The 57671-nt window shown below is 37.8% G+C and carries 56 protein-coding genes (2 of these 56 running past the window's edge); 15 read left to right on the forward strand and 41 right to left on the reverse strand.

From position 1 onward, the window contains the following. The 3 genes from PLANO_RS10775 to PLANO_RS10785 form a co-directional block, all read right to left on the reverse strand. Nucleotides 1-633, reverse strand: the 5' portion of a protein-coding gene (locus PLANO_RS10775) for an ABC transporter ATP-binding protein (RefSeq protein WP_038704452.1). Its footprint begins 384 nt before the window's first position; only the first 633 of its 1017 coding nucleotides appear in the window; it begins with the start codon at nt 631-633; its stop codon lies beyond the left edge, outside the window. A 308-nt stretch (nt 634-941) separates the two neighbouring features. After that, on the reverse strand, nt 942-2177 hold the full coding sequence (gene fabF, locus PLANO_RS10780; protein ID WP_038704453.1) for a beta-ketoacyl-ACP synthase II: 1236 nt from the start codon (nt 2175-2177) through the stop codon (nt 942-944). A 27-nt stretch (nt 2178-2204) separates the two neighbouring features. Further along, nucleotides 2205-3137, reverse strand: coding sequence for a beta-ketoacyl-ACP synthase III (locus PLANO_RS10785; protein ID WP_038704454.1), 933 nt, complete (start codon nt 3135-3137; stop codon nt 2205-2207). Between the two features lie 187 nt (nt 3138-3324). Between PLANO_RS10785 and PLANO_RS10790 the strand changes: the two genes are divergently transcribed. Then, the gene (locus tag PLANO_RS10790; RefSeq protein WP_038704455.1) at nt 3325-3510 is read left to right on the forward strand and encodes a DUF2929 family protein; all 186 of its coding nucleotides are present in this window, start codon (nt 3325-3327) and stop codon (nt 3508-3510) included. A gap of 31 nt (nt 3511-3541) precedes the next feature. Here PLANO_RS10790 and PLANO_RS10795 read toward each other — a convergent pair whose 3' ends face one another. The 3 genes from PLANO_RS10795 to PLANO_RS10805 form a co-directional block, all read right to left on the reverse strand. Beyond that, nucleotides 3542-5683 (reverse strand): ATP-dependent Clp protease ATP-binding subunit, encoded by a 2142-nt coding sequence (locus tag PLANO_RS10795; protein WP_081976653.1) that lies wholly within the window; start codon nt 5681-5683, stop codon nt 3542-3544. 156 nt (nt 5684-5839) lie between these two features. Beyond that, entirely contained in the window at nt 5840-6148 is a 309-nt protein-coding gene (locus PLANO_RS10800; RefSeq protein ID WP_038704456.1) for a metal-sulfur cluster assembly factor, read from the reverse strand. A 68-nt stretch (nt 6149-6216) separates the two neighbouring features. Beyond that, nucleotides 6217-6948: a prolyl oligopeptidase family serine peptidase gene (locus tag PLANO_RS10805; protein ID WP_442956637.1), complete on the reverse strand. Its 732-nt coding sequence runs from the start codon at nt 6946-6948 to the stop codon at nt 6217-6219. Nucleotides 6949-7143: 195 nt separating this feature from the next. Between PLANO_RS10805 and PLANO_RS10810 the strand changes: the two genes are divergently transcribed. Genes PLANO_RS10810 through PLANO_RS10820 form a run of 3 tightly spaced genes read left to right on the forward strand, consistent with a single transcriptional unit; the run spans nt 7144 to nt 10175 of the window. Continuing rightward, a complete protein-coding gene (locus PLANO_RS10810; RefSeq protein WP_038704458.1) occupies nt 7144-7950 on the forward strand; it encodes a Cof-type HAD-IIB family hydrolase in 807 nt (268 codons plus the stop codon). A gap of 21 nt (nt 7951-7971) precedes the next feature. Then, nucleotides 7972-8823, forward strand: coding sequence for a DegV family protein (locus tag PLANO_RS10815; RefSeq protein WP_038704459.1), 852 nt, complete (start codon nt 7972-7974; stop codon nt 8821-8823). 14 nt (nt 8824-8837) lie between these two features. Beyond that, nucleotides 8838-10175, forward strand: coding sequence for a CoA-disulfide reductase (locus PLANO_RS10820; protein ID WP_038704460.1), 1338 nt, complete (start codon nt 8838-8840; stop codon nt 10173-10175). 52 nt (nt 10176-10227) lie between these two features. Here PLANO_RS10820 and PLANO_RS10825 read toward each other — a convergent pair whose 3' ends face one another. The 7 genes from PLANO_RS10825 to PLANO_RS10855 form a co-directional block, all read right to left on the reverse strand. Next, nucleotides 10228-11688 carry an alpha-amylase family glycosyl hydrolase gene (locus PLANO_RS10825; protein ID WP_038704461.1) on the reverse strand — a complete coding sequence of 487 codons (1461 nt, stop codon included), beginning with the start codon at nt 11686-11688 and terminating at the stop codon, nt 10228-10230. Between the two features lie 175 nt (nt 11689-11863). Next, nucleotides 11864-12235, reverse strand: coding sequence for a YisL family protein (locus PLANO_RS10830; protein WP_038704462.1), 372 nt, complete (start codon nt 12233-12235; stop codon nt 11864-11866). A gap of 68 nt (nt 12236-12303) precedes the next feature. Then, nucleotides 12304-13203 (reverse strand): fumarylacetoacetate hydrolase family protein, encoded by a 900-nt coding sequence (locus tag PLANO_RS10835; RefSeq protein ID WP_038704463.1) that lies wholly within the window; start codon nt 13201-13203, stop codon nt 12304-12306. Nucleotides 13204-13246: 43 nt separating this feature from the next. Beyond that, nucleotides 13247-14425 (reverse strand): DUF418 domain-containing protein, encoded by a 1179-nt coding sequence (locus PLANO_RS10840; protein ID WP_038704464.1) that lies wholly within the window; start codon nt 14423-14425, stop codon nt 13247-13249. A gap of 10 nt (nt 14426-14435) precedes the next feature. After that, on the reverse strand, nt 14436-18044 hold the full coding sequence (gene addA / locus PLANO_RS10845; RefSeq protein ID WP_038704465.1) for a helicase-exonuclease AddAB subunit AddA: 3609 nt from the start codon (nt 18042-18044) through the stop codon (nt 14436-14438). Then, entirely contained in the window at nt 18022-21498 is a 3477-nt protein-coding gene (gene addB, locus PLANO_RS10850; RefSeq protein WP_038704466.1) for a helicase-exonuclease AddAB subunit AddB, read from the reverse strand. The genes addA and addB overlap by 23 nt, the downstream gene beginning before the upstream one ends. Nucleotides 21499-21575: 77 nt before the next feature. Beyond that, complete coding sequence (locus tag PLANO_RS10855; RefSeq protein WP_038704467.1) at nt 21576-22202, reverse strand: TVP38/TMEM64 family protein; 627 nt, start codon at nt 22200-22202, stop codon at nt 21576-21578. A 139-nt stretch (nt 22203-22341) separates the two neighbouring features. Between PLANO_RS10855 and PLANO_RS10860 the strand changes: the two genes are divergently transcribed. After that, nucleotides 22342-23037 (forward strand): AzlC family ABC transporter permease, encoded by a 696-nt coding sequence (locus PLANO_RS10860; protein ID WP_038704468.1) that lies wholly within the window; start codon nt 22342-22344, stop codon nt 23035-23037. Then, complete coding sequence (locus PLANO_RS10865) at nt 23034-23339, forward strand: AzlD domain-containing protein (RefSeq protein ID WP_038704469.1); 306 nt, start codon at nt 23034-23036, stop codon at nt 23337-23339. Before PLANO_RS10860 ends, PLANO_RS10865 begins: the two co-directional genes overlap by 4 nt. 21 nt (nt 23340-23360) lie before the next feature. On the opposite strand, the gene PLANO_RS10870 is transcribed toward PLANO_RS10865, so the two are convergent. From PLANO_RS10870 to hpf, 11 genes are all read right to left on the reverse strand, one after another. Next, nucleotides 23361-23618 carry a CsbA family protein gene (locus PLANO_RS10870; RefSeq protein ID WP_038704470.1) on the reverse strand — a complete coding sequence of 86 codons (258 nt, stop codon included), beginning with the start codon at nt 23616-23618 and terminating at the stop codon, nt 23361-23363. A 12-nt stretch (nt 23619-23630) separates the two neighbouring features. Further along, nucleotides 23631-24782 carry a PDZ domain-containing protein gene (locus PLANO_RS10875; RefSeq protein WP_038704471.1) on the reverse strand — a complete coding sequence of 384 codons (1152 nt, stop codon included), beginning with the start codon at nt 24780-24782 and terminating at the stop codon, nt 23631-23633. Nucleotides 24783-24872: 90 nt separating this feature from the next. Then, nucleotides 24873-25979: a trans-sulfuration enzyme family protein gene (locus PLANO_RS10880; protein WP_038704472.1), complete on the reverse strand. Its 1107-nt coding sequence runs from the start codon at nt 25977-25979 to the stop codon at nt 24873-24875. 11 nt (nt 25980-25990) lie between these two features. Next, the gene (locus tag PLANO_RS10885; protein ID WP_038704473.1) at nt 25991-26569 is read right to left on the reverse strand and encodes a peroxiredoxin family protein; all 579 of its coding nucleotides are present in this window, start codon (nt 26567-26569) and stop codon (nt 25991-25993) included. Nucleotides 26570-26711: 142 nt separating this feature from the next. Beyond that, nucleotides 26712-27596 (reverse strand): permease-like cell division protein FtsX, encoded by an 885-nt coding sequence (ftsX, locus tag PLANO_RS10890; RefSeq protein ID WP_038704474.1) that lies wholly within the window; start codon nt 27594-27596, stop codon nt 26712-26714. Then, nucleotides 27586-28272, reverse strand: coding sequence for a cell division ATP-binding protein FtsE (gene ftsE, locus PLANO_RS10895; RefSeq protein WP_038704475.1), 687 nt, complete (start codon nt 28270-28272; stop codon nt 27586-27588). The genes ftsX and ftsE overlap by 11 nt, the downstream gene beginning before the upstream one ends. A 266-nt stretch (nt 28273-28538) precedes the next feature. Further along, nucleotides 28539-28877, reverse strand: a complete 339-nt coding sequence (cccB, locus tag PLANO_RS10900; RefSeq protein ID WP_038704476.1) for a cytochrome c551 — start codon at nt 28875-28877, stop codon at nt 28539-28541. 53 nt (nt 28878-28930) lie between these two features. Continuing rightward, nucleotides 28931-29761 (reverse strand): YitT family protein, encoded by an 831-nt coding sequence (locus PLANO_RS10905; protein ID WP_442956651.1) that lies wholly within the window; start codon nt 29759-29761, stop codon nt 28931-28933. A 214-nt stretch (nt 29762-29975) separates the two neighbouring features. Continuing rightward, nucleotides 29976-31077 (reverse strand): peptide chain release factor 2 gene (prfB, locus tag PLANO_RS10910; protein ID WP_156108904.1). Its coding sequence is split into 2 segments (ribosomal slippage): nt 29976-31004 and nt 31006-31077, totalling 1101 coding nucleotides; the frame shifts between segments, so codons are not numbered across the junction. A gap of 61 nt (nt 31078-31138) precedes the next feature. Beyond that, nucleotides 31139-33655 carry a preprotein translocase subunit SecA gene (gene secA / locus PLANO_RS10915; RefSeq protein ID WP_038704478.1) on the reverse strand — a complete coding sequence of 839 codons (2517 nt, stop codon included), beginning with the start codon at nt 33653-33655 and terminating at the stop codon, nt 31139-31141. A 307-nt stretch (nt 33656-33962) separates the two neighbouring features. Further along, nucleotides 33963-34526 (reverse strand): ribosome hibernation-promoting factor, HPF/YfiA family, encoded by a 564-nt coding sequence (hpf, locus tag PLANO_RS10920; RefSeq protein WP_038704479.1) that lies wholly within the window; start codon nt 34524-34526, stop codon nt 33963-33965. 127 nt (nt 34527-34653) lie between these two features. On the opposite strand from hpf, the gene PLANO_RS10925 reads away from it, so the two are divergent. Further along, nucleotides 34654-35361: an SDR family NAD(P)-dependent oxidoreductase gene (locus PLANO_RS10925; RefSeq protein ID WP_038704480.1), complete on the forward strand. Its 708-nt coding sequence runs from the start codon at nt 34654-34656 to the stop codon at nt 35359-35361. 214 nt (nt 35362-35575) lie between these two features. Here the strand turns inward: PLANO_RS10925 and PLANO_RS10930 are convergent, their stop codons facing one another. The 5 genes from PLANO_RS10930 to PLANO_RS10950 form a co-directional block, all read right to left on the reverse strand. Further along, entirely contained in the window at nt 35576-35923 is a 348-nt protein-coding gene (locus PLANO_RS10930) for a PilZ domain-containing protein (protein ID WP_038704481.1), read from the reverse strand. A gap of 28 nt (nt 35924-35951) precedes the next feature. Continuing rightward, complete coding sequence (locus PLANO_RS16195; RefSeq protein WP_231554716.1) at nt 35952-36608, reverse strand: ComF family protein; 657 nt, start codon at nt 36606-36608, stop codon at nt 35952-35954. Between the two features lies 1 nt (nt 36609). Then, nucleotides 36610-37932 carry an ATP-dependent helicase ComFA gene (locus PLANO_RS10940; RefSeq protein ID WP_052124312.1) on the reverse strand — a complete coding sequence of 441 codons (1323 nt, stop codon included), beginning with the start codon at nt 37930-37932 and terminating at the stop codon, nt 36610-36612. 40 nt (nt 37933-37972) lie between these two features. Next, nucleotides 37973-38806 carry a DegV family protein gene (locus PLANO_RS10945; RefSeq protein WP_038704483.1) on the reverse strand — a complete coding sequence of 278 codons (834 nt, stop codon included), beginning with the start codon at nt 38804-38806 and terminating at the stop codon, nt 37973-37975. Between the two features lie 101 nt (nt 38807-38907). Next, nucleotides 38908-39486 carry a DUF4440 domain-containing protein gene (locus PLANO_RS10950; protein ID WP_038704484.1) on the reverse strand — a complete coding sequence of 193 codons (579 nt, stop codon included), beginning with the start codon at nt 39484-39486 and terminating at the stop codon, nt 38908-38910. Between the two features lie 132 nt (nt 39487-39618). On the opposite strand from PLANO_RS10950, the gene PLANO_RS10955 reads away from it, so the two are divergent. Continuing rightward, nucleotides 39619-40227 carry a 3'-5' exonuclease gene (locus PLANO_RS10955; RefSeq protein ID WP_038704485.1) on the forward strand — a complete coding sequence of 203 codons (609 nt, stop codon included), beginning with the start codon at nt 39619-39621 and terminating at the stop codon, nt 40225-40227. 530 nt (nt 40228-40757) lie between these two features. On the opposite strand, the gene PLANO_RS10960 is transcribed toward PLANO_RS10955, so the two are convergent. Both PLANO_RS10960 and PLANO_RS10965 read right to left on the reverse strand, forming a co-directional pair. Further along, nucleotides 40758-41432: a response regulator transcription factor gene (locus tag PLANO_RS10960; RefSeq protein WP_008431348.1), complete on the reverse strand. Its 675-nt coding sequence runs from the start codon at nt 41430-41432 to the stop codon at nt 40758-40760. A gap of 27 nt (nt 41433-41459) precedes the next feature. Next, nucleotides 41460-42605 carry a sensor histidine kinase gene (locus PLANO_RS10965; RefSeq protein ID WP_038704486.1) on the reverse strand — a complete coding sequence of 382 codons (1146 nt, stop codon included), beginning with the start codon at nt 42603-42605 and terminating at the stop codon, nt 41460-41462. Between the two features lie 155 nt (nt 42606-42760). On the opposite strand from PLANO_RS10965, the gene PLANO_RS10970 reads away from it, so the two are divergent. Next, nucleotides 42761-43396, forward strand: a complete 636-nt coding sequence (locus tag PLANO_RS10970) for a YigZ family protein (protein ID WP_038704487.1) — start codon at nt 42761-42763, stop codon at nt 43394-43396. Nucleotides 43397-43563: 167 nt separating this feature from the next. Continuing rightward, nucleotides 43564-44598, forward strand: a complete 1035-nt coding sequence (locus PLANO_RS10975) for an LCP family protein (RefSeq protein ID WP_038704488.1) — start codon at nt 43564-43566, stop codon at nt 44596-44598. 146 nt (nt 44599-44744) lie between these two features. Here PLANO_RS10975 and PLANO_RS10980 read toward each other — a convergent pair whose 3' ends face one another. Then, on the reverse strand, nt 44745-45821 hold the full coding sequence (locus PLANO_RS10980; RefSeq protein ID WP_038704489.1) for a glycosyltransferase family 4 protein: 1077 nt from the start codon (nt 45819-45821) through the stop codon (nt 44745-44747). Between the two features lie 349 nt (nt 45822-46170). Between PLANO_RS10980 and PLANO_RS10985 the strand changes: the two genes are divergently transcribed. From PLANO_RS10985 to brnQ, 3 genes are all read left to right on the forward strand, one after another. After that, entirely contained in the window at nt 46171-46464 is a 294-nt protein-coding gene (locus tag PLANO_RS10985; protein ID WP_038704490.1) for a hypothetical protein, read from the forward strand. A gap of 71 nt (nt 46465-46535) precedes the next feature. Further along, nucleotides 46536-46721 carry a CsbD family protein gene (locus PLANO_RS10990; RefSeq protein ID WP_038704491.1) on the forward strand — a complete coding sequence of 62 codons (186 nt, stop codon included), beginning with the start codon at nt 46536-46538 and terminating at the stop codon, nt 46719-46721. A 118-nt stretch (nt 46722-46839) separates the two neighbouring features. Continuing rightward, on the forward strand, nt 46840-48165 hold the full coding sequence (gene brnQ / locus PLANO_RS10995) for a branched-chain amino acid transport system II carrier protein (RefSeq protein ID WP_038704492.1): 1326 nt from the start codon (nt 46840-46842) through the stop codon (nt 48163-48165). 40 nt (nt 48166-48205) lie between these two features. Here the strand turns inward: brnQ and PLANO_RS11000 are convergent, their stop codons facing one another. Further along, nucleotides 48206-49051, reverse strand: a complete 846-nt coding sequence (locus tag PLANO_RS11000) for a YflT domain-containing protein (protein ID WP_038704493.1) — start codon at nt 49049-49051, stop codon at nt 48206-48208. 107 nt (nt 49052-49158) lie between these two features. After that, on the reverse strand, nt 49159-49752 hold the full coding sequence (locus PLANO_RS11005) for a general stress protein (RefSeq protein ID WP_038704494.1): 594 nt from the start codon (nt 49750-49752) through the stop codon (nt 49159-49161). Between the two features lie 458 nt (nt 49753-50210). Between PLANO_RS11005 and PLANO_RS11010 the strand changes: the two genes are divergently transcribed. Then, nucleotides 50211-51506, forward strand: a complete 1296-nt coding sequence (locus PLANO_RS11010) for a helix-turn-helix domain-containing protein (protein WP_038704495.1) — start codon at nt 50211-50213, stop codon at nt 51504-51506. Between the two features lie 5 nt (nt 51507-51511). Further along, complete coding sequence (locus PLANO_RS11015; RefSeq protein WP_038704496.1) at nt 51512-51943, forward strand: hypothetical protein; 432 nt, start codon at nt 51512-51514, stop codon at nt 51941-51943. Nucleotides 51944-51993: 50 nt separating this feature from the next. On the opposite strand, the gene PLANO_RS11020 is transcribed toward PLANO_RS11015, so the two are convergent. The 7 genes from PLANO_RS11020 to PLANO_RS11050 all read right to left on the reverse strand — a co-directional run. Next, complete coding sequence (locus PLANO_RS11020) at nt 51994-52728, reverse strand: gamma-glutamyl-gamma-aminobutyrate hydrolase family protein (protein ID WP_038704497.1); 735 nt, start codon at nt 52726-52728, stop codon at nt 51994-51996. 276 nt (nt 52729-53004) lie between these two features. Next, nucleotides 53005-53316, reverse strand: a complete 312-nt coding sequence (locus PLANO_RS11025) for an MGMT family protein (RefSeq protein WP_038704498.1) — start codon at nt 53314-53316, stop codon at nt 53005-53007. 12 nt (nt 53317-53328) lie between these two features. After that, nucleotides 53329-53808 (reverse strand): hypothetical protein, encoded by a 480-nt coding sequence (locus PLANO_RS11030; RefSeq protein WP_038704499.1) that lies wholly within the window; start codon nt 53806-53808, stop codon nt 53329-53331. A 20-nt stretch (nt 53809-53828) separates the two neighbouring features. Continuing rightward, nucleotides 53829-54842 (reverse strand): GNAT family N-acetyltransferase, encoded by a 1014-nt coding sequence (locus PLANO_RS11035; RefSeq protein ID WP_038704500.1) that lies wholly within the window; start codon nt 54840-54842, stop codon nt 53829-53831. A 27-nt stretch (nt 54843-54869) separates the two neighbouring features. Further along, entirely contained in the window at nt 54870-55538 is a 669-nt protein-coding gene (locus PLANO_RS11040; RefSeq protein ID WP_038704501.1) for a YveK family protein, read from the reverse strand. A gap of 330 nt (nt 55539-55868) precedes the next feature. Next, the gene (locus tag PLANO_RS11045) at nt 55869-56165 is read right to left on the reverse strand and encodes a MarR family transcriptional regulator (protein ID WP_038704502.1); all 297 of its coding nucleotides are present in this window, start codon (nt 56163-56165) and stop codon (nt 55869-55871) included. A gap of 238 nt (nt 56166-56403) precedes the next feature. Then, nucleotides 56404-57671: the 3' portion of a Zn-dependent hydrolase gene (locus tag PLANO_RS11050; RefSeq protein ID WP_197053086.1), read on the reverse strand. Its footprint extends 34 nt past the window's final position; only the last 1268 of its 1302 coding nucleotides appear in the window; the start codon falls outside the window, past its right edge — the gene reads right to left on this strand; the stop codon is at nt 56404-56406.

The raw sequence follows: 57671 nt of genomic DNA on the forward strand, positions 1-57671 counted from the left end.
GATCAAAATAATGCCAGCATGCATCGTATCTTTTAATTCTTTGATCAAATCTAAAATTTGCGATTGAATCGTTACATCTAATGCTGTTGTCGGTTCATCTGCTATCAATAGTTCAGGCTGATTTGAAATGGCCATTGCTATAACAATACGTTGACGCATACCTCCTGATAGTTCATGTGGATACTGATAATAGGTTTTTTCAGGACGTGGGATGCCGACTTGGTTTAATAAATTAATTACTTGTTTTTTTCGAAGGCTTTTTGAGATTTTGGGATTGTGAAGAAAAATGGCTTCATCGATTTGTGCTCCCACTACCATGAGCGGATTAAGCGCAGAAAGAGCATCTTGAAAAATCATTCCCATTTCACTACCTCGTAGCTGCTTCATATAATTTGCATTTGCTGTTGCTAAATTATTTCCTTTGTAATTGATTTCCCCTTCAATTTTCGCTCTTGTATGAAGACCCATAATCGAAAATGCAAATGCACTTTTTCCAGAACCAGACTCACCTACAATTGCAAGAACTTCATTTTTTTTGATTGTTAACGATACATCGTCAACAGCGGCATAATAATCATCTTTAATTCTAAAAGATGTTTTCAAATTTTTGATTTCAAGCAAAACTTCGCTCACATTTATCCCCCTTAAGCTAAATCATTTTATTCCAAATAGAACTTTTCAACTCCTCATTCTGTTTTTTTAATTTTCAGTTTTAATAGAACAAAAAAATTGTTGCATCAACTTAAACTGCGATTCGTGCTTTTGTGCTATTGTGCTGTTATCTATATTTCATTATATTTAGAATAGCATAACAATTCGGTTAGTCGACAGTTTTTTTCAATTTTATATAAAATATTGGTTATTTTACCTTTTATTTTACTATTTTGATATAAAAAAGGCATTCTGCGTAAGATTTTGCAGAATGCCTTTTTATATTAAAATTAAATTTTCTTAAATACGAGTGAAGCGTTGTGTCCACCAAAGCCGAGTGAATTACTCATCGCAAAATTAAAGTCAGCTTTACGCGCTGTGTTTGGAACATAATCTAAATCGCATTGTTCGTCAGGCGTTTCGTAATTTGTCGTTGGAGGCATGATACCTTCTTGCAATGCCAATGCTGTGAAAATCGCTTCAACCCCACCAGCAGCTCCAAGTAAATGACCTGTCATAGATTTAGTTGAGCTCATCCCTAAATTATAAGCATGATCACCAAATACTGTTTTTACGGCCATTGTTTCGTATAAATCATTATAAGCTGTACTAGTACCGTGCGCATTAATATAGCCAATATCCGTTTTTTCAATTCCAGCATCTGCTATAGCTTGTGCCATTGCACGTGCTGCACCTTCTCCACCTTCTGCAGGTGCAGTAATATGATACGCATCACCTGTTGAACCATAACCAATAATTTCTGCATAAATTTTGGCACCACGTGCTTTTGCAAACTCGTACTCTTCAAGAATCACAATTCCTGCACCTTCGCCGATCACAAAACCATCACGGTTTTTATCAAAAGGACGAGATGCTGTAGCGGCATCTGTATTTGTCGACAAGGCTGTGTTTGCAGTAAATCCGGCTACTGACAATTGAGTAATAGGCGCTTCTGCACCACCGGAAATCATCGCATCTGCATCTCCGCGCTGAATCACTTTAAATGCATCACCAATCGAGTTTGTACCTGAAGCACATGCCGTTACAGAACAAGAATTAATCGCTTTAGCACCAAAATAAATGGATACTTGGCCAGATGCCATATCTGGAATAATCATTGGAATTAAGAACGGACTAATACGACGTACGCCACGTGTATTTAGAACATTCATCTGATTTTCAATTGTTTCCATTCCACCAATACCGGAACCAATCCAAACACCCGTACGCAAAGCCGTTTTTTCATCTAGTTCAAGATTGGCATCTTTCATAGCCATAATGGAAGCAGCAAGCGCGTAATGCGTGAAACGATCCATTTTACGTGCTTCTTTCTTTTCTACATATTCTTCTATCGAAAAGTCTTTAACTTCTGCAGCAACTTTCGCAGAAAATAAATCCGAATCTAATCTAGTAAGTGGACCAACTCCGGATTTACCGTTTTTGATTGCTTCCCACGTTGTTTCAATATTATTTCCTAAAGGTGTAACTGCGCCAATCCCTGTAATGACTACTCGGCGATTTTCCATTCTATCTTCTTCCTTTCGCATAGCTAATTATTTGCCCCACTTCATTGCAATTGCACCCCATGTTAAACCGCCGCCGAATCCGACCATGACAATAACATCGTCGTCTTTAATGCGACCTTCTTCTACATCTTCAACTAGAGAGATCGGAATAGACGCTGCTGATGTGTTGCCATATTTATGAATCGTTTTTGACATTTTTTCAACGGGTAAACCTAAACGTTCTCTAGAGGCTTCCATGATGCGAATATTTGCTTGATGTGGTATGAGAAAATCAACATCTTCTTTTTGTAATCCTGCTTTTTCGATAACATTTATGGCTGATTCACCCATTTGACGTACCGCAAATTTAAATACCTCACGACCGTTCATCACAAGGTGTTCGTCTTGATAAAGATGTTTGCCACCTCGACCATCAGCACCTAGTTCAAAAGATAAAATCCCTCGTCCTTCTGACACTTTGCCGATAACTGCAGCTCCTGCACCATCTCCAAAGAGAACAGCTGTATTACGGTCTTCCCAGTTAGTAATTTTCGATAATTTTTCCACACCAACGACAAGAACATATTTATATACATCAGAATCAATAAATTGTTTTGCAGTGATAACGCCGTACATAAATCCTGCACACGCAGCCGATACGTCCATGGCTGCTGCATTAACTGCTCCAATTTCCTGTTGGATTACACAAGCCATTGACGGAAAAGGCTGGTCAGGTGTAACTGTCGCTACTAGGATTAAACCGATCTCAGCCGGATCGATATTCGCGTCTTTAATCGCTTTTTTTGCCGCTTCACGTGCCATATCAGAAGTGTCTTGTTCGTCTTTAGCAATTCGGCGTTCTTCTATACCTGTCATAGTACGGATCCATTCGTCATTGGTATCCATACGCTGTTCTAATTGAAAATTTGTTAATCTATCTTCCGGCAGGCATCTGCCTATACCGATTATTCCAGCACTCATTTTGTATCCCTCATTTCAATTATCATCATCTATTAGTACCTGGTGTTAATAATACGCCATCTACTATTCAATTTCAACTAACTGACATATTTCAGACAAATTATCTTCATTCTCCATAATCTTTCTTTCTGTCTGTTAAGGCTTGTGCTATGATTAAGCTAGATATTCTATGTAGAGGTGAAACTAGATGCAATATATTGGAACGTTTGTATGGTCATTTTTATTAATTTCTTTAGTTAACTATGTAGTAAGTGCGGTTCAGAACGTACCTTTCGATTTTATGGTCGGCGTTTACATTTCAATCGGAGTTTCTATTTTAATCTTCGTAATGTCAGCAGTTATTCCTAACGAAACTGCTGCTGAAAAGCATTAATACAAAAAGAAGCGTAAACCGGATAACCGGTTTACGCTTCTTTTTTGTTAATTAGAATTTGATTATTGTCTCCCATTGTTAATGCTAATTCTGTGTTTGCCACAATATCACCTTTGATTAATTCTCGCGCAATATCGGTTTCAATTCTTCGTTGAATAAATCGTTTTAACGGACGTGCACCGAATACTGGATCTGTTCCAGCTTCGACAATGTAGTTGATAACGGAATCATCAACAGACAATTTGATATGCTGTTGATTCATTCGTTCAGCCAGCTCACCAATCATTTTCTTAGCGATACCATAAAAATGCGTATTATTAAGCGCGTGGAAAATGACTATATCGTCTATACGGTTTAATAGCTCTGGCTTAAAGTGCTTACGCAATTCAACCATAACAATGTCTTCCATATCATGTTCACTATTTGTATCACTAATATGCGCTGAACCAATATTAGAAGTCATAATGACCACTGTATTCGAGAAATTAATGAGGCGGCCTTGACTGTCTGTGATGCGACCATCGTCAAGGATTTGCAATAAAATATTGGCAACGTCTGGATGTGCTTTTTCAATCTCATCGAGCAAGACAACCGAATAAGGGTTGCGACGTACCGCTTCGGTTAATTGCCCGCCTTCTTCGTACCCAATATACCCTGGAGGCGCTCCAACTAGACGCGATACACTATGTTTTTCCATGTACTCCGACATATCAATTCGGATAAAATGATCTTCTGAGTCAAATAAATTAGCAGCCAGTGATTTTGCTAACTCTGTTTTTCCGACTCCGGTTGGACCAAGGAAAATGAAGGATCCAATTGGTTTACGTTCGTCTTTAATGCCTGCGCGTGCACGCCATACAGCTTCTGTTACAAGTTCAACTGCATTGTCTTGACCAATCACACGCTCTTTTAACGTATCTCCCAGACGCAATAATTTTTCACGTTCACCTTCTACTAATTTTGTAACTGGAATCCCCGTCCATCGTGCCACAATGCCTGCAATTTCTTCTTCTGTTACATCTTCACGCAATAATCGTTCCGCACCTTCGTTTTCTAAGCTACCTTCCAATGCATTTAGCTCTTTTTCAAGTTCAGGAATTTTACCGTGCTGCAAAACTGCAGCTGCGTTCAAGTCGTATTTATTTTCCGCATCTTCTAACTGTCTACGGAATTGATCTAATTGCTCTCGTTTTTGCTGAATGATTTTCAAGGATTCTTTTTCTTCTGTCCATTGCTGTTTCATACCCGCTGAAGAATCGCGCAGTTCTTTGATTTCTTCACGCAATGTTTTTAAACGAACTTTACTTGCTTCGTCTTTTTCTTTCGTCAAGGCTTGTTCTTCAATTTCCAACTGTAATAAACGTCGTGTAACTTCATCAAGTTCTTGTGGCATCGAATCGATTTCGGTACGAATCATAGCACACGCTTCATCAATCAAATCAATTGCTTTATCAGGTAAGAAACGCTCTGTAATGTAGCGGTCAGACATAGCAGCGGCTGCAACAATTGCACGGTCATGAATACGCACTGCATGATGCAATTCAAAGCGCTCTTTTAATCCACGCAAAATCGAGACCGTATCTTCAACAGAAGGCTCTCGTACCAGAACTTGCTGGAAACGGCGTTCTAGTGCTGGGTCTTTTTCAATATGCATACGATACTCGTCTAAAGTCGTTGCACCAATACAATACAACTCACCACGAGCAAGCATCGGTTTCAACATATTCCCTGCATCCATAGCACCTTCTGTTTTACCCGCTCCAACGATGGTATGAATTTCATCTATAAATAAGATGATTTGACCTTCGCTATCTTTTACTTGTTTTAACACCGCTTTTAAACGCTCTTCAAATTCACCGCGGTATTTAGCACCGGCAATTAACGCACTCATATCGAGTTCGTATATTGTCCGGTTTTTTAATCCTTCAGGCACATCATTACGGACAATTCGTTGTGCTAAACCTTCAACAATTGCTGTTTTACCAACGCCAGGTTCTCCGATTAAGACTGGATTGTTTTTTGTTTTACGTGACAAAATTCGAATGACGTTTCGAATTTCTTGGTCTCGACCAATGACAGGGTCCATTTTCCCAGCTTGTGCTTGTTCGACCATATTGCGACCAAATTGCTCTAACGGGGTTTTTTGTTCTGTATTGTTTTGGGGTTGAACCATTTATAACCTCTCCTTTTAAAAAGTTTGACTATCTTTGACTAATTAAATTATAGCTAGTTTTTAAGGATTTAGCAATTATTACGTATTTAATTTTTAAAGCTTTCTAGACGAAAAAAAACTCACTGGAATAAATTCCAGTGAGTTTTTTCGTTTAAATTATCTAACGCCAAGTGCCATTTTAGCATAGCGTGACATATGTTCTTTGCCCCATACTGGCTGCCAGACGATTTTCACATCGACTTCTTCCACTTCTGGTAGTTCGTACAAAGCAGTTTTCACCATTTGTACGATTTGAGGTCCCATTGGGCAACCCATTGACGTTAATGTCATAGTAACTACCGCAAAGCCGTCTTCTGACAATAATACATCATAAATAAGCCCTAAATTGACGATGTCAATTCCTAATTCGGGATCGATTACTGTTTCTAACGCACCCATCATACTATCTTTCATATCTTGATCCATTTAAAAATCCCTCCCTTTACTATTACACCCATCTTAACAAACTTCGTCTGAAAATGGAATTGACACGATTATTCAGCTAAGTGCTTAGCAAACCACTCGGTGGCCTCAAGCATACCCGCTCGACTTACTGCATGCCCAGCCTCTCGTTCGCGGCGAAAGACAATTTTTTCTGGTACTTCTTCGTATTGTTTTCTTAATGACTTAAACAACCGATAAGTTTGTTCAAATGGAACGGTGACATCTTGTTCGCCATGCCAAAAATAAATTGGACGGTTATTGAATTTCGATTGATGCTGAACACTATCAAACATAGACAAAGTTGCAAGCATCTGCGACCGTTCTTCTTCGCTGATTGGCAACTGAAATCCTCGTGATTCGTATTGTGTCATTTGTGCTTGAGCCAGTTCCACGTAATTTCCTGCACCCATCATAATAGCAGCTGCTCCAATCCATGGGTAAACCGTCATCGCCCCCATTGTCGTGATTCCTCCCATTGAAGTACCACCAACTCCGACTCTTCCCATCACTAAGTTTCGCTTATGGAGTTCTTCGTGTAGAAATGCCAACTCTTCAATCGAAGTTAATACAATTTCCCAAAACCGTAAACTAATTTGAACATTGTCTAACCCTTCAGTTCGTTCTCCGTGAAGATGTGCATCTGGTAAAATTACACGAAACCCTTTCTCTGCCAATTGATAAGCATAATGCAAATTATGCTCTTTTGCACTCATGTGTCCATGGAAAAAAATGACCGTTGGCAAAGGGGTTAGTTCTTTTTCGTCTGGCGTTATGTGTAGCACAGGGATATGTCCCCAAAGTTGTTGTTTGACGATCAATTTGACTCACTTCATTCTCTTCCAATCCTACCAATTTTCTGGTTATCCAGCAAACTCCAATCCGCCTCCTTTAAAACCTTTAAAGTTCATCAATTTTTTTGACGTACCCCTTGCTCTATCGCTACACTAGTAGGAGATAGAAAGGAGACGGCTATTCATATGAAGAAGCACTTAATTGTTCTAGATTTAGATGGAACCTTATTAACAGATGAAAAAGTCATTTCACCAAAAACAAAACTGACTTTAAATAAAGCACAAGATGCAGGGCACGAAGTGATGATTGCTACGGGACGACCATATCGTTCAAGTGAAATCTACTATAAAGAATTAGGGTTGACAACACCAATCGTCAACTTTAATGGTGCATTTGTCCATCACCCCACTGACCAACATTGGGGCATGCACCATACGCCAATAGACTTGGGTGTCGTCCACGAAGTTGTTGAATCTATGTATAATTTTAATTTCCACAATATTGTTGCCGAAGTTTTAGATGATGTGTACGTCCATCAACATGATGAACGATTAATGGATATCTTTAGATTTGGAGACCCAACTATTACAACAGGAGATTTACGTAACTACTTAAAAACGGATCCAACTTCTATTTTAATCCATGCGCCTTTCGAACGCGTACAGGAAATTCATGATCACTTATCTTCTGTTCACGCCGAAGTTATTGACCATCGCCGCTGGGGTGCTCCTTGGCATGTCATTGAAATTGTAAAAAGTGGCATGAGCAAAGCTGTTGGGTTAGACCGCGTTTCAAAATCTCTTGGCATTAGCAGAGAAAATATTATCGCTTTTGGCGATGAAGATAACGATTTAGAAATGATTGATTTTGCAGGAGTCGGCGTCGCTATGGGGAATGCTATCTCGCCTCTTAAAAATATTGCCAACGAAATCACGTTAAACAATAATGAAGATGGCATTGCTGAATTATTAATCGACCGGTTAAAGCTGTAACTAATAAAAGGAGGATTTGTTATGAGGTTATTTGCTGATAGCGCATCTGATTTACCAAAAGATTTTTTTGAAAAAGAAGATGTAGTTTTATTTCCATTGCGCGTACATATCGGTGATCAAGATTATGAAGATATCCGCGGTATTCAATCTATTAAAGTATTTGATGCAATTCGATCTGGCAATCAACCAAAAACTTCACAAGTATCCCCAGAAGAAATGCTAAAAGCTTTTGAAAAGCTAGCTATTGCTGATGAAGAAGGTTTTTATATTGCATTTTCTTCTGAGCTTTCTGGTACTTATAGCACTGCCGTGATGCTAGCAGATCAAGTACGCGAAGATTATCCGAATTTGAAATTGACTATACTTGATTCTAAAGCCGCTTCACTTGGATATGGCTTGTTAGTCAAAGAAGCTGTAAAACTTCGCTCTGATGGTCATTCTATAGAAACAATTCTTAACAAAGTTCGATTTATGGCTGATCACTTAGAAAGCCTCTTTACTGTAGAGGACTTGGATTATATGGCCAAAGGTGGACGAATCTCAAAAGGTAGCGCATTTGTTGGTGGATTATTAAACATTAAACCTCTCCTACATGTAGAAGAGGGGAAATTAGTGCCGATCGAAAAACTACGAGGACGCAAAAAAATTATTAAACGTATGATTGAATTGATGAAAGAACGCGGAAGTCAATTTGATCAGCAAACAATCGCCATTAGCCATGGCGATGACGAAGAATTTGCTGCTGTTTTAAAGCAAGAAATCGAACAAAATTTTCACCCTAAAGAAGTTGAAGTTCATATGATTGGTTCTGTTATTGCTGCCCATACTGGACCCGGTACATTAGCTTTATTTTTCTTAAATAAGATTGAATAGGAGCTGATTAGACTGTGAAAAAAATAGTCATTGTAGGTGCTGTCGGCGGAGGTGCAACAGCTGCTGGTCAACTACGTTTTTATAATTCAGATGTCCAGATTGTTGTTTTTGATAAAGATTCAACGATGTCTTATGCAGCATGCGGGACGCCGTATGTCATTGGTGATGTCATCGAAGACGAGCAATCAATTGTTTTAACAAATCCAGAAAAATTCAAGAAAAAGCGCGATATTGATGTAAAGTTAGGACATGAAGTAAAAAACATCGATAGAGCTGCTAAAAAAATTCTTGTGCAAAACTTGGCTACGGGAGAACAATTTGAAGAGTCTTACGATGTGTTAATCTTGGCACCAGGTGGCTCTGCTATCGTGCCTAAAATCGAAGGACTCGATACTTCTAAAGTATTCACTTTACGCAACTTTGAGGACATGCAACGGATTGATCGTTTTATTAAAACCGAAAAACCAAAAAGTTGTGTGGTTTCAGGTGGTGGATTTATCGGTCTCGAAATGGCAGAAAATCTAAAAAACCTTGGATTAGACGTATCACTCGTGCATCGCTCGCCTACTATTATGTCAATATTAGATACGGATATTTCGCTACTAATAGAAAAAGAATTGGCAGTACAAGGCGTTAAACTTCTTACAGGAACAGAGATAATAAAAACTGAAAGCAAAACCATTAAACTATCCAATGGTATCGATTTGCAAGCTGACTTTATTATTATGAGTGTTGGTTTGAGATCCAATACTGGACTTGCTGTAAACGCTGGGTTGAAAATTGGTGAAACCGGTGGTATTCAAACCAACGAATACATGCAAACAAATGACCCATTCATTTATGCAATCGGAGATGCTTCTGAAAACTTTGATATGGTTACAGGAGATCCAAAAAGAGTACCGCTCGCTTCTCCTGCTCATCGACAAGCATTTATCGCTGCACGACATATTTTGGGAGACAATATCGAGAAGAAAGGTTTACTTGGGACATCTGTATTAAAGATTTTTTCACTAACTGCTGCGATGACAGGGTTAAATGAAAATACCATCAAAGACAAAAAACTAGAATCTGCTACTGTGACCCATAACGGGATTTCAAATGCAGGGTATTACCCTGATCATTCTAAAATCACGTTAAAAGTCCATTACGATCCACAGACAAGAAAGATTTTAGGAGCGCAATGCATCGGTGGAAAAGGCGTTGATAAACGAATTGATGTTATCGTTACTGCTATTTACGCCGGGTTAACCATTGATGATCTGCAAGCGTTAGAGCTTTGCTACGCGCCTCCTTACTCATCGCCAAAAGATCCTATTAATATGGTTGGCTACAAAGCCATTAATGACAACTAAAAATAAAAAAAAGGAAGAAAAGCAAATCGCTTTTCTTCCTTTTTTTCCTGCTTTATTTCAGTTTAGTTGTTTGTTGTTTTGCGGCATCTGCTTTGCGCTGTTTGCCTTTGCGCCATACAACCCATAGGAATAACATAAATACGACATACATAATCGCTAATGTTGCGATATAAGCAGCGTTAAGTTTTGTTTCTTTTGTAACATGGAAAACTTCTGCAATTTCTCGATCTTGCGTGACACGGTACTCCCCGCCATCTTCTTGACGGACAATATCACTTTCAAACAAACCTCGTAATTGCTGCTTTTCACCAATCACATCAGCTGACAAATTAAGGGTCTTCGTTGAAGAAGAATTGTTAATCGCAATAACCCACGTTTCTTCTTCATTTGAACGCTTATAAACAAGCCAACCATCTTCATCGTGCAAAACTTCTACTTTACCTGTACGTAATGCTTCTGATGAATTACGCAATGATGTCAAATTAGTAATATGATCAACCAATTCTTTATCTACTGCCAAATCCAAGATTTGATGCGATTCAGATGGCGTTACGCCATTCATAGCCGATTCTGATCCGTATTGAATAACTGGAATTCCGGGCATTGTTAGTAATTGCGTTAACAATAACTTCCACCGTGTTGGTGGAAACCCATTTACGTCTACAATATCCGATGTAAATCTTGAACCGAGCAAGGAATCTACTTGGATCAGCTGACTTTCACTTTGTTTCATAATTGTCTTAATACCCGTCAAATCTTGGTCGAAATTCTTATAAGCCGCTCGCAATGTCTCTTCGACACCAGGCATAACAACCGCATCAAATCCAGCAGTTTCTTCCATTTCACGATCACTTAAAATATAACTTGGTCGAACGTCCTTTATTGCTTTAGAGAAATCACGAACAAACACTGGATCTACTTTATCCGCATTTTGCAGTCGGAAACCATCGACTTGATAGGTTTTATTGAATTCCACAAATGTTGTAACTAACGCTTTTTGCACTTCTGAGTTTGCAGTATCTAAAGCCAAACTGCCATCGTCATTTTCTGTAAACCACTGTGGATTCTCAACTGCCCAAACATGGTTAGCACTTACTTGTTGAGTCGGAATATCCACAATCACTTTCATTTTGAGTTCATGAATTTCTTCTACCAAAGTTTGAAATTCTTCTTTTGTACCAAAATGACGTTCAAACTCCGTATAGTCCAATACTTTCTTTCCATCGTAAGTTTCTGTTGAAAATACAGATCCTATTGAAAGAGCCGTAAAGCCCATGTCTTTCACAAATAATAGTTCACTTGCCATTCCATCAAAATCGCCCCCGTTAAAAGTTGTAGGGTCTAATGCATTTACTTCATAATCATTATTGATTTTTTTGTTGAAATAACGATCGACTAGTACATCGTAAATAAGTTCGTCTTCCAATTCATTCTCTTTTTCAGCGTATGCTGGTTGGACAGCTGCTAAAAGTAGTACAGTCGTAATGATGCTAGAAATCCACTTAGCTTTCAATCTGATATCCTCCTTCAATGAGGTCGTCATTGCGTTCTACCCGGTTAATTTTATCAAACTCCAGCTTTTACTGCCATGTAAAGTTAAGGTTTTACCAGCAACTTATTTGAGTTTCGTCTAAACTGTGAAAGTTTACAAAGAAAAAGACAGGTGCATGGTGCACCTGTCTACTTGCTTAAAAGAAATCCATACCTACCGGTAACATAAATCCGATAAACATTGTTGCAAATAAGAATACTGCAAACAAAGCCCAGAACATCGTAACCGATTTTTGTTTTTTCGAACGAACCAATACCATTTCCATCATACCAATTGTTAATACACCCAATAGGAACTTGATGCCGTAAAGCATTGGATTTGAAGAAGACCATTCGATAAACAATGTTAATCCCGTAATAATGATTAAGACGTAGAACAATCTTAATACCATATGCATAATCTTGCGTCCTTTGCTATCACGCTGCATAAATGCTGCAACTAAGAACAAAATGACGGCAACAACCCATGTCGTAATGTGTAAATGTGTTGTGTCTGTTAAAATACCCAAAATCTCACCTCTTCTAATAATATCCTCTCTAGTTTATCACAACTAGGACAAAGACGAGGGCTATAAACCTATGACAAATGTGTGACGAGTGTACCAATAGATTCAATCGATACTTTAACGGTATCGCCTGCTTTTAAGAACTTCGGTGGAGTAAAGCCTTTGCCCACTCCAGCAGGTGTTCCTGTAAGCAAAATATCGCCAGGCTCTAATGCCACATATTTTGATACTTCTGCAATCAGTTCATCAACACGACGAATCATATTTTCAGTATTGCCATTTTGACGAATTTCATCATTTACTTTTGTTACGATTGATAAATTTTGTGATTGTGGAATTTCATCTTTTGTAACGATGTATGGTCCTACTGGACACGAGCCAGCTAAACTTTTTCCTAAGAAATATTGCTGATGTTTTTCCTGCAAATCACGAGCAGTCAAATCGTTGGCAATTGTGTAACCAAAAACGTAATCATAAGCCATTTGTTTCGGAATTTTATGACCTGCTTTACCAATAACTACAGCTAATTCACCTTCGTAGTCATATGAATCCGTTACATCGCTATGAACAGAGACAGTTTCACCATCTGCTGAGATACTAGTAGATGCCTTCGTGAAAACTACCAAATCAGTAGGTGCTTCTCCACCCATTTCTTTTGCATGGTCTGCGTAATTTTTGCCAATAGCAATAATATTTTTGGGTGTCTTTGAAATGGGAGCTAACCATTCAATATCTGCATATGAGTGTTTGAATTCTTCAGAGCGGTCAGATTGGACAGCGGCTTCCGTCAATTTACGAATTTGTTCAACAAACTCCATTCCTTGTGGAATTCCTTCTATCAATTGTGTTGGAAACGCAGGCAAGACTTCTAATTGCTGTTGAATCGCAACTACATCCCATACAGCATCTTCCTTTTTAACTTTTGGTCCGAATCCTTCTTTTCCTTCGTAGCGAAATGATAACAGCTTCATTCGTCAAACACTCCTTTTCTGTGGTTGAATTCATTATACACATTCAGCGTTTTGAATTGTTAGTTTTTTCGAAATTATTTCCGTAAGTCCATTTTCTCCAAAGAATTTCGAGTGGTCCACGTGAAAATTTTTCAAACCAAAGTTCTGCAAAAATTAGTTGAACAACAAAAATTCCGAAGGCAATCAATGTTCCAGTTAACAAATCTACTTTTCCATACAATCCCAATCCGTACGAATAGAATATTAATGTTGCCAAAATCGATTGTGTGATATAAGTCGTAAATGACATGCGTCCTACTTTAGCTATTGGAGAAAGTATTTTTTCCAAGCTTTGTTTCTGAGCCATTAATGCGATCAACGCAGCGTATCCAACAGCTACAAGAGGACCTCCAAATATATCTTGTAAATAAACAAAAGCGTAATTTGATTCAAATAAAAATGGCGTACTTTTTAAAGCTAATCCAATCAATAGCGGAACAATCGCTAAAAATAACCATAGTTTACGCTTTTCTTGTGTTTGTTCAATCAAACGCCATTTTGCTGCAGCTGCTCCAAACATAAGAAAAGGGAGAATAGTGAAAATCAGAAACACATAGCCAATCAAATTATTGCTATAAGACCAGTCGGCCAATCGCTGACTGAAAATCTCTGCAAAACTTCCCGATTGATAGGATTGAATCGAACTTTCAATTTCCATATAACCTACATAAGTATTCGGATCTGCTGCTGCCGCCATAAACATAATAGCGAGCATTAAAAGATGTGGCACTGTGTAAATAACTGCACCAAGGCTCATCAACCAACTAGAAGGCAGTCGAATCAAACCAATTAATAAAAAGCCCATTATCGCGTAGGTGATTAAGATATCACCATACCAGATAAGAAAGGCATGAATAACGCCGAATAATAACAGTACCGCTAGACGTTTGACTGCAAGTGGCATAAAAGGACGTCCGATAGCTTCTGCGCGCATATATTGCATAGCTAAGCCATAGCCAAACAACATTGCAAACAATGGATAAAAACTAGCTTGGATGAATATATCGATGATCAAATATACTCCTTCATTAACACTTCCATTAAACCATTTATATGGATCAATATATGAAAGTGGTGAATGGAATGCCAACATATTAATAAGTAAAATACCTAAAAGCGAAAATCCTCTCATCAAGTCAATCGCTTTTATTCGTTCATTCGGTAGAACCGGCTGTAAGTTCAAAATAATCCTCCTAAATATTCACTTCTTGATTTGCTGCAAACAAGTACAGCAAGCGTTCTTTAACCGATATTTTCAGAATCGATTCAACCGCTTCTTGATAAACAGTTAACTGAACGCTATATCGTTCAGCCATTTCTTCTGACACATCATGAACGTGAGTCACACGATCCGTTTTATAGTCTAGTAACACCCAGCCGTCTTGTTCTTCAAACAAACAATCGACAATCCCTTGAATAATTTGGTAGTCCCCATCTGCATCTTTTTTTGCATAAGTAAAAGGCACTTCTTTTTTTATGTTTTTTGCACTTCTAAGACGTGCCGCAGTTTCACTCGCATAAAAACGCTCGATTTCTTCTACTTTTACCGCCTTTCCTTCATCCAGTGATAAAATTTCCATCCCCACTAAAGTATCGATAAATTCTTTTATTTCGGTACTGTCTAATGAACGATCTAACGGTATATGCTGCATAATCGCATGGACCGCTGTTCCAATATCAGCTCCAGATAATCGTTTGTCCATCATGAAATTTGGTCTGTTTGATAACATTTTCCGTTCTGGTTTCGTTGTTTGAATAAAGGATTCTGGTTCGTCGAGACGTTGCAGCATTTGCAATCGCTTCATTTCTGTTACGGATTGTTTTGAACGTTTTTCAACAGCCAGTTGATGCGGATACTGATAATTAAAACGATCATTGACTTGTTGTTGGTAATCCTCCGATAACAAATCGTCTTGCAACAATTCTTCTATGCTTACGACTGCTGGTAGTAATGACTGAGATTCGATAATATCAATGTGAAAATGAGAAGAATGTTCAAGAAATTGTCCTGTGACATTTAATTGTTCTGCAGCATCCGGATGTCTGGCTATAGCTGGGCCAATCCAATCCAAATACCCTTTAGCACGAGATCTCATAAAGTCTGGCAAACGAACATCATTTGTAGACACTTTCCATTTCTCGATAAGTTTTTCAACGTCCTTAACTGAAGCAGTCAAATACAGCCTTTCTTTTGCTCGAGTCATCGCTACGTATAAAACACGCATTTCTTCGGCTTTCATCTGCAATTGTTTCATTTCCCTAACTGCTAGAAATGGCAATGAGGTGTATTCAATTCGGGTGTCAGGATTTACCGCTTTAACTGCCAATCCGTAATCTTGGTCAAACAAATAAGATTTTTTAAAATCCATTTCATTAAAATTACGTCCAGTTCCCGCAAAAAATACTACTGGAAACTCGAGTCCTTTTGACTTATGCACAGTCATTAAACGAACAACATTTTCTTTTTCACTGAGTGATTTTGCTGTTCCTAAGTCATCTCCACGTTCTCTCATTCGATCGATAAAACGTAGGAAACGGAACAATCCACGGAAAGATGTTTTTTCGTACTCTAGCGCGCGGTCATGCAAAGCTCGCAAATTCGCTTTTCGTTGCTTGCCATTGGTCATGGCTCCAACCATTTCATAATAGTTTGTATCCAAATAAACTTGCCAGATCAATTCCGCTAAGGAACCTCGGCGTGCCAGATTCCGCCATCCTTCTAATTGAAGGATAAAACGACGTAGTTTTTCAGCTGCAGCCGGATCGATTCCTGTACCTGCTCGCATAAATGTTTTAACAGCTTCATAAAAAGACGCTTGAGGTGCCGCTAAGCGAATTTCAGCCAATTCATTTTCTTTCAACCCAATAAACGGGGCACGTAAAACAGAGGCCAGTGGAATGTCTTGGTAAGGGTTGTCGATAACACGTAAGGTGTTCAACATGATCATCACTTCAAGTGCTTCAAAATAGCCGCCTGTCAATTCAGCATACAATGGAATGCCAGCCATTTTGAACTCATCTACGAAATCACCTGACCATGTCATCGAGCGCATTATAACAACGATGTCTTGGTATTCTAGCGGCCGTTCCTGCTGTGTCCAAGGATCATTGACCATTATTTGATCGTCTATCAATTCCTTGATTTTTTTAGCGATAAACCGCGCTTCCCATTGAGACTTTGCCAAGTCCTCGTCTTCTGTCTCTTCTTCAGTTTCTGGTTCGTGTATTAAAGTTAAGCTAACAGGAGTTTGTTGATCCGGATATGGCGCTTTGGCTTTTAGCGCAGCGGCTTCATCGTAATCGATTTCACCAACGCGTTCTCCCATAATTTGTGAGAATATATAATTGGTGCCATCTAAAATTTCTTTTCGGCTTCTGAAATTTGCATTTAAATCAATGCGCAATCCTGTGTTGCTAGCTTCATGTGTAAATCGAGAATATTTCCCTAAAAATAACATCGGTTCTGCCAGGCGAAAACGGTAAATCGATTGCTTCACATCACCTACCATGAATAGATTGCCATTTTGTTCATCGCCTGATTTTACTAAGTTAAGAATTGTTTCTTGTAGAAGATTAGTGTCTTGATATTCATCCACTAACACTTCTTTAAAGCGGTCTTGGTATTCTTTGGCGATAGCTGAAGGCTTGCCTTCTTCCATTAAAATCTCCAATGCATAATGCTCTAAGTCGGAGAAATCAACCAATGCTCGATCAATTTTCAAGGCTTTGTATTGATCAGCGAATAGCTGTGTCAATTCAACTAAAGTTTTCATCAACGGTGCCATTTCTCGCATTTCTTCTAATAAGCGCTTTGGAGAGCGTGTAAAATAAGCATCAAACAATCCGCTGACAATTTTTTTCACATCATTACGACGAGCTTTTGCTTCTTCAGCTAAAGCTGGATCACAGGAATCTTTGCGAATACTCGCGGCTTTTTCCCATTTAAACGATTTTGAAAAAGCATACAAACTTTCCCACGAACTTTCTAATGCTGCAATTGCTGCTTGGATCACTTCAGCATCCGTTCTAAAAGTGCTTTCTAATACAGCGGGTCCATCTGGCTCATGTGACAATTGAAGTCCTTGATCAGTTAATTGCAACGCTTCTTCCAATGCATGACGTATCGTCAACTTTAAATCTTCAATAAACGGCAAATTATCAATCGTCGCATCCGCCGGCACATTATATAAGCTAGGTACTTGTTGCAACCACTCATGTGGATTCGGGTGCACACGGGAATAATCATATAATTTACTTAACAAGACTTCCATCGCCTGATCACTACGATCTGACGTGAAACTATCGGCTAATCGGTAAACAGCATCCGCTCCTTCACCTTCATATGCAGATTCTAGCACTGCTTCTAATACATCATCTCGTAAAAGAGCAGCTTCTGTATCTCCCGCAATTCGAAAGCCTGGATCGATTTCAAGTAAATATGCATATTGTTTCACAACGTGTAAACAAAACGAATGAAGTGTAGAAATTTGTGCTTTATTGATTAACCGTAATTGTTTGCGTAAATGACTAGATTCTGGGTTTTCTGAAACAGCTTTTTCCAATGCATTCGACATCCGGTGCCGCATTTCAGCAGCTGAAGCATTCGTAAATGTCACAACTAAAAGTTCATCCACTGATATTGGATCATCTTCAGCCAAAACTTTTTCAATCATGCGGTTGATCAGAACAGCTGTTTTCCCCGATCCTGCCGCAGCTGACACCAACATATCTTGTCCCTTTGCCCATATTGCCATCCATTGTTCATCGGTCCAAGTAGCATCAATCGGTTTTTTCGGTATCATCTGCAGCTGTCTCCTTTCTGATCAATTCTACTGCTTTATCAGGAGAAAAAGCAGTCAACTTTCGGTAACTTTGGTCTGGGTCTGCCGGGTCAAACTGGCAAACCGAACGATAAGAACAAAATTGACAAGGTGTATCTTCTTTCATTTTATAAGGTGTAATACTGGTGTCGCCTTCTAAAATGCCGTTGCCAGCTTTTTGATGCTTGTTTCGAACAAAACGTCGAACAGTTTGCATATCTTCTTTAATAACTGTTTTGGATTGAGATGCGGAAACTGCTCCACTTTTGTTGAGCCGAACTGGGATTACATTCGAATAGCCTTCGATTTGGTTGTCCATTGCTTCAATCACTTCAGGATCTTCAACGACTAAACCATTCATCTTAAATGATTTTGCCATTTCTTCTTCTAGTTCTTCTTCTGTCAGCAATTTCGTCAGTTTTAACATTGGGTTATGAATATGAAAATAAAGCACACCCGCCGGTTCTGCTTCCTCACCTAACCAACGTTCGGAATGAGTTAAGGCCACATCTAAATACGTAAAGGTTTGCAAAGACAGCCCATGATATACATTGCTGAGGTCTAGCCCTTGTTTAGACGATTTATAATCGACAATTCGTAAATAAGGTTTGCCATGAATGTCCGTAGAATCGATACGGTCAATACGGCCTCGAACGTTCATTTTACGTCCTCGATCTAAAGCAATTTCAAGAGGTGGAATCGTCTCTTTTGGTCCAAATCCCACTTCAAGTGCAATCGGTACAAACCCAGAAACTTTAGCGTGTTTGCTAAGCATGTAAGCTGTTTGACGAATGATGCCTTCTAGTTTGTGTTGAATATAACGGTAGCGATGAGAACTAATCAATATATGATTAACAAAATAAGGTGAAAGCTGTTCAATTGCTTCTTTTGCTAAGTTACGACATTGTGCTTGTGTCAACGAAGACCACGACACGCCAAGCCTTAATACTTCATCTGATATCCATTTAATTGCCGCATGGAATAGATCTCCCATTGCGGGAGCCGCTAATTTATATTGACTTCTTTCTTCGAGACGTAAACCATAAGCCACATAATGCGCAAACGGACAACCGTAATATGTTTCAACTCGTGATACGCTAGAAGAAATAGGCGTTCCATATAAAGGTTCTGCAATAGCTTCACGAAGTGGATCTGCTTTATTTGGTTTAATGGGCGATAAAATACGCTTAATAATAGAGGACCAAAATGGATCTTCTTCGTAATAGTTATAAACTGCACGCCACTCGGCTGATAATTCACCGCTGCGCATTTGTGAAGTCAAATATGCCAAAGTCGCTCTTGGATGAGAAATATACGCCATAGGTGATGTATCCACAAGCTCTTCAGGGTCAATAACAGCAGGAACGGTTTCAATTGAAAACATATCCTTTAATTTTTGAATATAAAGAGACGGTAATAATGCTTTTCCTTCCTCATCAGCGATTGGAAACGAAACAGTCAATAAATCAGACGCAGAGGTAAAGGCACGATACACCATATAAGTTTCGTCCATCAAGCGCATTTTTGAGGTAGGTGCTAGCTCGAAGCCAATTTGAGAAAACCACTCACGGTCTGTATCTGTTAATAGTCCTTCTTGTTCAATACGTTTCGGTAAGACACCGTCATTGGCACCGACAACAAAGACTGATTTAATATCCATTAAACGTGCCAAATCTATTTTCGACACCATAACTTGATCTAATGATGGCGGAATGCGTGAAAACTCTAGCGTTTCAAATCCTTCATCTAATATTTTGACAGCCGTCGGTAAATCCACTTCTTTATCTCCAAACATTAATACAAACTGATCTAGCACCCCGACCCATTGGTTCCAGGCCTGCTCATGTTCCGATGCGTCGAGTAAGCGATGCTCACTTTCTTCACGCTCTCGCAAATCTTGAATTTTAGCATAGACATCCATTTTTTCGATAAAAAGAAACAGAGACTCTGCTATATCTCGTCCTGTTTTACTCATTTTTAGTTGTTCTTTTAACTGTGCTAAAGGCTCTCTTATTAAATCACGTACTGCATGAAGTTCTACTTGAGCCGCTAGTTCTTCATCTGTTTGTATGGACGTATGAAATTCTAAGCCTCGATATTTTTTATAAAACCAGCGTTTTTCATCAAACCAACGCTCTCCGTATATTCCATTAGCAATGACAAAGTTCTCTAATAGATCACTTCTTTCCCGCCATTTAGTAGCAGGACCTTGTGGAAAAAACAAATCCGTTTTAACAGCACGAAAAATTGATTCGTATGAGTAATTCGAGACCGCAGCTTCTAGAACCGAACGGCTAAATTCAATTAAGGGGTGATGAAGCATTGATTTTTTTTGACTAATAAAATAAGGGATCTCATATTGTGGGAAAATCGTATTGATCAATTCATCATAAATTTCGGGTTGTCTGTAAAGAATTGCGATTTCATTATAGCGAAAACCATTTCTCACTTGTTCTCTTATCGCTCGTGCTACTGCATGCATTTCAGCTCGTCTATTAGATGCCTCAACTAAAGAGACATTTCCTTGTCCTTGAATTTTCCGCGTTGGTAAATCATCAAAATGACGCTCGACATGTTCAAGTTCAGGATTCATAAAACGGCGTGGCAAAGCTAAGGAGATCGAATTTTCAATATCAATTCCCTCTTTTGCTGCTTGTTCAGTTAATCTACGCGCAGTATTAGCTGACTGATAGAACAGAGTTTGTTCATCGTTCGGATCAGTTTGTTCATCCATAGGTAAAGCAATCGTTACAGATTTAGCATGCTTCATTAATTCAAAAAGAATTTCATATTCTCTAGCTGTAAATGTGACAAATCCATCGATGTAAATTGTCGATGATTTTATCAAATCAGAATGTGGAATTTTTTCACTTAATAAAGCTAAATGCCCTTCAGAATCCACAAATACTTTCCCAAGACGATTTTCAATTTCCGTCAGGATTAACTCAAGATCCTCTGCTTTGTCGAGTAAGGTTTTCGGTGCACCTGCTTCAGCTAAAGAAGAACGGATAGCGCTTAACTCTACGCAATCTACGCAATAACGAGCAAATTCTTTTACCAATTGTTCGATTTGGTCAGTAAATCCTCTTTTACCCGCTGCTCTTCGAAACAATTGGAAATCTTCACGATGATCTTCGAGCAAGCTACGAATTAGCATCCTGTAGCCGAAAGTATCTACTTCTTTTCGACTAATGCCACCTACTTCTTGAAGTACACGCCAAGCTAATCGTTTAAACGTAACTGCTTGCGCTCGAATCATGCCATTCATATTATATGCGGCAGCCAGTCGATATTCGGTAGAAAAAGACATTTGGTCCGGTACAATAAGAAAAATCGGATCTCCATCTGCTTGTCGTTTTAACTCATCTACTATTTCTTCTTGAACAAAGCGCGTTTTCCCCGCTCCTGCTCTACCATAAACAATACGTAATGACACACGATCACTCCTCCTATAAGAACGTTTGTTCTAATTTTACGTTTTATTACGATCAAAAGCTACTAATAACTTTTTTATTATTTTTGTTTTTTACGTTCTTCACTGGCTAATCGGAAATCCTCTTCCACTCTTTTATGTAACCGTTTTTCAAGGATTTTCCCAATTACATAAAGTAAAATGATGACTAAAATAACAATTGCCGTTCGAATCGGTTGTGTGAAAAGGGCGCGCAAGTCATACCCGACGAATGAAATTGTAAATACCATCACGAGCTTTCCTGCCATGACCGTTAATAAATAATAATGTTTTCGAATATTGGATAAGCCTGCAACCAAGTTTACAAGTGCTGATGGAGTAAATGGTAAACACAATAATAAAAACAACGGACCAAAACCATTTCGCTCGACCCAATGAATCAATTTTTGAACTTTATCATGCCTGGTCATAAAATTCATAAAACGGGCTCTACCGTATTTACGTACCAGTAAAAATACGGCGTACGCCCCAATTACTGAACCTCCCCAAGAAAGTAAAAATCCTAACCACAATCCGTATGCTGTTGCGTTCGCAAAAACAAAAACAAACAGTGGTAAGAATGGTAAAAAAGCTTCAATAAAGGGCAAGAGGAATCCGATTAACGGACCAAAAGCCTTGTAGGATTGTGTTAACTCAACAATATTTTCCATTGAAAAAAAATCCGTCATAAGCTCAGTCCTTTAAATTGTTTAATTTTTCTAATTTCCACTCCAAATCAAAAACATAGTGTGATATGCTATTATAATTACTTTACACTTTTTCAAAGACTTTGGAAAAGGAAATACTTATACATAAGGAGCGAAAGAGATGAACGAACGTGAGTTTTCTGCCGGATTAAAGGCTGGGACTAGCATTGCAATCGGCTATTTCCCTATAGCATTAACCTTTGGTTTGCTAGCAAAAACTACTGGGCTTTCTTTAGTACAAGCCACAGCCATGAGTATTTTTGTGTTTGCAGGTGCCTCACAGTATATTGCTTTATCCCTTATCACCGCTGGAGTAGCACCCGTTGTCATTGTTTTGAATACATTTGTTGTCAATATTCGTCATTTTCTTATGACTGCTGCTCTTAATGAAAAAGTAGAGCCGGATGATAGATGGAAAAAAGCTTTATACGCATTTGGAATAACCGATGAAACCTTTTCTGTATTAGCCATACAAAAAAACAAAAAAATCACTACTGCTTTTGCTGCAGGTGTAATTGCTATTGCTTATGGAAGTTGGGTAGTGTTTACATCAATTGGACATTTGATTGGGGCAAACCTCCCACAGTTTCTTCAAGCTGCTATGTCGATTGCACTTTACGCCATGTTTATCGGATTATTAGTGCCTTCGATGCGCGGCAATCGCAAAGTTGTTAGTTTAGCTTTAATTGCCGGAGCAATCAATTCTCTTTTTTATTTCACAGAATGGTTGTCGACAGGTTGGGCCATTATGGTCTCAACTTTAGCATCGGCCATTTTCATTGAATGGATTTCTGGGAAAGGTGTGAAAAGATCTTGAACTCTTGGTATTGGTGGATGATCCTAGGTATGGCTATTGTAACTTATATACCACGTGCTATTCCGTTGACGTTTTTAGAAGGTCGCGAGTTGCCTGAAGCAATTCAAAACGTGCTGCGAAATATTCCATATGCGGTGTTGGGTGCATTGATTTTTCCAGCAGTCTTTTTTATACAAGAAAATATATGGTTTGGTGTTATTGGTGCTGTTGCTGCATTCGGTATCGCGATTGTTGGCGCAAACGTAGTGATTGTTGTTCTTGGATCGATTGCTGTACTTGCAATCATAAGTGGTTTTCTATAAAAATATAGACAAAAAAAGCCGTTACTCATTTTCATGAGCTTCGGCTTTTTTTCTGCGATTAAACATTCTTGTTGAATACCAAAATCCTGCAGTAAGTGACGCTGCGTTCGCAATGAACAACAACCATGTATGGGTATATCCTGCGTATACGGCTGCAGCCATTAAGGCTACAGTTAAAATCAACGCGACAATATGATTAAATGTCACTCTTGTAAACAAAATAACGAGCAACCCTGGTACTAAAAGAGACAAGAAAAACTTTGTTACCATAGATTCCATTAATATATCTCCTTAATTGACCACTAGTAGTCCAAGACGATGGTGGTCATGACGGAAAATAACGTGTTGGCGCAAACGTACTTCTAAATTATGATCTAGTACTTCTAATCGACAATGTGCTGCATTTACTTGAATTGCCTCGTATAGTTCAGATTCATTTGAAATGGCAATGCCATTTACTTTACGAATCACTTCACCGCGCATTAAGCCCATCTTGTCTGCAGGAGAACCTGGCAAAACATCAATAATCATAACGCCTTGTGGTTGAGGGGTTACAGCATAATTGCCGCTACGTTCTTTTAATGCGAAATGAACAGCAATCGCAATGCGCCCGATAACTCCAGCTATTAATGCAATAGCGGCTAATGGTTGCCATAACAATGCAGCTAAGCCAATAGCGATAATGCTAACACCTAAAGTAGATACCGCTTTACCAACTAAAGGGTAAAGGTAAACTGGCAAGGTACGCTGAGTACGGCCTATAAATCCGAACACGACGGGGAAAAGAATTAACGAGAAGTTCGATTCTCCGATCGGCAGTTGCGGCCAGTAAGGTGCATATGATTCAAGTAACGAACCTGGCACGACAAACAAAATCGGTAACAACCATAAACGCTTTGAAATATACGCTGCTGCTTTAAGACCGCGTCCTGATTTATGTAACCGAGGAGAAGCAGCTTCTGCTGCCGCTTTATCAATCATTTTACCTTCTGCAAAAACCAATGCTCCTGCAATCAGCACGACAGGGATTAACCATTGATAAGAAAATTCTGTTCCTTCGAATTTAAATAAACCGAAGTTCAAGATCCAGTCATTAGCATGAAACAACCAGCTAAGACCTACAGCGGCTGTAGTCAAATAAATAAATGACCCCGCTTGATAAAATGAAGTTGCCATTAATAAAATGGAAATGATACTCAAAGCAATTAACCAATCCATTGGAACAACTAACCCAATTCCCACAAACAATACAGAAAGAATAAGAGCATACAACCAGCTATCTTTTAGTAACCGCTTAAACTCAGTCAATCCGTAAACAATACGAATCCTAAAAATCTTGCGCTCTTTTTTTACCCGATAATATCCTAACAACACTGCAGCAAGCAGCGCGATGTATAAAACGGGATTCACAAAAAACTTACCTATCACTAACATTAAATCCATTATCACTTTACTTACACCATCCTATCACCGGCAATTGACGTTACTACTCATTGTAACAAAGAAAACCGGCTTTCTGCACTTCTTTTTCAGTTAAACGAATGCGGCACCCAATTGTTCTAAAATATCCTCTGTTCCTTCAATGCCTGCAGACAATCGAACTACTTGTCGCGTGACACCCACTTTTACTTTTTCTTCTGCTGAAAGAGCTCTATGCGATGTTCCGTAAGGATAAGAGACCGTTGTTTCGACGCCTGCCAATGTCGGTACGATCTTGATCCAACCAAGAGATGAAAAGAAACTCGATACATCAACTGTTTCTGGCAGTTCAAAAGATACGATGGCACCTACACCTGGATACCAAACTCGTGCTTTATCTTCTAAAAATGTGGCAATTGCTTGCGCATTTTCTGTTTGTTTTTTCATTCTTAAAGCTAAAGTCTTAACTCCTCGAATCGTTAACCACGCTTCAAACGGACTCAAATTCAGGCCTAAGTTTACTACGCGCTTTTCGGCAATATCGATTAACGCTGCATCCCCAACTAAAACACCCGCTGTGACATCGCTATGGCCACCTAGATACTTTGTTGCACTATGAGCGACTAAGTCTGCGCCAAGCGTATAGGGAGTCATTGTGTACGGCGTAGCGAAGGTATTATCAATCATAATCCGAACACCATACTGGTTTTTCAATTCTACAAGAGCTTCCATATTTTCGAGACGCAAAAATGGATTCGTAATCGATTCACTAAATACTAATTTCACTTCAGGAATGTCGATTAAAATCCGCTCAACTTCTGTCATATCCGAAAAGTCGGCAAAATGAACTTCGATTCCCATTAACGTAAGTTCTTCTTTTAATAAATGAAATGTTCCACCGTAAACATCTTGAGCAGCTAAAATATGGTCACCGACTTTTACCACAGATAAAATCCCAGCCAAAATGGCTGAAGTACCGGAAGAAGCTGAAACGCCTTTTGGAGCTTTTTCCAAATCCGCTACAGTTTGCCCTAAAGCATCTGTATTGGGATTTGCTGTTCGCGAATATAAATAGGTCCCGTTCCCTTCATAATAGCCTTCAAGCTCTTCAAGAGAAGAAAAGGAAAATGCAGAAGTCTGGTAAAGTGGCATGACTTTCGATTGAATCGTCCGTTCTTTCATCGTAGCGGTATGTACTGACTTGGTCTCGATTGTTGTCATCTTTTCATCCCCTATTCCATTTCTTTAACTAACTGCTCCATCATAGGCGCATCCATCGGTCCTACAATTTTGTTTTGAATACGTCCTTTTGTATCGATCATATAAGAAGTTGGAATAGACACTGTTTGGTAAGTTGACCCAACAGCACCCTTTTCATCCATAGGAATTGAAAACTTCAATCCAAATTCTTCAACAAAATCCTCTATTGATTTAAGTCCTTTGTCTTCCGTTGTTAAATTAACTGCTAAAATGACAACATTGTCCTCTTCAGCTTGTTCTTCAAAATAACTTTGCATATGAGGCATTTCAGCTCGGCAAGGTGGACACCATGTAGCCCAAAAATTTAAAATTACTTTTTGGCCTTGATAATCGGACAAAGTCACGACATCCCCGTCTAAAGTAGTTAATTGAAAATCAGGCGCTTTTTCTCCTTTTGCCAACCCTTCTTCTGTTGGTAAAAAGTCTACGTCACTGCCAAGAGCCATATTATTAAGAGCTTCAGATTCTGCGGTGTTGTTTTTAACGGCACCTATTATGACGATTGTTATCATAACAGCAAGTAGTACTAAGCCGATAATTTTTTTTGGCATCAGTGCTCCACTCCATTCAACTTTATCATACGATAAATTGGACAGCTTATTCCACTATGTTTATTTAAAAATGTGACGATTTAACTGAAAACAAAAAACAGTCGACATTTTTATGCCGACTGTTTCTCTATTTAAAACTAATTTATACACGTAAAAATTTTCTGATTGACATAAAGCTTCCCCATACACCGATAAATACGCCCATCAATAAAATCAAGGCACTTACTTGGTAAATAAAAGGGGCAAAGTCTAACAGCTGAATCAATTCGCCACTCAAACGTGGCTGTGCAAATTCAGTGACTTTTTTGTACAAGAGTGCGACAAGACCGATAGGAATAAGAGAACCTAATATGCCGAGCCACATGCCTTCCAAAATAAATGGAATGCGGACGAACCAGTTTGTAGCACCAACTAATTTCATAATTTCGATTTCGCGACGTCTTGCGACAATCGTGATTCGAATCGTATTAGATATTAAGAACATCGCTGTAAACAATAACGCTAAAATCAAAATGAGTCCTACATTTCTTCCTGCATTCAAGAAATTGAATAGTTTCTCAATTTTACCTTCACCGTATTTTACATTTTCGATATTTTCTAAAGCTGAAATTTCTTTGGCTACGTTTTTAGTTTGCTGCGGATCTATTGCTTTTACGTAAAATACGTCAAACAATGGATTGCTTTGTTCAAATAAACTTAACTCATCTCCGAAATCAAGAACCAAATCTGTCAACTCTTCTTCTTTTGTGGAAAAGTTTGTCGATTCGACACCCGGTATTTCGGTTATTTGAGTTTCTAAGTCATTCACTGTTTCTTCTGTTGCATCTAATGAAACAAACACTTTAATCTCAACATCATTTTCAAGATCATCGGCTACTTTGTTTAAGTTCATCATAATTAAAACAAATACCCCTACTAACAATAACGTAACGGTAACTGCACTAACAGATGCAAATGTCATCCAGCTATTACGACCAATACTTTTAAAACTTTCTTTTATGTGACGCAATAATGTTCTAGGCTTCATAACCGTAATCACCTCCAACTACATCACGAACAATTAATCCGCCTTCGATTGCAATAACTCGATGTCTAAGCGTATTAACAATTTGTTGGTTGTGCGTTGCCATAATAATGGTTGTGCCTGCTTTATTGATGCGTTCAAACAAGTCCATAATATCCCACGCTGTATCAGGGTCCAGATTTCCTGTTGGCTCATCTGCAATCATCACTTTTGGCATATTTACAATAGATCTAGCAATTGAAACACGTTGTTGTTCCCCACCGGATAATTCAGTTGGAAACATTTTCGCTTTATGTTTTAAACCGACCAAATCCAACACTTCCATAACACGCCGCTTAATATCTGCCGGCTTTTCTTCAATTACTTCCAACGCAAACGCTACATTTTCATAAACATTTAGCTTCGTAAGCAATTTAAAATCTTGAAAGACAACACCAATTTGACGACGTAACATCGGAACTTTCCGATTTTTTATCGTAGCGATATCAATATCATCTACAAACATTTGACCAGAAGATGGTCGCTCTTCACGATACATCATTTTGATAAATGTCGATTTTCCTGCACCACTTGGTCCTACAATATATACAAATTCCCCTTGTTCGATCTCAACATTAAGACCGTTTAAAGCGACTATGCCATTCGGATACTTTTTGTAAACATTCTTCATTTGAATCATTTTTTATAACCCACCTATTATGAATTGGCTAATGCCAAAATTATTTCCATTGATTTTTGCAGCACAACCATTATAACATCTTAAACCTTAAATTTTATTACATTTCTATTTCATTTAAAATTCAATTTGAATATACTGAACTATGTGTCAACAAGCTAATAAAGGTAATATTGCTTATTATTTTCTCATATTAAACCTAAAACAACGTAAAAAAGCGTTATTTTACACAAAAAAACACAAAAAAATAAACCTGCTAATATGCAGGTTTATTTCATGTTGGCTAAATACTCCGCTACAGCGTCTGCTTCATCACCTTCGATAATTCCAGCAGGCATTGCACCTTGACCGTTTTCAATAACCGTACGAATTTCATCTTGAGATAGACGAGATCCAACGTCATTTAATGCTGGGAAGTTTCCTGCACCTTCTAAGTTTTCACCATGACAAGAAATACAATTTTGTTGCACCACTTGTTCTGCATCGATTTCAGTGGTTTCTCCCCCGTTACCTTCTGGTGTTGGTTCAGGTTCAGCCGTGTCTTCTCCGCCACATGCGCCAAGTATTAGCGTTGTACCGAAAAGCATAGCCATCAAGTGCTTTTTCATTTGGTGACCTCCTCTAATTATTTATCTCTACCATATATTAGAGTATACCAAACTTATGGCCTTTTGAAACCTTCACCTAAAACTTCAGAAGCATCTGACACGATTACAAATGCAGAAGGATCAATAAGCTTAACTAATTGCTTAAGTCTTGAGAATTCTGTTTGAGGAATAACGACCATCAATAATGGTTTTTCCGTTCCAGAATATCCTCCCGTTGCAGCCAATTCTGTCACACCGCGATCAACTTCGTCATAAATGGCATCTCGAATTTCTTTTTGTTTCGTCGTAATAATATAAACCAATTTCGATTGGCCAAACCCAACTTGAACAAGGTCAATGGTTTTGGTCGTAACATATAAACCAATTAATGCATAAAGTCCTTTTTCAATATCAAAAACTAGCGCTGCACTCAGCACGATAAAACCATCGATTAACGCAACGCTTGTCCCTAAAGTTAGTCCTGTGAACTTAGTAATAATTTGCGCAGCTAAATCTGTTCCACCTGTTGAGGCCTTTCCACGAAAAACAATACCTAATCCTAGACCTACCATAATTCCACCAATCAGAGCACCGAGCAATGGATCACGCGTCCATGGTTCCCATGATTCTGTTAAAAATACGACAAAAGGAAGAAATATTGTTCCTACAGCCGTTTTAATCCCAAAGTTTTTTCCAAGTAAAATCAATCCGGCGATAAATAGTGGAATGTTAAATGCCCATTGCACAAATGCTGGTCTCCAGTCTAAAACACTTTTCAAAATTGTACTTATCCCACTAACGCCTCCAGAAGCAACTTCATTTGGCAATAACAAAACGTTGAAAGAAATAGCCACGATTGCTGAACCAATAAGGACACTGGCATAATCAATAAAGAGTGTCAGCATTGGATGTGGATCTCTACGAATACGTCGATTTTTTTTAGTCATTTATTTCTTCCTCTTTTCTTCAATTCGATTAAACCCTGTCAGAGTATACCAAACACCTCGAACTTTGTGAACTTCATTCAGATAAAGTAAAACACAATAAAAAAGGTTCGAAAGCATATGTGCTTTCGAACCTTTTTACTTACCAGATTTTTAGTTACGCATGACTGACACTTTAGTCCATTTTCGAACGTAACAAGGAATTGATAAAGCCACTAATATCGCCATCCATTACAGCACCTAAATTACCAGTTTCGTAGTTTGTACGGTGATCTTTAACCATGGAGTAAGGATGGAATACATATGAACGAATTTGACTTCCCCAGCCAATTTCTTTTTGCTCGCCACGAATTTCAAGAAGACGCGCTTCCTCTTCTTCAATCTTCAATGCATATAATTTTGCTTTTAACATTTGCATTGCTTTTTCGCGGTTTTTGATTTGTGAACGTTCTTGTTGGCATGTTACAACTGCATTTGTTGGAAGGTGAGTGATCCGTACAGCTGAATCTGTTGTATTGATATGCTGTCCGCCTGCTCCGCTTGCCCGGTACGTATCGATTTTCAAATCCTCAGTACGGATATCAATTTCGATTTCACCCGTAAATTCTGGCATGACTTCACAAGATACAAATGAAGTGTGACGGCGACCAGATGAATCAAAAGGCGAAATACGAACCAAACGGTGAACACCTTTTTCAGCTTTTAAATAGCCATAAGCATTGTGTCCACGGATTCCGAGTGTTACCGATTTAACACCTGCTTCGTCTCCTGCTAAGTAATCCAAAGTCTCGACTTTAAAACCACGTTTTTCTGCCCAACGTGTGTACATCCGTAGCAGCATTGAACACCAATCCTGAGACTCAGTTCCACCTGCACCTGGGTGTAGCTCTAAAATAGCATTATTTTTATCATAAGGTTCACTTAACAGCATCGTAAGTTCGTACTCTGCCAAGTCAGACATAAATTGCTTCATATCTTTATCAACATCTTCATGCAAATCTTCATCGTCTTCTTCACGTAATAGCTCTAGAGACATCTCCATGTTTTCTTGAGTTTCCATAAAACCGTAATAGGTGTTAACGATTTCTTTTAATCCGTTTAACTCTGAAATAACTGCTTGTGCTGATTCTTGGTTGTTCCAAAACTCCGGATCGAGCATCATTTCATCTAATTCCTGTATGCGAGACTCTTTATTTTCTAAGTCAAAGAGACCCCCTAAAGTCCGCCAATTTACTGGCTGATTTGTCGAGCTCGTTACGGATGTCTGCTAATTCCATCATATGTTCCTCCTCAAAATAACACCGAAGAGCAAATGCTCTTCGGTATTTTCAAACATTCTTATGAAGCTGTACCGTGACAATTTTTGTACTTTTTGCCACTGCCGCATGGGCACAGGTCGTTGCGTCCAGCTTCCATTTCTTTGCGAACGGGTGTTTTTTTCTTTTTCGGTGCCGGTCCATCCTCTTTCGGATTAACTGCTTGACCTTTTGCAACTTCTTCTCGCTCAAGGTTGTTACGTATCTCTGCTTTCATCGAATACTTCGCTACGTCTTCTTCAATGGCTTCGACCATTGCTTCAAACATTGCAAACCCTTCGTTTTGGTATTCGCGTAGTGGATCATTTTGTCCATATGCACGCAAGTGAATTCCTTGACGCAATTGATCCATTGCATCAATGTGATCAATCCATTTCGTATCAATTGAACGAAGCAAGACAACCTTCTCGAATTCACGCATCCGTATCGGTGTCATTTCTTGTTCTTTTTCATCATAGCGTGTAGTGACAGCGTCTTTGATAAAGGCAATAAGTTCTTCTCGGGACTTTCCTTGAAGATCCGCTTCTGTCACAGTTTCTTCCGGTAAAAGATTTGCTGCCATTAATTCAGAAAGAGTTTTCAAATGCCAATTCTCTTGTTTTTCATCTGTAGTATGCGTATAGACCATGCGCTCAATTGAACTATTGATCATATTTTCAACCAATGCACGCATATTTTCAGTTTCTAACACTTCCATGCGCTCTTTGTATATGATCTCGCGTTGCTGACGAAGAACATCATCGTACTGTAGCAAACGTTTACGAGCATCAAAGTTATTACCTTCTACTCGTTTTTGCGCTGATTCAACAGAACGTGTGACCATCTTCGATTGCAATGGCTGAGAATCATCCATTCCCAATTTGCCCATCATCGTACGCATTGCATCTGAACCAAAGCGACGCATTAAATCATCTTCAAGAGATAGATAAAATTGAGTAACCCCTGGGTCTCCTTGACGCCCTGAACGTCCACGCAACTGATTATCAATTCGTCTTGATTCGTGGCGTTCTGTCCCAATAACTGCAAGACCGCCCGCTTCGATAACGCCTTCTCCAAGCTTGATGTCTGTTCCTCGACCTGCCATGTTAGTGGCAATCGTTACAGAACCTTTTTGACCAGCATTTAAAATAATTTCTGCTTCATGCGCATGGTTTTTCGCATTCAACACAGAATGTTTAATGCCCTTTTTCGTCAAATACTCAGAAATAATCTCCGAAGTTTCAATCGCGACAGTACCAACTAAAACCGGTTGCCCTTTCGCATGACGAGCCGCAATGTCATCTCCAACTGCTTTGTATTTACCAGCAGTTGTTGAATAAATTAAATCGACATGGTCTTCACGTATAATCGGTTTGTTTGTCGGAATGACAATAACGTACATATTGTAAATATTACGGAATTCTTCTTCCTCTGTTTTCGCTGTACCTGTCATACCAGATAATTTATCGTACATACGGAAGTAGTTTTGGAATGTGATCGTCGCCATCGTCATCGATTCATTTTGAATCTCTAAACCTTCTTTGGCTTCAATCGCTTGGTGTAACCCGTCAGAATAACGACGTCCTTTCATCAGACGACCTGTAAACTGATCGACAATAACAACTTCACCGTCTTGTACAATGTAGTCTACATCTTTATTCATTGTAACGTATGCTTTTAATGATTGATTGACTGTATGATTTAAACGAACATGGCTAATATCAAAAAGGTTATCGATGCCAAATGCTTTCTCAACTTTTTCGATACCCTCTTCTGTTAAGACAACACCTTTAGTCGTTTCATCATAAGTGTAATCTGTATCTTTTGTAAGTAGGCGTGCAAATGCATTCGACTGTTGGTACAATTGTGCGGCTTTCGCTGCTTGACCTGAAATAATGAGCGGCGTACGCGCTTCATCGATTAAAATAGAATCGACTTCATCAATAACTGCATAATTCAATGGACGTTGCACCATGTCTTCTTTGTACAGCACCATATTATCCCGTAAGTAATCAAAACCTAGTTCATTGTTTGTTGTATAGGTTACATCCGCTTTATATGCGGCACGCTTTTCTTCTTTAGTTAAACTATTTAAGTTTAGTCCGACAGACAGTCCAAGCCATTCATATAGCTGCCCCATTTCCAATGCATCACGGCTAGCCAAATATTCGTTAACTGTTACTACGTGAACGCCTTTTTTACTGATAGCATTTAAATATACAGCTAAAGTAGAGGTTAAAGTTTTACCTTCACCTGTTTTCATCTCTGAAATATTCCCTTCGTGAAGTGAAACGGCACCCATGATTTGTACTCGGAATGGATACATTCCAAGTACACGTTTAGATGCTTCGCGAATGGTTGCAAAAGCTTCAGGCAATAAATCATTTAAAGATTCGCCTTTCGCATGCCGCGCTACAAATTCTTCTGTTTTTGCTTTTAACGCTTCGTCTGTCAAGGCTGCAAAATCAGCTGCTAAAGCTTCTACTCGATCTGCTGTTTTTTCTAATCGTTTTAAATCCCGTTTATTCGGATCAAATACTTTGTTTAATACTCCCAACATATCTATACCGCTCCTTGCGCAAGTGTCTACCGGTTTTTAACTACCAGTCGATCGCTTTAGCTTTTATAGTGTTCTTTCAAGCTTTACTATTTAACTACACACTTAATCCAATTCAATCAGGTCAAAAAAATTCTCACTATTTATTTTAACACTGCACAGAAATCGGTGCAAATAATGGAGAGAGGTTTCACTTTAACTAATTGGATGTCACCACTTACCATTAGAAGTCTTTACACAAAGACAAAACGAAAGCCTCTCGAATCGAGAGGCTTTCGTTTTTAAATGATTGGACGGAATCCAACCTCTTTTATTTTGCAGAAGTTTCGATTAAACCGTAACTTCCATCTTTACGTTTGTAGACGATATTAGTTTCATTCGATTCTGCATCTGTGAAAACAAAGAATGAATGTCCAAGCATATTCATCTGCAATACTGCTTCTTCTTCATCCATTGGTTTCAGGTCAAATTGCTTTGTACGAACAATCGTAAAGTCTTCTTCATCTGAATCACTTTGTTGACGCGTGTCATTTTCAGCAACTGCAAAAGACACTCCCATTCCATCTCGATCACGGAATTTGCGATTTACTTTTGTTTTATACTTACGAATTTGACGTTCTAATTTGCTAACGATTAAATCTATAGCCGCGTACAGATCATCGTGTCGTTCCTCTGCACGTAATGTTAAATTTTTCATTGGTATCGTAACTTCCACTTTAGTTTGATTGTGATTATAAGTTTTCAAATTGACCATTGCGGTAGCATTTGCTCCGTCAGTGAAATATCTTTCGATTTTTTCAACTTTCTTTTCGATATGGTCTCGTATTGCGGGAGTTACCTCGATATTTTCGCCTCTAATGTTGAATTGCAACATATTAACTCCTCCTTCTATTGTGCTATCTATACAATTCTATACTTTCCCTTAACTTTCCTTCTTAAAACTAAAAAAGTTTTAAAAACTTTTTTTACAGGTAAGATAAGAACACAAGGAGTTGATGACAATGTTCACCAATAAAACGATAGTCGTAACAGGTGCCTCTAACGGCATTGGCAAAAGTATTGCCAGTCATTTCGCATTAGAAGGAGCTCGCGTGATTGGATTAGACATTCAAATTGTTGAAATTAAAGATGTGGAGTATCGCAAATGCGATGTTGGTAATTTCGAAGAGGTCATCTCAGTATTTAAACAAATTCATGAAGATCATGGAGCGATCCATGCATTGATTAATAATGCAGGCATTTCGAAATTTAAGTCTATTTGGGACATCGATGAAACAGAATGGGATCACGTATTAGACACTAATTTAAAAAGTGTCTTTATATGCAGTCGAGAAGCAGCTCGCTATATGACAGAAGACATACGTTCAATCATCAACATGACTTCAACCCGGGCATTTATGTCAGAACCAAACACAGAAACCTATTCGGCGTCAAAAGGTGGTATATATGCGCTTACGCACTCTTTAGCTGCCACATTCAGTAAACAAGGAATTCGTGTGAATTCAATTGCCCCAGGCTGGATTCATACTGGACAGCCCGAAGACTTACGTGATGTCGATCATCAACAACATTGGAGTGGGCGTGTCGGAGAACCTGCCGACGTTGCTCGTGCTTGCTTATTCTTAAGCAACCCTCAAAATTCATTTATTACCGGAGAATGCCTAAACATCGACGGTGGCATGACAAGAAAAATGATATACGAACACTAAAGAAAAGCGGAAGCAGCCGTTTAGATTCGACGGGCATAAGACACTCTGGCGAAGCGGCATCTTTTCAGCCGCACAGCTGGAGGGGCTTATGTCCCTAGAATCTGGCTGCTGGAGCTAGACAATAAGAAAAGCGCAAGCAGCCGCTTAGATTCGACGGGCATAAGACACTATCTCATTAAAAAAACAAACAAAAATCGCCCTAAAGCCGATTTTTTTAATGCATTTCGATTTCCTTTAATTCTCTAATTTCATTGGAGATTAGCATTTCTTTAATGGGATTGCGCTCGAAGTCAACGCCATATAGCCAGCCTTCCTCATACTGATTTTTCCAAGCAATTTTAGCGTCTGCGATAATTATTTCGTGATTTAAGATAAACTTCAAACGCACGAATTCGTCTACCATTTCGATTTCCTTTTCAGTAAAAACTTTGGCTCCTTTTGGAGAGATATCAAGTAATAATGAATAAATTATTATGTCACCGCTTGCATTCTTTATCTTCATTGTTATTTCGGGAGGTGTTCCAAATGTATACCGAAAACTTTCTAATCGTTTGTAAAACACGGTTATCACTCCTAATGTCGTTTATTTATTAAGCACGAATAAGGGTTAATGTACTAATTTCTTTTGCTCCATTATCCTTTAATACTTTTGCAGCTAAACGTAGTGTGCTACCAGTTGTGTATAAATCATCAAACAATAAGATTTTTTCCGGAACAGGTTGTCCGTTCCACCAAAAAACATCTTGCATAGCAATTCGTTCAACTTTTGATTTTCCGCCTAAACCAATTTCACGTTTCCCAAGGATATGCGTGTAGGGAATTGACGCGGCATCGAGTATGCGGTCAACTTGAGAAAACGTACGCTGCTTTAGCTTTTCTTCATTCATCGGTATGGGCACAACCACTGATTTCGTCTTTCGTAATTCCTCATTTAACACTTTCGCAAACACTTCAGACAGTACAACATCTTGCAAAAACTTATAACGATGCAAGTATTCTTTCATGGCAGGATTATAACGATATAAACTTTTTCCAGAATCAATCAGCCCTGCATATTCTGTTTTTTCCCATTCACAACAATCAGGACACTTCTCGGCTCCGACTGTACTACAAATCGGACAACCTGCTTCTATCCGTTCAAACTCTGTTTGACATCGTAAACAAATGACTTCTTGCCGTTCATTAAAAAAGATACTTCTCCAAGTTACCTGAAGTGGTATACATCGATCACATAAATAACAATTCATCTTATACTCCCCCGTTATAGGAAATAATCTTTTTTTTAGCTTTGTCCATTTGTCGTGTTATACCATCATGGAAAAAGATGATTTCACCAGTTGGATAATCACTCGATCTACCTACTCGGCCAGAAATCTGAATCAATGCTGCAGCGTCGTAAATAGCTTGTTCTGTGCCTACCACTGCAACTTGTAAATTCGGTATCGTAATACCACGTTCTAATATGGTAGACGTTAACAACCCTGGAATTTCTCCATGACGTAACTTCATGACTTTTTCTTTTCTATCTGCATCTTGTGAATGCACGGCCTCGAGAGTTGGATACTTTTTTTGAAAAATGACAATTGCTTGTTCAATCAAATCGATTGTCGGAAAAAATAAGAGGAATGGTTCTTCTTTAGCTAGTTTTTCATCAACCCACACGGATAATTTCTTAGGAATTTGCCCTTTCGCAAACGCTTGATTATATCTCCATAAAGGCGCAAACTTCGGAACCGGTAATGAATGTCCGTGAAATCGCTTAAATATTTGGGATACATTTGTTACTTGTTTTACTAACTGATTTGAAGGTGTTGCCGAGACATACACAATTGGGGTATCTTTTTTCTTTGCTTTGACTACAGCTCTTTTTAATGATTTTTCATAGGAATAAGGGAACGCATCTGCCTCATCTACAATCATGACATCAAAAGCATTTTCAAAACGATACAATTGATGTGTCGTTGCAATTACCAACTGCGCAAAACCCAGTTCTGCAGGAGCATCTCCATATAAACTATGAATAGTGGTGGTCGGAAACGCCTCACGTAATCGTGGAGTCAATTCTAATACTACATCTGTTCTGGGGGCGGCAAGACAAACACGCAACCCCATTTTTAAAGCTTCAAAGATTGGGGGAAACAATAACTCAGTTTTACCCGCTCCGCAAACTGCATAAAGAAGATGATCATTTTTCTGTAGAATACTTTGTTGAATTTCGTGTGAGGCTCTTTGTTGTAGGGGAGTTAAGTTGCCAATCCAACTAAATGAATGACTTTGAAGAAGATTTGTTGAGGGAAGCGCCCACGTAAGCAATTCTGTACAAGAACTGATGCGCCCCATTTTGATACAATGCCGACAATAATGACAAATTTGTTTGCATGCATCGCAATAAAATGAAACTATTTTTCCAGTTGATTGTTCGAGGCATCTTATACATTGTTTTTCGTCTGTAATTCCGAAACGAGTACTGATGGAGCCATCTAATATCGCTTGTTCTACTTGCTCTTTTGGGACAGGCATAAAATCTCTATGCCATATTCTCCCCGTTAGAAATTCTTCTAATTGTTTCATTTTCAACCACCTTTCGATAGAGAAAAAGCCTTAGCAGGTATTATTTTTCTACCCAACCAAGACCCATCGCTCCTTCTCCTAAATGTGTACCAATAACTGGTCCAAAACATGAAATTTCAAATTCTACATGCGGGCAACTAATTTGCAATTCTTTTTGCCACTGCTTGGCTTCTTCCAACCGATTTGCATGTATGACTGTTGCTTTTAGCTTTTTATCATCTTTACTCGCATCTTTTAATAAGCCAACTATGCGATTCATCGCTTTTTTGCGTGTTCTAATTTTTTCAAATGGAACAATAACTTTGTCTTGGAAATGTAAAATCGGTTTGATTTGTAACATCCCTCCAACTAAAGCTTGTGCACCGGATAATCGTCCTCCACGCTGCAAATGCTTTAAATCTTCAACCATGAAATATGCACGCAATGTTTTTTTCATTTCATGTAATTCGGCTAAAATTTCTTGAGCACTTGCTCCATCCTTAGCCATTTCGGCTGCCTTTACTGCATAAAATCCTTGCAATGCACACGCCAACTCAGAATCGAACGAATAAACTTTTACGCCACCTACCATTTCAGCTGCCTGCATTGAACCTGCATACGTTCCACTGATGCCACTTGATAAATGAATGGAAATAACCTCATCATAGTCAACTGAAAGTTGCTCATATAATTTAACGAATTCGCCTAATGATGGCTGTGAAGTTTTTGGAAGTTCTTCCTTAGATTTTTGATAAAATTCTTCTACTATTAAATCAACTTCCTTAAAAGATTGATTTCCAAAAGTGACTTCCAAAGAAATCGTATGAATATCGAGCTTTTCTAGTGTTTCTTTCGGTAAATAAGACGTACTATCTGTTACAATTACTATTTTCATTAATAAATCAGCCTCCTCTCTTAGTTTATCAAAATTTACCATGGAAATGACATAAATAAAAAAGACTAAATGAAAAAGCCCCCGCAACACGCGGAAGACTTTTATTGATCGCCAACGAGATGCACGCCGCTTACTTTCCATTCATCGTCTTCTTTTTTAAAAACAACTACTTGGCGGGCCGACTGTTCGATAGCATCATCGGAATTTGCAGCTTTCATTTTCACATTTAAAGCAGCAAAAACTTCGGCGCGGTTTTCTTCGTATTTTACGATGGTTTCATCACTTGTCTCATATACACTATCATAGGCTTTAAAAGCTTGAGTTAAAGCTTCTTTATCTTCTTCCCGATCAAATCCATCAGGGTTTTGTGCAATCGTGTTCATATAACGATCAATATCTTCAGAGTTAAATGCCGCGATATATTCTTTATAAGCAGCAAATAATTCGTTAGCCGGCTCTTCTGGTACTTCCGCTGCTATAATATTACCTTCATCATCTACAGTAAAACCAACATCTTTTTTCTTTTCTTCTTTATCTTCAACAATGCCGTGATCGATCGCATTGTTTTCATTAGCTGCATTTCCATCTTCAACCGTATTTTCATTGACTGAAGACTCATCGGAATCCGAACATGCAGCGAGCGTTACAATAATACCAATCGCTAATAACATTTTTTTCATCATGCATTCCTCCTGCGCTTTATTTTGCCATAGGGAGATAGCGAATACAATGAAGAAACTGTGTCATCTGTCAAAACGGAATTTTTTTCTATTTTGCGATACACTAGTACATACATAAAAGGAGGGGCTCATTTGGAAAAAAGAGATGCTCGACAAATTCTGGAACAAAAAATGAAAGAAACACGTCCACAGTGGCGCCGGAAACAAACTGCACAACCTAAAAAATATAAATCAAGTATGCAAAAGGTAGAAAACTATGTAGTCTTGGATTTTGAAACTACTGGCTTACGTGCAGGAAATGATAAAATCATTCAAATCGGTGCCGTTAAATACATGAACCATGAGCGGAAAGACACAATGTATTTAATGGTCAATCCTCAATGTTTTATTTCTAGTACCATTACTCGTATAACTGGAATTACCAATAAAGATGTAGAAAATGCGCCAGTTATTGAAGAAATTGCCCCCGAGCTCGTTGCATTTATTGATGGGTTGCCGATTATTGCACACAACGCACCTTTTGATATGGGTTTTCTCTATGCGCTTGAAGACATTACACCGATTCCCGAATACACAGTAATAGACACCGTTCGTTTAGCAAGAAAAGCGATCACGCAAACACCTAATCACAAACTAACAACCTTGACCGCCTTTTTAAAACTCGAACACGATGCCCACGATGCACTTGGCGATTGCTTAGCAACTGCAGCCATCTATCAATACTGCTACGACAGGTTATAAGAAAAGCGGAAGCAGCCGTCTTAGATTCGACGGGCATAAGACACTTCAGCGGAGCGGCATCTTTTCAGCCGCACAGCTGGAGTGACTTATGACCCTAGAATCTGGCTGCTGGAGCCTGGACATAGAAAAGCGGAGGCGTCTGTTCAGCTCCGACAGGCATAAGACAGACCAGCAGTGTGGCGTTCTTTGCCACGCAGTTGGTCTGGCTTATGTCCCGAGGAGCTAGGCGCTGGAGCCTGGACATAGAAAAGCGGAAGTGCCTGTTCAGCTCCGACAGGCATAAGACAGACCAGCAGTGTGGCGTTCTTTGCCACGCAGTTGGTCTGGCTTATGTCCCAAGGAGCTAGGCGCTGGAGCCTGGAAATAGAAAAGCGGAAGCAGCCGTCTTAGATTCGACGGGCATAAGACACTTCAGCGGAGCAGCATCTTTTCAGCCGCACAGCTGGAGTGACATTTTTCGATAGAAATCGCTCAACAGTAATAAACAAAAAAATGAGGAATCTGCCTAAAGGCAAATTCCTCATTTTTTATTATCTAACTTCAACCCAACCATTTTTGATAGCAGTTACAACTGCTTGAGTTCGGTCATTCACTTGCATTTTCTGCAAAATACTTGATACGTGGTTTTTGACTGTTTTTTCAGAGATAAATAAGGTTTCACCAATCACACGATTACTTTGACCGTCTGTTAATAGTTGAAGTACTTCGCTTTCGCGTTTTGTCAACAGGTGATATGGGCGACGAATTTCCGTTTGATGGAAAGAACCTTTGTTTTCACGTTCGCTTAAACGACGGAATTCCATTACCAAGTTGCGCGTAACTTTAGGGTGTAAATAAGATCCACCTTTTGCTACCACTTTAATCGCTTGAATAATAGCATCTGCATCCATTTCTTTCAACATATAACCTAAAGCACCGGTTTTCAAAGCATGAGTTACATACGACTCATCATCGTGAATCGACAGCATAATGACTTTAGCGTCAGGGAATTGAGCAATCAATTCCGCTGTAGCCTCTACACCATTTTTTTGTGGCATATTGATATCCATCAAAACTACATCCGGTCTGTTTTCTTCGTATAATTTAATAACTTCGCCACCGTCGCCACCTTCAGCAACGACTTCAAACGAACTTTCAAAATCTAAAATTCTTTTTACACCTTCACGAAATAATTGGTGATCGTCAATGATAATTATTTTTGTCATTATGTCGTCCTCCTCGATTACCCTAACTTACATACCCTTTTTAAAAGGTATATGAAACATTAATATCGTTCCGTTACCAGGTGAGGAATTGATAATCAATTTGCCTTCGACTAACTCAATTCGTTCTCTCATGCCTGTTAATCCAAAAGACTGATTTTTCACAATACCTTGATCAAAACCCGCACCATTGTCTGTAACTATAATTTGCACTTGGTTCTTTAGCCATTTCATCTCTATTGTAATGTCATTCGATTTGCCATGGCGGATTGCATTTGATATTCCCTCTTGAACGAGGCGGAAAATGGTTGTTTCATAATTATTAGGCAACCGAACTTCTTTTCCGCTTGAAAGAAACTGTAAATTAATATCTTTATTGTATTCTTCAATTGTGTCCACGTACTTCCTTAAAGTTGGTACAAGTCCAAGATCATCTAAAGTCATAGGTCGCAAATCGTAAATAATTCTTCTCACTTCAGTTAATGCTTGTCTTACCATGTCTTTCAATGAAGTAATTTCCTGAAATGCAGGTTCAGGACCTTTTTCGCGATACGTTCTCTCAATTAGATCAGAACGAAGCAGAACATTCGCCATCATCTGAGCTGGTCCATCATGAATTTCTCTAGATAATCTTTTTCTTTCTTCTTCTTGCACCTCGATAATACGGAGGCTATAATCTTGAAATGACTTATTCTTGTCGATAGCTTCGTCGACATCTTCATAATCTGAAGTCAAATAACTACTAGCGACATTTATTTGATTGACAAAACGTTCTGTTCGTTCAATCGTTTGAAGTAACACTTGAAGCCGCCGTTGCAACTTATCCCGTTTTTGACGACATTTTTTTTCTTCGTTTCGATTTAGGGATAATTCTAATTGAAGAGCGTTTGCCTGTTCGTATACTTGACGCACTTGACTCTCTGTAAAAGAGCTGAAAAACTGAGACACTTCTGCTAAACGCCTTCTAGCTGCACGCGTTTTTTCTTCTAAAAGATCACCTGCTTCAACAATAATTGAAATTTCCACACGAACATCTTCTAGTTCATTTTTCATCTCTTCATAACTTTGGCGACTTTCTTCACTAATGACGAAAATATCTTGTTTTGCCTGTTCCATTCCTGCAACCATCGCATCAAAAATAGAATCAGGTGCATTTCCACTGATTTTTTTTGTCATTTTAAAACCGCCTTAGCTTTACTGACTGTGTCTAGGTATATGACTTGCTTCTTTATACCTTGTCGGTTGTAATAAGTATATCACTATATACGCAAGTCAATGTTAAATATACATTACAAATTATCTGATTTCATTTTACAACAGGAGGAGTTAAATTGCGAGAAAATTACACAACTGTAGGTGATTCTGGCAGTGCAGAAATACTTATCCAAAAATCTAGGTTCATTGGGCATGTTGCACGGGCTGAAACTGAACAGCAAGCCATTGCATTTATCGATTCTATAAAACTCCTACATAAAACTGCTACCCACAATTGTTCAGCTTACATGATTGGCGAGCACGACTCAATTCAAAAGGCAAATGACGACGGTGAACCAAGTGGCACTGCTGGATTTCCCATGCTCGAAGTTTTAAAAAAGCAGGGATTAAAAGATACTGTTGTGGTTGTTACACGTTATTACGGTGGTATCAAACTCGGCAGTGGCGGATTGATAAGAGCATACGGCAAAGCCGTGTCTTCCGCACTTTCATCAGTTGGAATAGTTGACAGAAAGATGCATCATCTTATAAAGACTTCTATTGACTACACATGGCTTGGAAAGCTTGAAAATGAAATTCGCCAGTCACCCTTTCCACTTGATCACTTAGAATACACTGAAGGGGTAGACCTGTATATTTATGTCCCTATTGAAAAAGAAAAAGAATTTATCGAATGGATAAACGGATTAACAAATGGACAGGCACAGATTAGGATTGTTGACAGTCAATTCCTCGAATTTAAATTACCTTGAATTGTTTTCGTTTACGCATTCCCCAAACCACTGTATAATATCAAAAGCACAGAAAAATGAAATAATCACCTTACTAAATGGAGTTAAAAACTCATCATACAAATAGAAAAGCGGATTGATCTGACCTAAGAACTCGGCCATCCTATAATGCATAGAGGAGCAATTACATGAACCGGAAATATCATCGGGAAACTAAAAACGACAAGAAACGAACCATCCTTATAATAATTGCTACCTTAGCTGCTTCTTTACTTATTTGTGTTTCTGCATATGGTATATATTTAATCAAAAAAGCGGAAACTGCTGTTGATACCGCCTTTGAACCAGTCGGCAACTTAAATGAGGACATTGAGCCACTAACGGATAATGTCTCCATTTTATTTATTGGTGTAGATGATAGCGAGGAACGTAATCAAAGCAACAACAATATTAGATCCGACGCACTAGTCCTTGCGACTTTAAACAATGAAGACAAATCAATTAAACTGGTTAGTATCCCACGCGACACATATACTTTTATTCCTGATAGTGGAAAAGAAGATAAAATTACTCATGCCTATGCTTATAATGGTCCAAGTTCTACTATTGAAAGTGTTGAAAATCTATTAGAAGTTCCGGTTGATTATTATCTTCGGATGAACTTTGATGCATTTATCGAAGTTGTTGACGCTCTCGGCGGGATTAAGGTCGAAGTGCCATACGATATTACTGAACAAGATGAAAATGACTCACAAGATGCAATCGAATTAAAAGAAGGAATCCAATTTCTCAACGGCAGTGAGGCACTTGCTCTTGCAAGAACTCGACATTATGATAACGATATCGAACGTGGGAAACGTCAACAGGCGATACTAGAATCCATTATGAACAGAGCTTTATCAGTTGGCTCTATCGCAAAGTACGGAGATGTTTTTCAAGCAGTCGGAGACAACATGAAAACAGATCTCTCTTTTAAAAACATAAGCTCGTTGTTTGAATATGCTAAAAACGGTAAGCCAGATATAGAGATGATAACGCTTGATGGCTATGATGATATGTCTACAGGAATTTACTATTACAAGCTTAAAGAAGAATCATTGACAGAAATACAAGACATTCTACAAAGTCATCTTGGATTAAAATCTGACACATCGAATTTAACCCAAGTGGAAACAAATTTAGAAATTGCAGACTTTCAAACTGAAGATATAAAAACACCATAGTGAATAGGTAGTGACCCCTTAATGTTAGAGTTCAAATCTAACTTTCGGGGTATTTTTTTATCCAAATTACTTCCCCCGAAATAGCTTCATCCTATTTCTCAAAAAAAAAGAGTAAATTTGAAGCATATGCTTCAAATTTACTCTTTTTACTTACCAATTAATCGTACTAAATTTAACAAAGGACGATAATTCTTTCCTGCTAATCCGACAACCTCTACAAAAAGTTCTATGGCGAGTAGCATTACCCCTATTAGCAAGATGCCTCCCCATAAAGTTGCCTGAGAGAACAACAATGCGGCTAAGCCAAACAACGCTGCAATGCCGTATATGATTAACACCGTTTGACTATGTGAAAAACCAATATTTAATAAACAATGGTGAAGGTGTGATTTATCCGCTTCAGAAATCGATTTTTTCTCCCGTACTCGACGGACAATTGCAAAAAACGTATCTGAAATCGGAACACCTAACATAATAATGGGAATGATTAACGCGACAACTGTTACGTTTTTAAAACCCATCAAGGCCAATACTGAAATCATAAACCCTAGGAATAATGCGCCTGTATCTCCCATAAAAATCTTCGCGGGATAGAAGTTATAAACTAAGAATCCTGATGTACTCGCTGCTAATAATGCGGCCATAGACATAACGTAAACATCACCCATAATAAAAGCCATTGCTGCTAAAGTTAGTAAAGCAACAGTTGATACACCTGCAGCTAAACCATCTAAACCATCAATTAAATTAATGGCGTTCGTAATTCCAACAATCCAAAGAATCGTTAACGGAATACTAAAGTATCCGAAATCCAAGACTCCTCCAAAAGGTAAATTGACAAAAGAAATTTCAAGGCCGCCGCCAACAACGACTATTCCAGCGGCTACTAATTGTCCAATTAATTTCAATTTGGCACTAATCTCATACATATCATCTAGTACACCTGTAATAATAATCAATAACGCGCCAATAATGATCGCTGTTTCGATTGGTATAAATGAAGCTTCAATAGCATTTGAAATTGGATCTTGAGGTTTTAATATGAAATATGCGATTAAAAATGAACCAAAAATGGCCAACCCGCCTAAACGCGGCATAATCCTCGCATGAACTTTTCGATAATTTGGTCGGTCGACTGCTCCTACACGAAAGGCAATGCGTTTAACAATCGGTGTTAGCACAATCGAAGCAATAAATGCCAAGACCATCATGAGGTATAGCATGTCTTCCCTCCTTAAATTAACTTCTACACACACTTATTCTTTGACATTATAACATGACTAGTCAATAAATAAAGCAATTCTTACTTATATACAGTGTTTTATTCTGGTTAAACTGAAATATATAGACGCTTCTTTTCTTTAATAAGTTTCTTTCCTTTTATAGATTTAGTTAAACTGCGTCGCTTTTAATCCCTTTAACACATCTTTTTCATGCTTATTTTTAAAAAAAGTCATATTACCTATGAATATCCTCCTTAAATAAGTAATATAGATTACTTTTTCATCATTATGTGATATATTAAACAGACTATAATAAATATTTAATTATTTTATTAGGGGTGTAAACCAAATGGACGATACGCTTCAAAACTATTCATTGAAAAAGGTGTGGACGCCTTGGGATGAAGCTGCTGTATTGAAAATGGATTACCAGTCCCGTGCCAATCTCGCAAAGACGATTAACTGCCAAGGGCTACTTGTTGATTTGTCTATGGATCAGCATGCCGAGGTACGGTCAGGTGTTGCAACAAATATTCATACGCCTCTTCGCACCTTAACAAGGCTTAGTAATGAAGATTTATGTATCACAGTAAAAAATACGGCTAGGCAAACATTAGTAAGCCTTCAGTTAACATCAAAATAGTCAACTGATGTTTAGTTATTACAAAAGACGGTTATTGTAGTAATAACTAAAATCTGAAGGAGGAACTATTAATGAGTGATAATAACGGTTTTTCAGACAAATTAAAAGGTGCAGTGAACAAAACTAAAGGCGAGATTAAAGACCAGGTTGGAAACGCTACAAATGATACGAATAAACAAGCCGAAGGTAAAATGGACAAAACAAAAGGTAATGTTCAAGATAAAATCGGCGACTTTAAAAATAATAACGAAAAATAATAAAACCCCAGCTAAAAAGCTGGGGTTTTATTATTTTATTTTTTAAAGTTTTCAAATATTAAATCACTCTGCTATAATAAATAACCGTGTTCAAATGTTATTTATTGAGGAGCTTATAATGAAAAAGAATGCGCTTACAAAAATAGATATTTTAACTTTAGGACTGATGCTTTTCGCTTTGTTTTTAGGAGCTGGGAATATTATCTTCCCCCCTTATTTAGGTCAACTAGCAGGTGATCAGCTAGTTATAGCAATAATTGGCTTTTTACTAACAGGTGTTGGCCTTCCTTTACTCGGAATTTTAGCAATTGCTAAAGCGGGTGGTGACTTGCAGTCTATTGCAGGACGTGTCCATCCTATTTTCGGAATCATTTTCACGTTAATTGTTTACTTAGCCATCGGTCCATTCTTTGGAATCCCACGTACAGCTACTGTGGCATTCGAAATTGGTGCAGCACCTTTTTTACCTGCATCTCTTTCTGATTCTTTTTGGCCATTAGCAATTTTCACATTGGCTTTCTTTACGATTACGGTTTTATTTGCGATGAATCCTACAAAACTTGTTGATCGAATTGGAAAAATTTTAACTCCTTTATTGATTGCAGTTATTGGTTTGCTCGCGATAAAAAGTTTTTTAACACCTATGGGATCTATAAACTCTCCTGTTGGAAATTATGATACTGAAGCTTTTTTCGAAAGCTTTTTACAAGGTTACCTAACGATGGATGCCATTGCTGCTTTAGTATTTGGAATCGTTATCATCCAATCAATTCGAAGTAAAGGCGTTACAGATACTCGAGTTATTTTAAAGACTACTGCGTATGCCGGATTTATTGCAGCTATTGGCTTGTCTACCGTTTACTTATCTTTAAGTTATATTGGAGCGACGAGTGTCGAAGCTATCGGTTTACAAGATAATGGCGGTATCATTATTGCTATGGCTTCACGAGTGCTTTATGGTGAAATCGGAGGAATAATTTTATCTGTCGCAATCACTTTTGCCTGTTTAACCACATCTATTGGTCTGGTATCAGCTACTGCACAATTTTCGTTTAAAATTTTCCCTAAAATTTCCTATATGACTTATGTTTTATTCTTTGCGATTTTCTCTGCCTTTATAGCAAACATTGGATTAACACAATTGATTACAATTTCACTTCCAGTGTTGCTAGCTATATATCCAGTCGCTATAGTTTTAGTGATTTTATCATTTTTTGATCGTATTTTTTACCAAAAACCTTTTGTTTACATACTTGCATTGTCTACAACGGCGATTATTAGTATATTTGACGCTTTACGCTCATCAGGCATTGCTTTTGAGCAGTTAGACACTATTTTCCGCTTCCTTCCGCTCTTTGAGCAGGGGATTGGTTGGATTCTACCAGCTACAATTGCAACCTCAGTAGGCATCATAATCGCCCGAAAGATGCACAAAAATAAATAGAAAAACGTTCCCGAAATTTATCGGGAACGTTTTTTATTGTTTAAAATAGTCTTGGAGTCGGTGGATTAGTATTATCAGAATCTCGTTTATGTTTTATTTCACGATGTTCATTAGGATTGTGTCCTTGCTCATTTTCTGTTTTATTAACATCTTTACCAAATGGAGCAGGTCCTAAGTCCGGATCAACTCCTGCTGAAGAACTTTCTTGTTTAGTGTTAATACCTTTCCCACCTAAAAACTCGTCTTCATCATGTTTACTTTGAAGTCCTGGCTCATGATCCATTTCTTTTTGTTGCTCCGTTGGCACTTCTTTAGTTAACCCATTAGTCGGATGAATTTCATCGCCTTTTAATCGAGAATCTTGAAAACGATCGTTTTGAGCAGCACGGGCATGTTGATCTTCTCGAGAAACTTCACGCGCATATATTTCGTCTGGATCACGATGTTCTTCTGTATGTCGAGAAACAGATTTCGAACCTGGAGTCCCCGCTATTTCTGCTTCTAAATCCATTGGTGCACGAGATTCATCTAATGAAGATGAATGCTCATCTTTAGTTGTTAACGCCTCTCCATCTGTATATAGAAGTACAGCGCCCTTTTCAATTCTACGTTCATAATCATCCGTTTTTTCTTTACTCAAATTAAAGTGTTCCAACTCTTTTCTGACTATGTCCTTGCCACTTAGAAATGATTTAAATCGATTTGAAAAAGAGTTTGCTTGGTCAGCATAGACTCCTGATTTCCCGGCAGATTCTATAAGTTCTTTATCGTTGGCCAAAACATGAATATCTTTTTTATGATACCCTTTTGCCTCTAAGGTTTGTAACACGTGTTCCATTTCTGATTTACTATATACAATTTCAAACTCTTGGTTTCCTGATTTCATTGTTTTGTACCTCCTGTGTACTAGATTACTTTTACTTACCCTTTCTCTCATGCCACTAAAACCTCTTTATAGAACGACATTACTGCTATTTCATATACAATAAGACTTTATTTATATTTTTTGTCATTTTGACTATGTTTTTCAGCTTCGCTAGATCCGCCTCTAGAATTTTGAATTTCTGGATTTTCTTCCGTTGTGAAAGAATTGTGATGTTCGTCTTTAATTAAGGTTGCATCTTGCATAAATGTTTCTCCTCGTGCAAAGCGGTCTTCTTGCTCATCGAAATTATTATCAACTGAATTGACAAATTGTTGTCTTTGCTGATCGTTGGGATCTTTCTGTTCTAATCCATCTTCGTCGCCAGAAATTTCATCTAATATTGTCTTTTGATCTTCATCTTCGTAGATAAGTATTCCACCCTTTGCAAGGTCACTTGTGTAACGTGAAGTTTCTTCTTCAGAAAGCTTTAACGATTTCACTCCTGCGCGAACACCACTATCTCCTGTAACGAAGCCTTTAAATTTATCCGTAAAGGTATCGACATCTGTTCCTTCTATAGAAATACTCTCAAAATGCTGTGTGTCTTTAGCCATAATGTGGAGATCTTTCTCTTTGTATCCTGAACCTTTTAACTCATTAATCTTTTCTAGTAAGTCATTTTCTGAAAATACCACTGCTAACACTTTAATGTGTGATTTCATATAAAAACCTCCATCGATTTGATAAACCATTCTATTCTATCTTTACCCATTCCTGTATGATCATTAACTTGCTTATATTAGATTTCCATAATGATTTCATATTTAGATGTAAAACATTGAAAGACAGAAGTCACAACTTACCATTTATAACCATTTCAAAATACCTAACAAAATGACTAATTTGGAATTTTTTTAATTTACACATGTTGTAGTAAGCATATTTTCCCTTTTTTTCAAATTCGCCCATTTCTAAAATAAAAAAGCAGTTTATTTTGAAAATTGATGATATCATAGATGTAAGATAACAAAAAAGTGAAATATAAGATGTGGAGGCGGCTATTATCGTACTTGGCGATCTATTTTCTTCTTACTTTTCGGATGGCCCGAGGAAGACGGAAAACAATTCTCCTACATGGCTGACAGAAGTACTGCCCTTACAGAAGGAAAGGAGAGCAGTAATGGATACGGGAATGCGTTTAAAATACCATCGATTAAAACAAAAAATTAGTTTAGAAGAATTCTCCTCTGGCATACTGTCTTCCAGAGAGCTGAAGAAAATTGAAAGTGGCGCTAAAGACCCAGCATTAAAAGACCTCGAAGCTTTATGCAAGAAACTAGCTATATCTCTGGCTCCTAAAGATAATCCAATCGGAAAAGTTCTCGTAAAGAACTTTAAAAACTCTTTATTGCATCCTCAAAACAAAGCTGAAATCATGGAGCAGTATAACGATATTCAGGGACATCCCCTATTACATGCAGATGAGGATGTCGAGTTAGAATATAGCATTCAACAAATCAGGTATTTTATCATTACCGGAGATTTGGATAGTGCCGAGGAAAAAATTAAAGAAATGGAACGTTTTAAAGAATTTATGAGTCAGGAACAGTTTTACTTATTCCATAAATACAACGGCAACTATAATTACGTACTCAACGATTTCGAGAAAGCTTTAAAAACTTATTTGGTAGCGGAAAAAATTGCGCCAAATACCATTTCTGCTTCAGAAATTGGCGACCTTTACTATTCCATTGGCATTTCTAGCACGAAATGCAGAGAAACTGATAAGGCTTTCAAGTATACCGAAATGGCTTTAAAAATTTATCAACAAGAGTTTATTCCAAAGCGTATTGTTGAATGTCATTTAAACATCGCAATAACCCATCAGCATTTTGGCAATTTTAAAATGTCGATGGATCATTATAAAAACGCTTTAACTATTGGAAATAAATTAGAAATTGATATTTTGAAGTTTACTACTGAATTTAATCTAGGCTATTCGTATTTCTTGTTCCAAAATTATAAGCTGTCTATTACTCATATGGAAAATTCATTGAAATACATTCACCCAGAATATACTGCTGATCTTTTGTTAAGTTACTGTATTTTAATTAAGTGTCAATATGAAGTAGGAAACTCTGATGCAGCAAGAGATTGGCTTCGCAAAGGCATGGATATTGTTGAAAACAAAAAGCTGAACATCAATTCGCCGACTAACCACATATTCAAAGAAGCATATATCGAATTTATATGTTTAGTGCATCTCTTGGATGAAAACTTCAAAGATTTCGAAGATTATGTACTGAACCAATTGATCCCAAGCCTTGAAGCTACAGACAATTATTTTGAAAGCGGATATTATTTCGGACATTTGGGTAAGATATATTATGAACAAGAACGCTACAAAGAATCAGCTGAAATTTTGAACAAAGCAAAAGAATCATATAAGAAAATAAATACATTATTTGGGGAGTGAATGTAATGAAAAAAGGTATCACTATTCTATTTTTCTCAGTTCTCGCTATTAGCAGTTTATCTCTTAGTAACAATGTAAATTCTGAAAATGAAGTCGCTGTTCAAGCTCGTGTTCCTGAACCTTGGGCTGTCGGTACTGAAGTCGCTGTCCAAGCTCGTGTTCCTGAACCTTGGGCTGTCGGTACTGAAGTCGCTGTTCAAGCTCGTGTTCCTGAACCTTGGGCTGTCGGTACTGAAGTCGCTGTCCAAGCTCGTGTTCCTGAACCTTGGGCTGTTGGTACTGAAGTCGCTGTCCAAGCTCGTGTTCCTGAACCTTGGGCTGTTGGTACTGAAGTCGCTGTCCAAGCTCGTGTTCCTGAGCCTTGGGCTGTTGGTACTGAAGTCGCTGTCCAAGCTCGTGTTCCTGAGCCTTGGGCTGTTAAATCTCAACAAGCATAAGTTTATAATAAAAAGAAGGAAGCTGCTCATCTTGAACAGCTTCCTTCTTTTTATTGATTTTGTCCCTTGTCTATTAAACACTCTTCAACAAATCGGTTGAAAATATTCATTGAAGCTTCGTCTTCTTGAAGAGCAAATTCTTCTGGATGCCATTGAATTCCCATAGCAAATTGATGATGTTTGCTTTCTAGCGCCTCTACAAGTCCATCCGAAGCACGAGCAGCTACAGTTAGTTGTGGCGAAACATCCTTTACGCCTTGATGGTGAAAAGAATTAACATTGAATTTTTTCTCTTTCATAATTTCATATAGTAGACTATCATCTTCTAAAGTTACAGAATGCGTTCGATGCGTTCGCATTGCATTTTGCTTATGTTGATGTAATTCTCCTTCGAATTGAGCTTCTAAATCTTGATAATTAGTACCACCCAAAGAAATATTGAACATTTGTAAACCTCGGCACATACCGATAAACGGCTTATCCATTTCAAGAAATTTTAATATCAATTCTTTTTCATACTTATCACCCCCTGGATAAACAGCTCCAAGCTTTACATGTGGTTCTTCACCATATAATGTCGGGTTAATATCGCCGCCCCCAGTAACTATTAGACCGTCTAACCGTTCACATAGTAACGGAATATCTTCTTCATCTACAATAGGTACGATTAATGGCAATCCTCCTGCGCGCAGAATTGCTCTGCCATACACAGGATCAAGTGAATAGGTTTGATTTTCTTCTACGCGTGCTGTTATGCCAATTACTGGTTTATCTTTCTTAGTCATTTTTTCCCTCTTCTCCAATTGTTTTATTTCTCTATAAATAATGTATACCCTATTGTCAAAAGTATATAAACACATAAAGCTATTACATATTCTTTACAAATAACTCAGTATACGAGCGTTGAGGATTTCACAAACCAGGCTTAGCATTGCTACTTGTGCATAAAAATAAGCCAATTCACTAGTGAATTGACCTCTATGTTTTGCTATTTATATCGCTTTACTTCAGAGCAATGTCTACCTCTTTTAAGAACAGCTTTAGTAAATTTTTTCTAATGTCTAATCCGAGAAATTGAAACGAAACCGCGCTAAATCTATCAGATTGCTACGATCCAACTCTACTCCTTCTTCTTGGAGTTTCTCTATTTGGAAAGTTCTCGCTCCTTCATCTTTAAGTGCGATTTCCCCTTGTTTATTAACGATTCTATGCCAAGGTAAATTATGTTTAGAACTCATACTATGAAGAATTCGCGTCACTTGCCTAGCAGCTCTTGGACTACCAGCTGCGGCTGCAACTTGTCCATACGTCATAACTTTACCTGGTGGAATCTGTTTTATAATATTTACTGCTTTATCAGTGAAGGTTTGCATTTAACTACCATCCTATTGTACTTTTTCCTTTTGATTCTCTGCTTCATTTAATAAATCTCCATTTTTATACTTCTCCACAATTTCTTGAACAAATTCATACAATGGCAAATTCCCTGTATCTGTCGCAAGCCCATTGCTTTCAGCATGCACGTACTTATAGTACTCTACCATTCTACCAACCAACTCTTCAAGACCTTCAAGCGTTTGTTCATTTTTATGTTGAAATGGCCGCTTGAAGTCTATACTTTTGGCTTCATTTAAATAAAGAAATTTCATTTGATCCATTTGATCGACAGTTTGATCAAATAACTGTTGGGTTCGGTCTAGACGATAAAAACTTCTCCAATAAACAAAAACTTCTTTTGCGACTCCCAATTTTTTTGCTCCGAGGGAAGAATTCAACCCTTCTATAACACAGATTTCATGCATAATTTTTCTTAAAGACTTTTTATACTCTCTTTCAACTACACCTTTATATTGTATGTATTTCATATTTTTTCCTCCTCGGATTATTAAATATTTCTATATCTACGTATAATATCTTCCTCTTCAATCGTTACTAATTTATCGTAATTTTGCTGATCATGAATTTGTTGTCCTATATAAAAAATATTTGGTTCACAATTGGCAATCTCTTTTTTAATGTGCTTGTCATTTGTAACGTCTCCCTGAAAGTCGCCACCCAGATGGAAAAAAGAATAGTAGTTTTCTTCTCCCCACTCTGCAATTTTTAACAATAAGGTCTGCATAGTACTTTCGCTATACTCTTTTGTTAAACTACCTTCGAGATGATAAAAGATGGTATCTCCCATCGCTAGCACGTAGCAAGCTGATACTAATTTATCTTCATGATATGCACCAAACAAGTGGAGATCTGATCCCATTGAACTGATTAGCGTTTCAAAATAATCATTAGTAAAAAAATAATAACTGTCCGCTTCTTCTCTTCTTCTAGCAGCTGCATAATACAGCACTAGAAATTCAAACATATGTCTTACCGTACCTAGTTTTTTTACTATTAAGTCTGCACTGTTTATATTTTTTAAGTTTTTATTTTTTATCTTTTTTTCAACAAGAGCCTTTTTGTTCTTTAAATTTATGGTATAGGTTTCAAAAAGTGGAGAAACTTTCATACTGTTTTGAAAATAGGAGGCATTTTCTTTTAATGGATGAAAGCGAATATATTCAGCAATGATTTTTTCACTTTGACAATATGACTCGAAAGCTTTTCTGAAATTAGCAGCTAAGTTTGCACAGTTTTTTTCCACCTTAAATAATGGACCACCATATCCGAAAGGAGTTGTAACATCATAGAAAGGAGTACCTACCTCATTAACTGGCCTTTTAATAAATGGATAAATGACCTCACCGTCAACATCCTTATAATGAAAGAGCCATGCTTCTCCAGGATCTAATTTTAACGCTCCTAAAAAGTATTGGTTCGTATAATAAATATCCGTAACGTGTACCGTATCAAGTATTTTTTTCCAGCGACTGCGATCTTGTATCGATATTAGTTCATACATTCATTCCACCCCTACTTCACCTTAAAATCATTTGAAAACGGTTTGTAATCGCAGATCTTTTTTCCTTTTTTCTATCTCTCTTCTACTCATCACTTTTTTTAGACGATTAATACCAAATACTAAAAGAGTACTGAACGTAAAAGCTAATATTGTCGTGATTGCCGTACCAATGACTATATTTCTTTGACTTGGCTTTATACTTTCCCCTTCAGACAATGCTAATGAAATAATAGAGATATTGTCTTTGTTTAACGAAGCCTTTACCTCTTGTTTAAAAACATATGCTAATGTATTGGCAATTTTTTCAGATTCGTTTTTCACGTCGGATGAAGAAGTGATCGTTAAAACTGGCGAATTTTTTGTATGGCTAATATGTACTTGTTTTTGGAGTTCAGAAATGGATTTTGTAAAGTTTATCTCTTGCTTAACTTTCTCCAAAACTTGTGTGCTTTTCATAAAAGCGGCATACCCTTCTACCATTTGAGAATCTATCGGGCTATTTTCTTTTTCAAGTTGCGAAATTGTTAAAGAAGATTTTCCAATTAGTATTTGGCTTGTAGATTGATATTCAGGTTTGACGAGAAAAATAAAAATGAACAATGTTGTCAGCATTAAACAAAAAGTAAAGCTAAAAATAATAAAAAGCCGAGTTTTATTATTTGTTATTAGCTTTTTTATGACTTTAAAATCATTCATCGCATTCTCCTCCTAGCTCAAAACCTTCACCTTATCGTTATTTCTAAAAATTCAGATTATTATAGTTCATTTATATCATATTTTAATGGTTCTATCTACACTTTTCTCTATTCTTTTGAAATATTAAGTTTTATTCATATGAAAATAGACTAAATATTTTTTTGTTTTAATAATATATTTGCAAAAAAATAGGTATTAATGCACATTAAGTTCATTTTAAAGGTTTTTAATTTTTATGTTTTATTTATTGCTTTAAGCTCAATTGATAGTTGATCTTTTTGTCAATAGAAAAGGCATCTCTCGAATAAATGAGAGATGCCTTTTCTACTATTATTTCCACAAACCAATAATTCCGTTTCTACGATAAATCATTTCTTTAGACTCTAAGGTTTTCAGCACTTTAGTTAAGGTTTGGTGTGAAATATTAATTTCAGCCGTAATTTCTTTGATTGTTTTAAAAAGTACACCTTCTGCCGAAGCATTTTTCAAAAAATATTGAATAAACCTCTCTCCAATTTCTGCCATTTTTTCAGTTTCTGATGAGAAGTGCTCACGACAATCGTTTAAGATTTTTTCTTCTGGAAATACGTTCGCTTTATTGTATGTCTGATCTTCCAATACTTTCACCTAACCACCTCCAAAAACTACTATCTTTTAGCTTACTCTTATTATATCTATACCCTTTCAGTATTAAAATATACATACTATTTCAGATAGTACTGATAATTCCAAAAATATTTTTTAAATACCATTTAAAAGATATTTTAATTACTAAAAAAGACAGCAAACAACTCGAATAAATCGAGTTTGTTTGCTGTCTGAATAAAAAAACTTTTATATTAATTCGGATGCAAATCATCACGTTTTATCGTTTCATTGCATCTTCGATAAAATCTTTTAAAACATGAACTCCCATCACACAATCGTTTAAACTAGACCATTCTTTAGGGTTATGACTAATTCCATCTTTACTTCTAACAAAAAGCATCGCGACAGGAATCGTACGGCCCAGATTCATTGCATCATGGCCAGCCCCGCTTGGAATGTAGGTTGGGGTAATATCAAATTTGCTTAAAGAAGTTGCAAGTCGATTCTGTAAATCATTGGCGATTGGAACAGGCTTGATGCGAGTATTCAAGTTTGTCGTTACATGTACCTCATGATTAGTAGCTATTTTTTTTGCTTGCTCGATTAATTGCTCAATTAAAAGATCTCTTGGCTCTTCATTAATATCTCGAATATCCACAAGCATTTCCACTTTCTCGGGTATTACATTTGCCCCGTTAGGAAAAACTTCTAGTTTCCCTACCGTAGCAACGGCGGTGTCATTAATTGCTTTTGGAAATGTTGGAATGGACTGAAGATAATCTGCTGCTGCCACTAAACAGTCTTTCCTACCAATCATTGGCGTGTTTCCTGCATGTCCAGCTTCACCTACAAATATAACTTTGAGCCAAGCAGGTCCCGCAATTCCATTTACAATTCCAACGGGTTGACCGGCTTGTTCAAGTTTTTTACCTTGTTCAATATGTACTTCTACAAATAGTTCTAGTTCCGATAAATTTCGTTTAGCCTCTTTAAAAGATTCAAGCGAGCTCCCGTAATGAGTTAGAACTTGCTCTAACGTAGCTCCATTAAAATCACGAAGCCTTGCTATCTCTTCATCAGAAATTGAACCAATCATGGCTTGACTGCCTGTTAATCCACTGTTAAAGCGTGAACCTTCTTCATCTGAAAAAATAATAACCTCAAAAGGTTTGTCTGGAGTATAGCCCGTTTCTTTCCATGATTCTACTACTTCAAGTGCGGATAATACACCTAGTGGACCATCAAAATTTCCGCCATTCGGAACACTGTCTACGTGTGAACCAGAAGCAATAGCTGGGGCTTTTTGCAAACCTTCTAAGCGAGCTATAACATTACCCGCTCCATCCTCAGATACTTGCAAACCAGCTTGTTTCATCCAACCTTTAACTAGTGTTTTCGCAGCTTTTTCTTCATCTGAAAAACCAGGTCGTTTTATACCGCCAACTTGAACAAAACCAATCTGAGACAATTCAAACAACCGTTTCGCAAGACGCTCACCGTTAACACCTGAATGGTTAAGCTTATTATCGTAATCTTTTCGTAATT

Source organism: Planococcus sp. PAMC 21323 (assembly GCF_000785555.1).
Taxonomy (GTDB): Bacteria; Bacillota; Bacilli; order Bacillales_A; family Planococcaceae; genus Planococcus.

Coding starts and splice junctions, on each gene's coding strand:
- fabF (WP_038704453.1), bottom strand. CDS start 2,177: ATGGAAAATCGCCGAGTAGTCATTACAGGGATTGGCGCAGTTACACCT.
- PLANO_RS10785 (WP_038704454.1), bottom strand. CDS start 3,137: ATGAGTGCTGGAATAATCGGTATAGGCAGATGCCTGCCGGAAGATAGA.
- PLANO_RS10790 (WP_038704455.1), top strand. CDS start 3,325: ATGCAATATATTGGAACGTTTGTATGGTCATTTTTATTAATTTCTTTA.
- PLANO_RS10795 (WP_081976653.1), bottom strand. CDS start 5,683: ATGGTTCAACCCCAAAACAATACAGAACAAAAAACCCCGTTAGAGCAA.
- PLANO_RS10800 (WP_038704456.1), bottom strand. CDS start 6,148: ATGGATCAAGATATGAAAGATAGTATGATGGGTGCGTTAGAAACAGTA.
- PLANO_RS10810 (WP_038704458.1), top strand. CDS start 7,144: ATGAAGAAGCACTTAATTGTTCTAGATTTAGATGGAACCTTATTAACA.
- PLANO_RS10815 (WP_038704459.1), top strand. CDS start 7,972: ATGAGGTTATTTGCTGATAGCGCATCTGATTTACCAAAAGATTTTTTT.
- PLANO_RS10835 (WP_038704463.1), bottom strand. CDS start 13,203: ATGAAGCTGTTATCATTTCGCTACGAAGGAAAAGAAGGATTCGGACCA.
- addA (WP_038704465.1), bottom strand. CDS start 18,044: ATGATACCGAAAAAACCGATTGATGCTACTTGGACCGATGAACAATGG.
- PLANO_RS10855 (WP_038704467.1), bottom strand. CDS start 22,202: ATGACGGATTTTTTTTCAATGGAAAATATTGTTGAGTTAACACAATCC.
- PLANO_RS10860 (WP_038704468.1), top strand. CDS start 22,342: ATGAACGAACGTGAGTTTTCTGCCGGATTAAAGGCTGGGACTAGCATT.
- PLANO_RS10870 (WP_038704470.1), bottom strand. CDS start 23,618: ATGGAATCTATGGTAACAAAGTTTTTCTTGTCTCTTTTAGTACCAGGG.
- PLANO_RS10875 (WP_038704471.1), bottom strand. CDS start 24,782: ATGGATTTAATGTTAGTGATAGGTAAGTTTTTTGTGAATCCCGTTTTA.
- PLANO_RS10880 (WP_038704472.1), bottom strand. CDS start 25,979: ATGACAACAATCGAGACCAAGTCAGTACATACCGCTACGATGAAAGAA.
- PLANO_RS10885 (WP_038704473.1), bottom strand. CDS start 26,569: ATGCCAAAAAAAATTATCGGCTTAGTACTACTTGCTGTTATGATAACA.
- ftsX (WP_038704474.1), bottom strand. CDS start 27,596: ATGAAGCCTAGAACATTATTGCGTCACATAAAAGAAAGTTTTAAAAGT.
- ftsE (WP_038704475.1), bottom strand. CDS start 28,272: ATGATTCAAATGAAGAATGTTTACAAAAAGTATCCGAATGGCATAGTC.
- cccB (WP_038704476.1), bottom strand. CDS start 28,877: ATGAAAAAGCACTTGATGGCTATGCTTTTCGGTACAACGCTAATACTT.
- PLANO_RS10905 (WP_442956651.1), bottom strand. CDS start 29,761: ATGCTGACACTCTTTATTGATTATGCCAGTGTCCTTATTGGTTCAGCA.
- secA (WP_038704478.1), bottom strand. CDS start 33,655: ATGTTGGGAGTATTAAACAAAGTATTTGATCCGAATAAACGGGATTTA.
- hpf (WP_038704479.1), bottom strand. CDS start 34,526: ATGTTGCAATTCAACATTAGAGGCGAAAATATCGAGGTAACTCCCGCA.
- PLANO_RS10925 (WP_038704480.1), top strand. CDS start 34,654: ATGTTCACCAATAAAACGATAGTCGTAACAGGTGCCTCTAACGGCATT.
- PLANO_RS16195 (WP_231554716.1), bottom strand. CDS start 36,608: ATGAATTGTTATTTATGTGATCGATGTATACCACTTCAGGTAACTTGG.
- PLANO_RS10940 (WP_052124312.1), bottom strand. CDS start 37,932: ATGAAACAATTAGAAGAATTTCTAACGGGGAGAATATGGCATAGAGAT.
- PLANO_RS10945 (WP_038704483.1), bottom strand. CDS start 38,806: ATGAAAATAGTAATTGTAACAGATAGTACGTCTTATTTACCGAAAGAA.
- PLANO_RS10950 (WP_038704484.1), bottom strand. CDS start 39,486: ATGAAAAAAATGTTATTAGCGATTGGTATTATTGTAACGCTCGCTGCA.
- PLANO_RS10960 (WP_008431348.1), bottom strand. CDS start 41,432: ATGACAAAAATAATTATCATTGACGATCACCAATTATTTCGTGAAGGT.
- PLANO_RS10965 (WP_038704486.1), bottom strand. CDS start 42,605: ATGACAAAAAAAATCAGTGGAAATGCACCTGATTCTATTTTTGATGCG.
- PLANO_RS10975 (WP_038704488.1), top strand. CDS start 43,564: ATGAACCGGAAATATCATCGGGAAACTAAAAACGACAAGAAACGAACC.
- PLANO_RS10980 (WP_038704489.1), bottom strand. CDS start 45,821: ATGCTATACCTCATGATGGTCTTGGCATTTATTGCTTCGATTGTGCTA.
- PLANO_RS10985 (WP_038704490.1), top strand. CDS start 46,171: ATGGACGATACGCTTCAAAACTATTCATTGAAAAAGGTGTGGACGCCT.
- PLANO_RS10990 (WP_038704491.1), top strand. CDS start 46,536: ATGAGTGATAATAACGGTTTTTCAGACAAATTAAAAGGTGCAGTGAAC.
- brnQ (WP_038704492.1), top strand. CDS start 46,840: ATGAAAAAGAATGCGCTTACAAAAATAGATATTTTAACTTTAGGACTG.
- PLANO_RS11000 (WP_038704493.1), bottom strand. CDS start 49,051: ATGAAATCAGGAAACCAAGAGTTTGAAATTGTATATAGTAAATCAGAA.
- PLANO_RS11005 (WP_038704494.1), bottom strand. CDS start 49,752: ATGAAATCACACATTAAAGTGTTAGCAGTGGTATTTTCAGAAAATGAC.
- PLANO_RS11010 (WP_038704495.1), top strand. CDS start 50,211: ATGGATACGGGAATGCGTTTAAAATACCATCGATTAAAACAAAAAATT.
- PLANO_RS11015 (WP_038704496.1), top strand. CDS start 51,512: ATGAAAAAAGGTATCACTATTCTATTTTTCTCAGTTCTCGCTATTAGC.
- PLANO_RS11020 (WP_038704497.1), bottom strand. CDS start 52,728: ATGACTAAGAAAGATAAACCAGTAATTGGCATAACAGCACGCGTAGAA.
- PLANO_RS11025 (WP_038704498.1), bottom strand. CDS start 53,316: ATGCAAACCTTCACTGATAAAGCAGTAAATATTATAAAACAGATTCCA.
- PLANO_RS11030 (WP_038704499.1), bottom strand. CDS start 53,808: ATGAAATACATACAATATAAAGGTGTAGTTGAAAGAGAGTATAAAAAG.
- PLANO_RS11035 (WP_038704500.1), bottom strand. CDS start 54,842: ATGTATGAACTAATATCGATACAAGATCGCAGTCGCTGGAAAAAAATA.
- PLANO_RS11040 (WP_038704501.1), bottom strand. CDS start 55,538: ATGAATGATTTTAAAGTCATAAAAAAGCTAATAACAAATAATAAAACT.